General features: G+C 41.3%; 55 protein-coding genes and 1 riboswitch (1 of these 56 running past the window's edge). Of the genes, 38 read left to right on the top strand and 17 right to left on the bottom strand.

Translation table 11 applies throughout. From position 1 onward, the window contains the following. The 19 genes from JI666_RS13580 to JI666_RS13490 all read left to right on the top strand — a co-directional run. Positions 1 to 798 carry the 3' portion of an acyltransferase family protein gene (locus tag JI666_RS13580; RefSeq protein WP_206892740.1) on the top strand. It extends 267 nt beyond the left edge of the window, so the window shows 798 of its 1,065 coding nt (coding positions 268-1,065); its start codon lies beyond the left edge, outside the window; its stop codon occupies positions 796 to 798. Positions 799 to 994: 196 nt separating this feature from the next. Then, positions 995 to 1,807, top strand: a complete 813-nt coding sequence (gene cysQ, locus JI666_RS13575; RefSeq protein ID WP_211201508.1) for a 3'(2'),5'-bisphosphate nucleotidase CysQ — start codon at positions 995 to 997, stop codon at positions 1,805 to 1,807. A gap of 124 nt (positions 1,808 to 1,931) precedes the next feature. After that, positions 1,932 to 2,411, top strand: coding sequence for a hypothetical protein (locus JI666_RS13570; protein ID WP_206892738.1), 480 nt, complete (start codon positions 1,932 to 1,934; stop codon positions 2,409 to 2,411). A gap of 209 nt (positions 2,412 to 2,620) precedes the next feature. Further along, positions 2,621 to 3,457, top strand: a complete 837-nt coding sequence (locus tag JI666_RS13565; protein ID WP_206892737.1) for a hypothetical protein — start codon at positions 2,621 to 2,623, stop codon at positions 3,455 to 3,457. Between the two features lie 122 nt (positions 3,458 to 3,579). Beyond that, entirely contained in the window at positions 3,580 to 4,563 is a 984-nt protein-coding gene (locus JI666_RS13560) for a glycoside hydrolase family protein (RefSeq protein ID WP_206892736.1), read from the top strand. 255 nt (positions 4,564 to 4,818) lie between these two features. Beyond that, positions 4,819 to 5,559: a YveK family protein gene (locus JI666_RS13555; RefSeq protein WP_206892733.1), complete on the top strand. Its 741-nt coding sequence runs from the start codon at positions 4,819 to 4,821 to the stop codon at positions 5,557 to 5,559. Next, positions 5,552 to 6,193, top strand: coding sequence for a P-loop NTPase family protein (locus tag JI666_RS13550; protein ID WP_206892731.1), 642 nt, complete (start codon positions 5,552 to 5,554; stop codon positions 6,191 to 6,193). The genes JI666_RS13555 and JI666_RS13550 overlap by 8 nt, the downstream gene beginning before the upstream one ends. A gap of 31 nt (positions 6,194 to 6,224) precedes the next feature. Continuing rightward, positions 6,225 to 7,472, top strand: coding sequence for an O-antigen ligase family protein (locus JI666_RS13545; protein ID WP_206892730.1), 1,248 nt, complete (start codon positions 6,225 to 6,227; stop codon positions 7,470 to 7,472). A gap of 14 nt (positions 7,473 to 7,486) precedes the next feature. Next, the gene (locus JI666_RS13540; RefSeq protein WP_206892729.1) at positions 7,487 to 8,545 is read left to right on the top strand and encodes a glycosyltransferase family 4 protein; all 1,059 of its coding nucleotides are present in this window, start codon (positions 7,487 to 7,489) and stop codon (positions 8,543 to 8,545) included. Between the two features lie 38 nt (positions 8,546 to 8,583). Beyond that, entirely contained in the window at positions 8,584 to 9,186 is a 603-nt protein-coding gene (locus tag JI666_RS13535) for a sugar transferase (RefSeq protein WP_206892728.1), read from the top strand. A 23-nt stretch (positions 9,187 to 9,209) separates the two neighbouring features. After that, positions 9,210 to 9,992 carry a GNAT family N-acetyltransferase gene (locus JI666_RS13530; protein WP_206892726.1) on the top strand — a complete coding sequence of 261 codons (783 nt, stop codon included), beginning with the start codon at positions 9,210 to 9,212 and terminating at the stop codon, positions 9,990 to 9,992. After that, positions 9,973 to 11,088 (top strand): peptidoglycan bridge formation glycyltransferase FemA/FemB family protein, encoded by a 1,116-nt coding sequence (locus JI666_RS13525; protein ID WP_206892724.1) that lies wholly within the window; start codon positions 9,973 to 9,975, stop codon positions 11,086 to 11,088. The genes JI666_RS13530 and JI666_RS13525 overlap by 20 nt, the downstream gene beginning before the upstream one ends. 16 nt (positions 11,089 to 11,104) lie before the next feature. Beyond that, positions 11,105 to 12,289: an aminotransferase class I/II-fold pyridoxal phosphate-dependent enzyme gene (locus JI666_RS13520; protein ID WP_206892720.1), complete on the top strand. Its 1,185-nt coding sequence runs from the start codon at positions 11,105 to 11,107 to the stop codon at positions 12,287 to 12,289. 61 nt (positions 12,290 to 12,350) lie between these two features. After that, positions 12,351 to 14,174, top strand: coding sequence for a polysaccharide biosynthesis protein (locus JI666_RS13515; protein ID WP_206892718.1), 1,824 nt, complete (start codon positions 12,351 to 12,353; stop codon positions 14,172 to 14,174). 19 nt (positions 14,175 to 14,193) lie between these two features. Next, on the top strand, positions 14,194 to 15,420 hold the full coding sequence (locus tag JI666_RS13510; protein WP_206892713.1) for a glycosyltransferase family 4 protein: 1,227 nt from the start codon (positions 14,194 to 14,196) through the stop codon (positions 15,418 to 15,420). Then, positions 15,417 to 15,572: a hypothetical protein gene (locus tag JI666_RS13505; RefSeq protein ID WP_206892712.1), complete on the top strand. Its 156-nt coding sequence runs from the start codon at positions 15,417 to 15,419 to the stop codon at positions 15,570 to 15,572. Before JI666_RS13510 ends, JI666_RS13505 begins: the two co-directional genes overlap by 4 nt. 19 nt (positions 15,573 to 15,591) lie before the next feature. Beyond that, entirely contained in the window at positions 15,592 to 16,251 is a 660-nt protein-coding gene (locus JI666_RS13500; RefSeq protein WP_206892711.1) for a YdcF family protein, read from the top strand. 21 nt (positions 16,252 to 16,272) lie between these two features. Continuing rightward, positions 16,273 to 17,394 carry an acyltransferase family protein gene (locus JI666_RS13495; protein WP_206892710.1) on the top strand — a complete coding sequence of 374 codons (1,122 nt, stop codon included), beginning with the start codon at positions 16,273 to 16,275 and terminating at the stop codon, positions 17,392 to 17,394. Positions 17,395 to 17,444: 50 nt separating this feature from the next. After that, on the top strand, positions 17,445 to 17,783 hold the full coding sequence (locus tag JI666_RS13490) for a helix-turn-helix domain-containing protein (protein WP_206892709.1): 339 nt from the start codon (positions 17,445 to 17,447) through the stop codon (positions 17,781 to 17,783). A 93-nt stretch (positions 17,784 to 17,876) separates the two neighbouring features. Here JI666_RS13490 and JI666_RS13485 read toward each other — a convergent pair whose 3' ends face one another. After that, positions 17,877 to 19,208, bottom strand: coding sequence for an AMP-binding protein (locus tag JI666_RS13485; protein ID WP_206892708.1), 1,332 nt, complete (start codon positions 19,206 to 19,208; stop codon positions 17,877 to 17,879). A 277-nt stretch (positions 19,209 to 19,485) separates the two neighbouring features. On the opposite strand from JI666_RS13485, the gene JI666_RS13480 reads away from it, so the two are divergent. Beyond that, positions 19,486 to 20,298, top strand: a complete 813-nt coding sequence (locus tag JI666_RS13480; protein WP_206892707.1) for an alpha/beta fold hydrolase — start codon at positions 19,486 to 19,488, stop codon at positions 20,296 to 20,298. A 208-nt stretch (positions 20,299 to 20,506) separates the two neighbouring features. Beyond that, positions 20,507 to 20,905, top strand: coding sequence for a hypothetical protein (locus JI666_RS13475; protein WP_206892705.1), 399 nt, complete (start codon positions 20,507 to 20,509; stop codon positions 20,903 to 20,905). Positions 20,906 to 20,989: 84 nt separating this feature from the next. Here the strand turns inward: JI666_RS13475 and JI666_RS13470 are convergent, their stop codons facing one another. The 7 genes from JI666_RS13470 to JI666_RS13440 form a co-directional block, all read right to left on the bottom strand. Next, positions 20,990 to 21,640, bottom strand: a complete 651-nt coding sequence (locus tag JI666_RS13470) for a cyclase family protein (RefSeq protein ID WP_206892703.1) — start codon at positions 21,638 to 21,640, stop codon at positions 20,990 to 20,992. Positions 21,641 to 21,652: 12 nt separating this feature from the next. Further along, a complete protein-coding gene (locus JI666_RS13465; RefSeq protein WP_206892701.1) occupies positions 21,653 to 22,444 on the bottom strand; it encodes a carbon-nitrogen hydrolase family protein in 792 nt (263 codons plus the stop codon). 3 nt (positions 22,445 to 22,447) lie between these two features. Continuing rightward, positions 22,448 to 23,821: a purine-cytosine permease family protein gene (locus tag JI666_RS13460; RefSeq protein ID WP_206892699.1), complete on the bottom strand. Its 1,374-nt coding sequence runs from the start codon at positions 23,819 to 23,821 to the stop codon at positions 22,448 to 22,450. Positions 23,822 to 23,893: 72 nt separating this feature from the next. Next, a complete protein-coding gene (locus JI666_RS13455) occupies positions 23,894 to 25,345 on the bottom strand; it encodes an aldehyde dehydrogenase family protein (protein ID WP_206892698.1) in 1,452 nt (483 codons plus the stop codon). After that, positions 25,342 to 26,757, bottom strand: coding sequence for a sodium:solute symporter family protein (locus tag JI666_RS13450; protein WP_206892696.1), 1,416 nt, complete (start codon positions 26,755 to 26,757; stop codon positions 25,342 to 25,344). The genes JI666_RS13455 and JI666_RS13450 overlap by 4 nt, the downstream gene beginning before the upstream one ends. 84 nt (positions 26,758 to 26,841) lie before the next feature. After that, positions 26,842 to 27,819, bottom strand: a complete 978-nt coding sequence (gene speB / locus JI666_RS13445; RefSeq protein ID WP_206892695.1) for an agmatinase — start codon at positions 27,817 to 27,819, stop codon at positions 26,842 to 26,844. A 142-nt stretch (positions 27,820 to 27,961) separates the two neighbouring features. Further along, entirely contained in the window at positions 27,962 to 29,368 is a 1,407-nt protein-coding gene (locus JI666_RS13440) for a sigma-54 interaction domain-containing protein (protein ID WP_206892684.1), read from the bottom strand. Positions 29,369 to 29,514: 146 nt separating this feature from the next. On the opposite strand from JI666_RS13440, the gene gabT reads away from it, so the two are divergent. Both gabT and JI666_RS13430 read left to right on the top strand, forming a co-directional pair. Then, entirely contained in the window at positions 29,515 to 30,873 is a 1,359-nt protein-coding gene (gene gabT, locus JI666_RS13435; RefSeq protein WP_206892682.1) for a 4-aminobutyrate--2-oxoglutarate transaminase, read from the top strand. Between the two features lie 21 nt (positions 30,874 to 30,894). Beyond that, a complete protein-coding gene (locus JI666_RS13430) occupies positions 30,895 to 32,328 on the top strand; it encodes an aldehyde dehydrogenase family protein (RefSeq protein WP_206892680.1) in 1,434 nt (477 codons plus the stop codon). A gap of 97 nt (positions 32,329 to 32,425) precedes the next feature. Here JI666_RS13430 and JI666_RS13425 read toward each other — a convergent pair whose 3' ends face one another. After that, complete coding sequence (locus JI666_RS13425; protein ID WP_206892679.1) at positions 32,426 to 34,198, bottom strand: metallophosphoesterase family protein; 1,773 nt, start codon at positions 34,196 to 34,198, stop codon at positions 32,426 to 32,428. A 213-nt stretch (positions 34,199 to 34,411) separates the two neighbouring features. Between JI666_RS13425 and JI666_RS13420 the strand changes: the two genes are divergently transcribed. The 5 genes from JI666_RS13420 to JI666_RS13400 all read left to right on the top strand — a co-directional run bounded on the left by JI666_RS13420 (position 34,412) and on the right by JI666_RS13400 (position 40,059). Beyond that, entirely contained in the window at positions 34,412 to 35,527 is a 1,116-nt protein-coding gene (locus JI666_RS13420; RefSeq protein WP_206892677.1) for an NAD(P)/FAD-dependent oxidoreductase, read from the top strand. 238 nt (positions 35,528 to 35,765) lie between these two features. Further along, a riboswitch (cyclic di-GMP riboswitch) is annotated at positions 35,766 to 35,854 on the top strand. Positions 35,855 to 36,035: 181 nt separating this feature from the next. After that, complete coding sequence (locus JI666_RS13415) at positions 36,036 to 37,163, top strand: GGDEF domain-containing protein (protein WP_206892674.1); 1,128 nt, start codon at positions 36,036 to 36,038, stop codon at positions 37,161 to 37,163. Between the two features lie 138 nt (positions 37,164 to 37,301). After that, positions 37,302 to 38,912, top strand: a complete 1,611-nt coding sequence (locus JI666_RS13410; protein WP_206892672.1) for a gamma-glutamyltransferase family protein — start codon at positions 37,302 to 37,304, stop codon at positions 38,910 to 38,912. A gap of 35 nt (positions 38,913 to 38,947) precedes the next feature. Beyond that, positions 38,948 to 39,532, top strand: coding sequence for a chromate transporter (locus tag JI666_RS13405; RefSeq protein ID WP_206892670.1), 585 nt, complete (start codon positions 38,948 to 38,950; stop codon positions 39,530 to 39,532). Continuing rightward, positions 39,529 to 40,059, top strand: a complete 531-nt coding sequence (locus JI666_RS13400; protein ID WP_206892668.1) for a chromate transporter — start codon at positions 39,529 to 39,531, stop codon at positions 40,057 to 40,059. The genes JI666_RS13405 and JI666_RS13400 overlap by 4 nt, the downstream gene beginning before the upstream one ends. Before the next feature lie 102 nt (positions 40,060 to 40,161). On the opposite strand, the gene JI666_RS13395 is transcribed toward JI666_RS13400, so the two are convergent. Beyond that, positions 40,162 to 40,884, bottom strand: a complete 723-nt coding sequence (locus JI666_RS13395) for a coiled-coil domain-containing protein (protein WP_206892667.1) — start codon at positions 40,882 to 40,884, stop codon at positions 40,162 to 40,164. A 241-nt stretch (positions 40,885 to 41,125) separates the two neighbouring features. Between JI666_RS13395 and JI666_RS13390 the strand changes: the two genes are divergently transcribed. Then, a complete protein-coding gene (locus tag JI666_RS13390; protein WP_206892666.1) occupies positions 41,126 to 41,860 on the top strand; it encodes a GntR family transcriptional regulator in 735 nt (244 codons plus the stop codon). A gap of 77 nt (positions 41,861 to 41,937) precedes the next feature. Here JI666_RS13390 and JI666_RS13385 read toward each other — a convergent pair whose 3' ends face one another. From JI666_RS13385 to asnB, 3 genes are all read right to left on the bottom strand, one after another. Continuing rightward, positions 41,938 to 42,123: a cytochrome c family protein gene (locus JI666_RS13385; RefSeq protein WP_206892665.1), complete on the bottom strand. Its 186-nt coding sequence runs from the start codon at positions 42,121 to 42,123 to the stop codon at positions 41,938 to 41,940. Positions 42,124 to 42,349: 226 nt separating this feature from the next. Continuing rightward, positions 42,350 to 43,771: a peptide MFS transporter gene (locus tag JI666_RS13380; protein WP_206892664.1), complete on the bottom strand. Its 1,422-nt coding sequence runs from the start codon at positions 43,769 to 43,771 to the stop codon at positions 42,350 to 42,352. 305 nt (positions 43,772 to 44,076) lie between these two features. Further along, entirely contained in the window at positions 44,077 to 45,897 is a 1,821-nt protein-coding gene (gene asnB, locus JI666_RS13375) for an asparagine synthase (glutamine-hydrolyzing) (RefSeq protein ID WP_206892921.1), read from the bottom strand. Between the two features lie 321 nt (positions 45,898 to 46,218). Between asnB and JI666_RS13370 the strand changes: the two genes are divergently transcribed. The 4 genes from JI666_RS13370 to JI666_RS13355 all read left to right on the top strand — a co-directional run bounded on the left by JI666_RS13370 (position 46,219) and on the right by JI666_RS13355 (position 48,455). After that, positions 46,219 to 46,557 carry a hypothetical protein gene (locus JI666_RS13370; RefSeq protein WP_206892662.1) on the top strand — a complete coding sequence of 113 codons (339 nt, stop codon included), beginning with the start codon at positions 46,219 to 46,221 and terminating at the stop codon, positions 46,555 to 46,557. A 47-nt stretch (positions 46,558 to 46,604) separates the two neighbouring features. Further along, positions 46,605 to 46,751, top strand: a complete 147-nt coding sequence (locus JI666_RS13365; RefSeq protein ID WP_206892660.1) for a hypothetical protein — start codon at positions 46,605 to 46,607, stop codon at positions 46,749 to 46,751. Positions 46,752 to 46,907: 156 nt separating this feature from the next. After that, complete coding sequence (locus JI666_RS13360; protein WP_206892657.1) at positions 46,908 to 47,582, top strand: MgtC/SapB family protein; 675 nt, start codon at positions 46,908 to 46,910, stop codon at positions 47,580 to 47,582. Between the two features lie 198 nt (positions 47,583 to 47,780). Continuing rightward, positions 47,781 to 48,455 carry an MgtC/SapB family protein gene (locus JI666_RS13355; RefSeq protein WP_206892654.1) on the top strand — a complete coding sequence of 225 codons (675 nt, stop codon included), beginning with the start codon at positions 47,781 to 47,783 and terminating at the stop codon, positions 48,453 to 48,455. 54 nt (positions 48,456 to 48,509) lie between these two features. On the opposite strand, the gene JI666_RS21920 is transcribed toward JI666_RS13355, so the two are convergent. The 3 genes from JI666_RS21920 to JI666_RS13345 all read right to left on the bottom strand — a co-directional run bounded on the left by JI666_RS21920 (position 48,510) and on the right by JI666_RS13345 (position 50,162). After that, positions 48,510 to 48,710 carry a polysaccharide deacetylase family protein gene (locus JI666_RS21920; protein WP_349769338.1) on the bottom strand — a complete coding sequence of 67 codons (201 nt, stop codon included), beginning with the start codon at positions 48,708 to 48,710 and terminating at the stop codon, positions 48,510 to 48,512. Positions 48,711 to 48,797: 87 nt separating this feature from the next. Beyond that, a complete protein-coding gene (locus JI666_RS21915; RefSeq protein ID WP_349769337.1) occupies positions 48,798 to 49,103 on the bottom strand; it encodes a polysaccharide deacetylase family protein in 306 nt (101 codons plus the stop codon). A 39-nt stretch (positions 49,104 to 49,142) separates the two neighbouring features. Continuing rightward, positions 49,143 to 50,162 carry a glycosyltransferase gene (locus JI666_RS13345; protein WP_206892652.1) on the bottom strand — a complete coding sequence of 340 codons (1,020 nt, stop codon included), beginning with the start codon at positions 50,160 to 50,162 and terminating at the stop codon, positions 49,143 to 49,145. 636 nt (positions 50,163 to 50,798) lie between these two features. Here JI666_RS13345 and JI666_RS13340 point away from each other — a divergent pair. From JI666_RS13340 to panF, 5 genes are all read left to right on the top strand, one after another. Further along, entirely contained in the window at positions 50,799 to 53,465 is a 2,667-nt protein-coding gene (locus JI666_RS13340) for a YfhO family protein (protein ID WP_206892649.1), read from the top strand. Beyond that, the gene (locus JI666_RS13335) at positions 53,452 to 54,438 is read left to right on the top strand and encodes a glycosyltransferase family 2 protein (protein WP_206892646.1); all 987 of its coding nucleotides are present in this window, start codon (positions 53,452 to 53,454) and stop codon (positions 54,436 to 54,438) included. Before JI666_RS13340 ends, JI666_RS13335 begins: the two co-directional genes overlap by 14 nt. Further along, a complete protein-coding gene (locus JI666_RS13330; RefSeq protein ID WP_206892644.1) occupies positions 54,392 to 54,811 on the top strand; it encodes a GtrA family protein in 420 nt (139 codons plus the stop codon). Before JI666_RS13335 ends, JI666_RS13330 begins: the two co-directional genes overlap by 47 nt. A gap of 261 nt (positions 54,812 to 55,072) precedes the next feature. After that, positions 55,073 to 55,357 (top strand): YhdT family protein, encoded by a 285-nt coding sequence (locus tag JI666_RS13325; protein ID WP_206892642.1) that lies wholly within the window; start codon positions 55,073 to 55,075, stop codon positions 55,355 to 55,357. Next, on the top strand, positions 55,354 to 56,820 hold the full coding sequence (gene panF, locus JI666_RS13320) for a sodium/pantothenate symporter (RefSeq protein ID WP_206892640.1): 1,467 nt from the start codon (positions 55,354 to 55,356) through the stop codon (positions 56,818 to 56,820). Before JI666_RS13325 ends, panF begins: the two co-directional genes overlap by 4 nt. A 52-nt stretch (positions 56,821 to 56,872) precedes the next feature. Here the strand turns inward: panF and JI666_RS13315 are convergent. After that, on the bottom strand, positions 56,873 to 57,671 hold a 799-nt coding region (locus JI666_RS13315), incomplete at its 5' end, for an IS3 family transposase (RefSeq protein ID WP_206892639.1).

The raw sequence follows: 57,671 nt of genomic DNA, 5'->3' as shown, positions 1-57,671 counted from the left end.
AGTATTCTGTATCTTGCTATTACTAAAATCGTGATGGAAGTTTCAGTGTTTACAGGATGGAAAACACACATTCTTGATTTCGTAATGGGCAACTCCTTCTATCATTTATATTTCGTTGCAGCCGTACTTCAGCTGTATTTGGTCTTCCCACTATTTCAACTCGTTCGTACGAAGATGGGGTGGACAATTCTGTTGATTATTTCCTTCGTCGTGAATGCTTATTTTCTCTTTCTCTATTCACCTGACGCGGCTAACACGGTGGCACAAATCTTTGGACAGAAAGCCATCTTAGTAAAGTGGATTTTCTTCTTTGTGTTTGGTGTATTCCTTGCTCAACATGGGGAACTTGTTCAAGCTATTTCGAAGAAGCTTAACTGGGGAGGCTATGTGAGCTTTGTAGGCTTAATGTGTTTTGTGGTTTATGACATTCAAGCAACGGAAGCAGTTGGCAGTAACAGTTGGACAGTGATGATTACAATTCCATTGATTACAGTCTCGCTACTAGCGATGTATGACTCTGTTAAAAAAGTGATTCTGCTAGATTTATTTTTAACTGGGATCGGAAAGAATGTGTTCGGAGTTTATCTCATCTTTCCTCTAGTACTTTTTGTCACGTCGACAGTGCTACCTGGTGCGATGTTCAGAATGGAATATTTCGTACTTGTTTTTGCCATTGTGCTTGGAACATCCGTTTTTATTAATAAAGCCATGACATTGTATACGGGGAAGGATGGAGCTGAGAAAGACCCTGTTTCTCATCCTTATACAATGAAGACGAAAGAATTAAGTGTGAACTGAGTCATGATGAGGTTAAATAAACGTTTGTTTAACTGAATGATAAGAGAGTAAGAGCCCATTCTACGGGGCTTTTTTTGTTATATAGTTAGAAAGAGTGTGGACAACCTACACGAATGGATCCGAAGGTGAATAGTTTATACAATGATTAGAAATTATAAAGTGAATTGAAGGCAGGTGTGTTTCGATTTTAGAGAAATTGAAGTTAGAAGAAATTATATCGGTCGCTCTTGAAGCAGGAGCTAAAATACTAGAAGTCTATGGTTCTAAAGATTTGAAGGTGCAGAGCAAGAAAGATGATTCTCCACTTACATTAGCAGATCAACAATCACATGGAACGATTGTGAAAGGTCTTAAAGCATTAAATCCAGGCATTCCAATTCTTAGCGAAGAAGGAAAACATTTAGAGTATGGAGACAGAAAAGACTGGACGTACTTCTGGCTTGTAGATCCGTTAGATGGGACGAAAGAGTTTATTAAACGGAACGGAGAATTCACGGTTAATATTGCGCTAATCCATCAGGGTCACCCGGTGCTAGGAGTGATCTATGCGCCTGTGCTTGATACGTTATATGTCGCTAAGAAAGGATTAGGTTCTTTTAAATTGGAGAAAGCAACCCAAAAACGAAAAAAGGTGGGTGACGGTTTCACAAAAGCAGCTATGAAGTTACCTCTAAATAAGAAAGAAAAGCAAATCTCAGCCGTGGCAAGCCGCTCACACCTTTCAAAGGAAACAGAAGAATACCTTAATATGGTGAAAGAAAAAGTTGGAGAGATTGACATTACATCAGCAGGAAGCTCCCTTAAACTTTGCCTTGTAGCGGAAGGAACGGCTGATGTTTATCCTCGTTTTGCACCAACAATGGAATGGGATACTGCTGCTGGTCATGCAATTGTGACATGCGCTGGTGGGACTGTTACGCAGCCTTATTCAGGTGAACCACTTATGTATAATAAACAAAATTTATTGAACCCGTGGTTTATCGTTAGAAGAGATGGATTCAATCTTTAGGCTGTTTTTTAATTAAACGTTTGATTAAAGTCATTCGTATCGCTCAACATATAAAATTAAATGACTGGAATAGTGGGTATAGGACTCCCTCCTATTTTAATAAAGTAAGCAGGGGGGTGTTCATATGAGAAGGATATGGTTGTTAGCGGGGTTCATAGCTTTACTTGCTCTGGTAGGATGTTCAGATCCGGTCCAAGAAGATCTTCTTCACTATGTGAATGATGAAATGCCTGCTCTTGTGGATGAGGAGACGGCGATTATCGATTTGTATGATAGTGTGATTGGACCAAATCACCAAGATGATTCCATCACATATCAGACGCTGACAGCAGAAGTAATCCCCCAATATGTAGGCTATATTGATCGGGTACAGAAGGTTGAAGTGGAAACAAGTGAATTACGGGAAATTCATGAGAACTACATTGACGCTCTTCATCTTCAGCACAGTGCTTTTCTAGGTGTTGTTAGTGCAATTGAGCATCAGGATTATAGTGAGATGGATGCTGCGAATGCGAAGTTACAGGAAGCTGGTAAGATGATGAGGGATTATCAGGCGGATGTTAGTGTGTTGGCGGAGGAGCATGGGGTTGAGTTAAAAAAGTAAAAGTGGTCTGAAAGTAAAAATTAGAACTATGAAAACAAGCGTTATACCTGTTTATGGTATAGCGCTTATTCTATTTAAGTCTAACCCATTTTATTTAGAAACCCCTCTTTATTAGGCATTAAGCCTGTCAGACGCTTGTCTCTAACATAATATGTAAAGAGAGCACATTACTGGTAGTGCCTCGGTTCATAGAAAGGGAGGGTTTTAATTTGGTAAGAGCAGATAACTTTTCTGCAGCTAATGATACGGACATGATTCAAGCAGCGATTGACTATGCTGCTGATAATAATGTGAAATCTGTTGAGCTGATTGATCGAGATTATTCGATTACAGGACCAATTGTGATTAAGGAAGGTGTTCTCCTTCAATTTAGTTATGGGTCACGATTTATTGTTACCGGTAATTTCCGAGTGCTTGAGTTACAGAGAAATTCTTCTCTTATTGGTGCTTATATTGCCATTAACGATCGTGCCTTTAATTCCCCCGTTATCTATCTAGATGGAAAGTATAAGTATTATAATTCTTGGTTTAAGACACAGGTGAAAGATACGACTATTGTGAACTGGAGTGGCTCTCATAAGGGGACGGGCTTACATCTCTATGCAAATGGACCTGGTCATGAAATCTCATTTGTTCCATTTGAAAATGTGAAGCTAGTTGGGTTAAATATTGGAATTTTTCTTCAGGCGGTTCAGACACAAGGTGGCTTTAGCTATGTGAATGCCAATACGTTCAATGATATTGTGATCGATGATTGTGCGAAGTGTATTTCATTGGTTTCAGGTGAGACCATCCCGTATGAGTGTAGTGGGAATACGTTTAATAATCTTCAAATTCAGTTGTCGAGCGCGACGACAAATATTCTTTTGTCTAATGGGCAGTATAACGTTTTTGGTGGGATGGCATGGGATCTATCAAATATTCCTCATAATCGTTCTCTTGTTCAATTCACCTCGACTAGTTCCTATAACTTGTTTGCGATTAGAAATGTTCCACTTTCTCGTATTACGGATAATGGAAGAAATAACAGAAAAGAAATTCTATAGAAGTTTACTCCAGACCATCCGAATCGGATGGTCTTTTTCTATTGGGAATCCATTTTGAAAGAGGGAATACGATATATGTGATAGAAAGTACTTATATAACGAACGAATGAAGGGAGAAAGGCATGGAGAAGCGAACGACATTAGTCTCTACTGTTCTATGTTTTGTGATGATTGCATTGCTTATTGGGTGGATTGGGATAAAGAATAATAGTAGTCCAGCAAGCTCCGTTACAGGTCCTGGCGAACAAGGGGAAACGTTTGTAACTGTTGAACAGTTTGGAGCAAATGGAGAGGATTCGGCAAATGATTCAGCAGCGATCCAAGCAGCAATCGATTACAGTGCGGAGTCAACCATTGGTAAAGTAAGGTTGTCAGGAAATAAATCTTATATTTTAACAGAGGGTATTGTGGTTCGTGAGAATGTGGAGCTAGAGTTTGATCAGAATACGAAAGTGTATATTGAAGGGAATTTTCGTGCCTTTGAATTGAAGCGGAATGCCTCACTTACTAACGGAATTATAGAAGTATCAACATCTAAATTCAACTCGGAAATTATTTCAATTGAGGGGAATCAGAAGAATTGGTCAACAGAGAGAACGAGAGTGCATAACGTAACGCTGTTTAATTCGAGTGGTTCTCATAAAGGTACGGCTTTAGCTCTAACAGCTAGTAAGCCAGGTGATTACATTAGTTTCGTGAACATTTCTGATGTAAGTATTGTTGGTTTCAATCAGGGTATCCGTTTGGAGGCAAAGACAAATAAGATAAGTGATCACTATACATGGATTAATGGTAATCGATTTACGAATATAACCATTGATGATTGTGTGCGATGTATTCAACTGATTGGGCAGGTGACCGTACCAAATGAAACGTCGGGTAACCAATTTAATCAGCTCCAAATTCAAGTATCAGAAGTAACGCAAAAGGCAATTGTAATTAGCGGTTCGGCGAATCAACTGAACGGTGTTGTATGGGATGCACATCTTGCCAAAAATGAAGGGCCATTAATTGAATTAACATCGCAGTCAGCTGATAATGACCTTAATTTCAATCTGCCCCATGAACAATTTATGAATTCAGGAACTAGGAATATGTATAAATAAGTGTTTAAAAGCGGTTATTAGGAAAAATAACCCATCTTTATGTATTATATAATGAACATTATGAACTATTTTTGTTCTTTATGAGAAACGAAGCTAGATTATGAAAATGGTAGATAGTAAAGGAAAAACCACTGTTTTTGCGCATATTTAGAAATCTTTAGCCCTTCCATTACGAAGAGGAGGGGATTATACTTGTGTTAGAGTTCTCTAAAAAGAACGGAAAGCGGAACCATGACATTTATTTAGGAGGTCACTATGGATCAGAGAATGGATTTAAAACAGTTCTTTGAGATTCTGAGAAGAAGGTATATGTCGATTTTGGTAACTACGCTAGTTGTATTATCGATTGCTATTGTTGCATCCATTTACCTGATTAAACCTACTTACCAAGCAACTGAGTATATCTTAATTGGAACACTTACTAATGACGGAACAGGTATGGACAGTCAGCAGATTGAACGCCTTCTTGCATCTACTATGGACTTCATCGGAAGTCCAATTGTAGATAATACCGTAGAGTCCAAATACGGATTTAAAAATGATGAGATAGAGGATAGTGTTTCTGTCCAAAATACAAGGAACTCTCAAATTATTAATGTTATTGCAAGAGGACAAGATTCAGAAAAGGCGCAAGAATTAGCGCATGCTATTGCATCAACCTCGGTTGAGAAGATGGAGAAGTTACTGAAAGTTAACCAGATTGAGCTACTTAGTAATAATGAGGGGGAAACAAAACTCACTCGAGTCGATAATCCAATCGTTAATATTGTAATCGGTTTTGCAGTTGGACTATTTATGGGCATTGGCGTTGCACTTCTAAGAGAACATTTTGATGATACAGTCACGAATAGCGGAGAACTTGGAACACAGCTTGGTTTACGGGTATTAGGTGAATTAGATTTCGTCGATACAAAAGTAAGGAAGCGAATGTTCTCTAGGAATAAGAAAATGGATGTTGATGTGAGGGACCAAAAGGGAGGCGAACTTCGTGCGTAGTTTGATGAAAGAGAAATTGCATAGTAAAGCAATGAAAGGAGCAGCTCGCCACCGATTAAGGGCGAATCAAATAAAAGTGATTAGAAGTGAGCTCGAGAAAAATACCATTACGAACCACAGGAGTATTTTGATTACAACTCCAGACCATTCTTTAAGTGATTCATTTGTCTCACTTGATTTGGCCAAGTCATTTGCTGATCAAGGTAAGAACACCATTCTAATAGATGGGAATTTCAGCGGACCTGTTCTCCATAAATGGCTTGATGAGAAAATAACGTTTGGGTTAACAAATGCTCTGCATAGAGGCAATGTTGCAAGGTATGTCCATCCTACTAAAATAAAGAATTTATCCTTTTTACCATTAGGTACGCCTTCCGTTAACCAGATCGACAGCTGGCGAATGGAGAATCTCACTTTACTTAAACAACAGCTTAGGTCAATTAGTGAAGTAACAGTGATTGAATCACCATCCTATTTAACATACTTAGAAGTTCAACTTTTGGCAGCGATTTGTGATGATGTCATGGTCGTTGTTAAACAACACAAAGATAAAAAGAGTAGAATTCGACAGTTGAAAAGGGATATGGAAACAGCGGGCATTGAGATTACTGGTATGGTTTATCAACCGCGTTAAAATAGAGCAGGGATTGATCTTAGGGGGAGGGATGATGATGGAGATCGGAGATACACATTCCAAACATAGAACAAATATTACGCTATTTGTTTTAATTGTTTTGGTGACGATGGGCAGGTATAACATTTATGTTGGCTTTGCGATCAAGCCTTATATGATTCTCTGTCTACTTTTCTTCTGTGTTCATATCCTTTCTTTTCGATTTTACCGTTTTCACTTGTTTGAGATCTCCTTTTTTCTTTTCTACTTCATTTATATGTACTCTGGCGCATTTGCTCTTTACTCATTATCGAGCTTTCGAATGGTGTTTGGAATTGTATTATATATGATTTGTTATGTGATTATTAAAGATATAATCGGCCAGACCAAAGATACAATCATTGAAAGTGCCATTGGTTATGCAGGCATCGTCTTCAATATTGTTAGCTTAATTCTCTACGTAATCGGTTTAAAGTTGCAGAATTTTGTTTGGGATGGTGATGGGATTACTTCTGTAGGGGTGTTACTTGATCGTGGCTACCCTCGACTAATCGGCCTTCTCCAGGATCCTAACTTCTTTGTTTTCTATAATACGCTTTTCTTTGCTTACTTTCTTTGCTATAGGCATTCCCTAAAAAACAAGTTTGGACTATTTCTTTGTTTAACCACATCGATTTTAACTTTTTCTAGAGGAGGTTTAGTTGCATTAATCTTGATTTTCCTACTGTACGCAGCTACGAATAAGCCGATGGAGCAGCTAAAGCTTCTCGGTGGAGTCATTGCTTCACTTGGAATTATGGCATATATCGCCATCGTAGAATTGAAGTTCGATGTGTTCAGTCTTGTAGCATCCCGCGTGGATGATTTATCTAGTGATGGTGGGAGCGGAAGGTTTGAACTGTGGGGGAGAGCCATCGATTATTTCTCTTCTCATATGGTGCTAGGGTTAGGTGCTTTTAATTTCTCTGACTATAATTTCTTTGATTATGGTGAACCACATTATGTTCACAACACGTTCCTAGAAGTTCTTTCTGATTCAGGAATAACAGGTCTGTTTTTCTACTTATTGTTTATCTTAATTGTGTTCGTACAGTTACTTCAAAGCAGGCTGTATCGCACAAAACCATTTTTGTTCCTAACCTTTATGGGCTTTCTTCTTCAAATGGTGTCTTTGTCTCTCGTTATCAATGATATGTTCTTCCTGTTCATGGCCATTCTATCAGCGTATCTTTCTCAGACTGAGCCAAGAACTACGGATCTACCGGTTAACCAAAGTGCTCGCTTGCTACATACAACCTGAAGGGAGGAAAGAATATGAATCTCTTAATTCTGACTGACAAACTGATTCACGGAGGGGCAGAGAATTATTTCTGTCGTTTAGAGAATGAAGTTCATGATCCAGATCTTACGGTTTACACTGCTGCAGGTCCAGGGGAGTTACAATCCCATATTAAGCATAAAGAGAATTTTCATCCCATGAGTCGGACCAATCATTTAAAGAACATGACAAGTATTCGGCGCTTGATTCTACAGCGTGACATTCATTTGGTTCATGCCAATAGTCTACGAATGGTGATGTACCTTTGTATCATTAAAATGACAATCGGGAAGGAACACCCTTTTACCATACTTTATACGAAGCACAATGTAACGACTCTTGAGAAATACGCAAAGGTTTTTGCTAAGCTCGTCAATACCTATGTTGATCGGGTGATCGCCGTCAGTGAATTTGAAAGAGAGAATTTAATTGAAAAAGGTGTGGAAGCAGCTAAGATAACGACTGTTTATAATGGAGTTGACTTAGAGCGGTTTTATTTTAGCTCAAAGCAAAAAGGTGATTACTATAAAATCGGCATATTAGCTAGGTTATCTGAAGAGAAAAATCATCAGCTCTTTATCCAGATCGCAAATGAGCTAAAAGATGTTCCGAATCTGAAGTTCTATATTGCAGGAGATGGTCCGGAACAAGAATCCATTACAAAACAAATCAACTCATTAGAACTAACCAATATTACGTTACTTGGTAACACGTCGAACCCCGAAGAATTCATAAAAGAAATGGATCTCCTTCTATTAACCTCTAAGAAAGAAGTGTTTCCAATGGTCATGCTTGAAGCTATGGCGACAGGAACTCCTCTTCTCTCTGTGGATGTTGGTGGTGTGAAAGAGGCGATTAGTCATAATGAAACAGGTTTCCTCGTGCAGCAGTATAGTGCAAAAAAGTTCTGTGATATTATTCTTGGCTTAGTTGATAATGAGGAAATGAGTCGGGAATTAGCTCAACGCGCGAGAAAGAAAGTAGAGTTCGAATTTTCAATGGAGAAAATGGTGGAACGCACAATGGAAGAGTACCTTCAGGTGAGTCGTAGATAATCGTTCTTAATAAGGAACGACATAGAGGGAGTGATGTGATGAAACGTGTAATTGATGTAATTCTTAGTGCTTTAATTCTTCTGATTCTGTCTCCACTCGTTATGTTGACCTGTCTTCTTATTCGCTTCAAGCTGGGTTCGCCGATTTTATTTAAACAGGAGAGGATCGGCTACAAAGAACAGGTGTTTATTGTGTATAAATTACGTACGATGTCTGATGCAAGAGACGAGAAGGGGCAATTACTGCCCGATTCCGTTCGACTAACAAGACTTGGGAAGATTATCAGAAAGTTAAGTATTGATGAAATCCCGCAGCTAGTCAATGTTCTAAAAGGTGATATGAGTATCGTTGGTCCAAGGCCTCTGCTAGTCAAATACCTACCTTACTATACAGAGAGAGAACGTAAGCGACATCAAATGAAACCTGGTATTACTGGACTTGCACAAATAGCTGGTCGGAACACCTTAAAGTGGGATGAACGGTTTGCAATCGATGTAGAGTATGTCGAGAATGCGTCTATCTGGTTAGATATGAAAATCATGCTTTTAACAATTGTGAAAGTGTTACGAAAAGAAGACATTGTCGATGTGCCAAGCGATCATCTAATGGACTTTGATATGGAGCGTAAGTTAAAAGCTTAATACTTAATACTGGAGGGCTTTAGATGAAGGGTATTGAAATTAAACCACTTCTCGAAACTGATGCAGACTCTATCCCTGCCCTGACTGAAACTGGAGTAAGACGCGATGTTTTTCCACTCACGATCTACAGTTCTCCTAACTATCGGCTGTTTGTAAAAAATGCAATGAAAAATCATTCAGATGCAAGATTTTTTGGTGCTTATATGGAAGGTCATTTCCTTGGATTTGCAGAGTGGAGAACTCAGAAAGAGCAGTTATTTCTGAACAACATTGCCATTAACAAGGAACAGAGGGGTCTAGGAGTTGCTACCTTATTATATGAACACGGACGATCCACTCTTAAAACACCATCTATGAACTCTATTGCTCTGGATGTGTTCAAGGACAACATAGGAGCAAGGTCGTGGTATGAAAAGATGGGGTATGATGTGCACGATGTCACCTACTGGCATGTCGCACAACAACGAGCCAAACCCGTAAGCGAGAAAGTAACGTATCAGGTGATGAATAGAGAGCAAGCTGATGAACACCATCAAAAATATGGATTCTCCATGTTAACGATTGAAACAAAGCAAGGACAGTATTCGATTGGACGTATCACTGACAGCTGTTTTCGTATAAATGAGGAAGGTAAAGTCGATCTGGATTTGATCGGTGCACTATATGAACTAGATCAAAATCGGAAATTCCTACTATTAAGTAAACAACCCAATGTAGAAGGCTTTGAATATATGTGTTCAAGTCAACGCATGAGAAAGAGCCTAACACATCATATGGGAGGCATATATGGCTACCAAACTACTTGATCTCAGCGACAAACGAGTATGGCATGACTATTTAACCCGAATCGAGCGTAAGGATATTTATTTTACTCCCGAATACTGTGAAATTTACGAACGAAATGGGGAAGGAAAAGCTCAATTATTCATTTATGAAGAGGGAGAGAACTTCGTATACTATCCTTATTTGTTACGAAATTTGAGTGAACTCCCTCATTTACGTAAGTTCGTTGCAAAGCACGGGGCACTCTATGACATCTCGACTCCATATGGGTATGGAGGTCCAATTACAAACCTTAACGATAAGACAAAAGCGCGTTCGCTACTAATTCGGTTCTCCATTGCGTTCCATGATCACTGTAAAGAAACGAATATCATTTCAGAATTTATTCGATTTCATCCATTGTTACAGAATCATTTAATCTTTGCGGGATCAGAACCGGTTTATATCAGAGACACCGTTCATGTTGATTTAACAAGAGATTATGACGAGATTTGGGCGAATTACGATTCGAAGAACCGTAATCGAATCCGTAAAGCAATGAGTTATGATTTGCGAATCGTGCATCGGGATAGAGGGGAGCTTCATAATTTTCTGAAACTCTATTATTCTACTATGACAAAAAATAACGCTCGTGAGTATTACTATTTCTCGGAAGCTTTTTTCCAACATACATGCGAACTTCTTCTGGAGAAAGCAGAATTGATTGACGTTGTAACGAAAGATGATAAGGCCATAATGTCTGCATTATTTATATGTGGTGATGACATGATCCACTATCATTTATCAGGTTCTGATCCGGACCAGGTAAATCTATCTGCTAATAATTTCATATTGGATTACACCGTTAAATGGGCTAAGGAACGGCATTTTAAATCTCTTCACTTAGGTGGAGGTTACACCGGAAATGATAGCTTGTATCGATTTAAGAAGCGTTTTAATAAAAAAGGAGATTTGCCTTTCTATATCGGTAAACAGATCCATCACCCGGTTATTTATGAAGAAATTGCTCTAGAAATGATGAAAGCGGAGATAGCTGATTATTTTCCTATCTACCGTCATCCTGACTTGTTTCTGACTAGCGTAGACGAAGGGGAGCATTCGCTGTTAGCACGTACTTAGAAAGGAGGTTTTTTCGATGAATAGCCATAAAAGGATCTATTTATCACCACCACATATGACTGGGAACGAACAACACTATATCTCACAAGCATTCGATTCGAATTGGATTGCTCCACTTGGACCAAATGTGGATGCATTTGAGAATGAGATTAAGAAATACACGAACGTACGAGGAGCTCTTGCTGTCAGTTCTGGTACAGCAGCGATTCATCTTGCGTTACGTCTAGTTGGTGTTAAACCAGGCGATTGTGTTTTCTGTTCGAGCTTTACGTTTGTTGCAAGTGCAAATCCAATACTGTATGAAGGTGGCATTCCAACGTTTATTGATTCAGAACCAGAAACATGGAATATGTCTCCAGATGCTTTACTGGAAGCTTTTAAAGACGCTGCGAAAGAAAATAAGTTGCCGAAAGCAGTCATTGTTGTTCACCTCTATGGCCAAAGTGCAAAGATGGATGACATACTAGCCATTTGTGATTACTACAAAGTGCCAGTCATTGAAGATGCTGCAGAGTCACTAGGGTCTCTATACAAAAGTAAGAAAAGTGGAACCATGGGTGCATACGGTATCTATTCGTTTAACGGAAATAAAATCATCTCCACTTCGGGCGGTGGCATGCTTGTGACGAACAACCTCGAGGCCATTGATCAAGCACGGTTCCTTGCCACACAGGCAAGAGATCAAGCACTTCATTATCAGCATAGTCAAGTTGGATATAACTACAGAATGAGCAACATCCTCGCTGGAATGGGGATAGCCCAGATGGAAGTGATTAATGATAGAGTGGAGCAGAAGAGAGATGTCTTTACTCGTTATAAAGCAGCATTCGAGGGTGTGGGAGGCATTTTATTCAAGCCAGAAGCAAAGGATACGGTCAGTAATCGGTGGTTAACCACGATGAACATTGACCCGGAGTACTGGGAAAGCTCACCTGAAGATATTGTAAAAGCACTTGAGGCAGAGAACATTGAAGCAAGGCCGGTTTGGAAACCGCTACACCTCCAACCGCTATTTCGAAATAACCGCTTTTACAAACATTCGAGTGAATGTGTAAGTGAGAGCATATATCGTACTGGTATTTGTCTCCCATCAGGTACGAGTATGACAGAAGATGAGCAGCAGCGGGTGATCTCATTGTTAAAAGAATCCTTGCATGAGAAAGTAACGAAACGCGTGGTGCACGTCAAAGGCGTTATATAGAAGGTGTACGCCTTGTTGTTCTTAATAAAGAATAAACGGTATTATGAAGGGGCTGAAAGGAATGAAGGTACAGAATAAGTTATGGAGTGCAATGTTACTAGACTCTCTCATTGTATTTACTTCTGTTTACATTAGTACGATCTCGTTATTCCCGATTTCCGAAGTGTTTACGTTTCCGCTTCTGATTATCTCGACAACCCTGATTATTAGTTATCACTTCTTTGCACATTTTTATAAAATGTACAAACGAGCATGGGAGTATGCGAGTATCGGAGAATTAATCATTATTTTAAAGGCGGTTACGTTCGCGATTGTAGTAGCAGCTATCAGTCAGTTCATTTTCATGCAGGACGTTTTCTTTCGAGTATTAGCTTCCACTTGGATGATTCAACTTTTTCTCATAAGCGGATCACGCTTTTCCTTTAGACTCTATCAAGAGAAGAACTCCTTTAGCAATAAACCAATGAAGCCAACGCTTATTGTAGGGGCAGGTTGTGCTGGCACGCTTGTTGCCAGGCAGTTGAAATATAACCACGATAGCGGGCTTCAGCCTGTTGCTTTTATTGATGATGATAAACGGAAACAAAATCTCGATATTATGTGTTTACCAGTAGTTGGCGGAACGGATTCGCTTGCTGAGAATGTAAAGAGGTTAGGGATCGAAACGATCGTGATTGCCATCCCTTCCTTAAATAAAAGGGAATTGAACGAAATTTACCAGGAATGTATGAAAACAAATGCAACAACCCAAATGATTCCGATGTTCGAAGATCTAGTGACAGGTAAAGTATCTGTAAGCGATATTCGAAATGTAGAAATCGGCGATTTACTTGGAAGACCAGCTATTCAACTTGATACAGATTCAATCGAGAATTTTGTAAAAGGTGAAGTGATCCTTGTGACGGGTGCAGGCGGATCCATCGGTTCAGAAATATGCAGGCAAATCGCTAACTATCGTCCTTCTCAAATCGTCTTGCTTGGACATGGAGAGAACAGTATTTATTCAATTGAGATGGAACTTAAGTCTAGCTACGGGTCAGAAATAGAATTTACAACAGAAATTGCAGATATTAAAGATCGTGAAAAGATATTCAAGCTCATGGCGCACCATCGACCTAAAGCGGTATTTCATGCTGCAGCCCACAAGCATGTGCCACTAATGGAGCGTAATCCTGAAGAGGCAATCACAAATAACGTGTACGGAACTCGGAATGTGGCAGAAGCGGCAGATGCCGCTGGGATTGAAACATTCGTGATGATCTCAAGTGATAAAGCAGTTAATCCGACTAGCGTGATGGGAGCAACGAAACGAATTGCCGAGATGATTGTGCAGAATCTTGATAAGAAAAGTGATACACGATTCGTAGCCGTTCGATTTGGTAATGTGCTTGGTAGTCGTGGAAGCGTTATCCCGTTATTTAAGGATCAGATTCGAAAAGGTGGACCAATTACGATCACACATCCTGAGATGGAAAGGTACTTCATGACGATTCCAGAAGCTTCAAAGCTTGTATTGCAAGCAGGAGCACTGGCTGATGGAGGAGAAGTTTTCGTACTTGATATGGGAGAACCAGTTAAAATCGTTGATTTGGCGCGAAACTTGATTCGACTTTCAGGCCTCTCTGAAGACGACATTGGAATTGAATTTACCGGGATGAGACCTGGGGAAAAGCTATATGAAGAACTCTTAAATGATTATGAAGTTCGAGACAAACAAATTTATCCTAAGATTTATATTGGAAAGTCTGTTGAAGTCGATGTGGATGAGGTGATTGAGCTAGTTGATGAATGCTGGGCGGCTGACAAGGCCGTTGTAAGAGAAGTTCTATTATCGATTGCTAATCGCGCTATCCCACTTAAAGGTTCAGAAGCGGTTAGCATCTAGAGACGGGAGGCTAGGCGAAGTGTCTACTCAAAAAGAAGTTCTGCTTGTGGCACCATTTACGATCTTGCCAGGTGAGAAAGGCTTTAGTCGCTTTACTTATATTGCTAATAGGCTGAGCGAACTCGGACATCGCGTTACGCTCATAACGAGTAGTTTCCAGCATCCAGAGAAAAAGTTTAGAGATCGTGACCATCTATCAGAGCTAACAAACACTTTACCTTACAAACTAGTGATTATCGCTGAACTCGGTTATACGAGGAATGTAGGGTTCGACCGCATCATAAGTCACAGGCATTTCGCAAAGCAGCTTGCAACGTACTTAAAAGTTCTTGTGAAGAAGCCTGATGTCATTTACTGTGCTTATCCGATGATGGGAGCGGCTTATGAGGTTGGGAAATACGCCAATAAACAGCAGATTCCGTTTATTATTGATGTTCAGGACGTCTGGCCAGAATCGATTAAAAACACATTGAAGTTTCCTACGCCTGTTACCGACACGCTACTTTATCCGCTAACTTGGTACGCGAATCGCATCTATCAAATGGCAGATTTCGTAGTCGGTGTATCAGAAAGTTATGTGGACCGCGTTCAAAAGGTCAATCAACGTGCGCAGAGTTATTTACCCGTTTTTATTGGAACGGATCTTGGTTATTTTGATTCATGTCATGTTCAGCAGCCTCGAGAAAAGTCAGATGAGTTCTCAGTTACCTATGTTGGCACATTAAGCTATAGCTACGATATTGAGACTGTGATAAAAGCTGTAGCGAGATTAAATCAAAAAGGATATACGGACATTGTTTTTAACGTGTTGGGTGACGGACCATTAAAGCCAAGATTTCAAGCATTAGCAAATGAACTTGATGCGAATGTGGTGTTTAAGGGATACCTGCCATATGAAGAAATGATCCCTATTCTTACAAACTCTGATATAGCTGCAAATGCAATTACAAAAGGTGCACAGCAAAGCATTACGAACAAAATAGGAGACTATCTCGCTTCAGGATTACCAGTTCTAAATAGTAGTCAGAACGAGGAATTTAGACAAATTGTTGAAGATCGAAAGCTTGGCTATAGTTACGAACCAGGTGATGTCGAGCGATTGGTGGAGTTAATCGAGAAGCTATATAACAATCGTGATCTTAGAACGGTATGCGGTAGAAATGCAAGAAGGCTCGCTGAGGAGAAGTTCGATCGAAGAACAAGCTATGAACCTATTTATTCAGTAGTAGAAGGTGCCTCTGTATGAAAGTTGATACAGAGTCGAAGTATAGAGAACTTTTCTTAGAAATTGGACAATATGTTAAACAAATTGAACATAACGAACAATATTTCCACTCAACAGAAGCGACGATTAAAGATTTAAAGTCGCTATTACTTAAATATTTGTATCCAGAATAGGTAGGACGCTAAAAGAAAGATGCGGGTGATTGCGATGAATGAAAACCCGATTGTATTGTTTAAAGAGAAAGCTTTACCCTATTTCAATAGGAAACGAATTTTCATAATCATGGGGATTCTTGTCTTTTTTGCTTTCATATTTGCCGGGCAGTGGTTAATTGTAGATCAAGAACCACAGAAAGCAGATGTTATCTTTGTACTAAGTGGCGCAGATGGACGTGTAGAAGAGGCATTAACACTTGTCGGAGAAGGGTTTTCAGACAGCATTGTCTTAACAAACGCACGTGGTTTTTCAGAGTTGGAGCATGCTAGGGTTAAGGAGCAGGTTGCTTCCAACAATATCTACACAGACTACGAGTCAAAGAGTACATTAGCCAGTGCCGAGTATTCAAAGGAACTGATGGAGAAACGGAATATGAGCTCTGCCCTCATTGTCTCGTCAGATTACCATATGCGAAGAACAAAGCTAAATTATGAACGTGCCTTTAAGGGGAGTGACATTGAACTTGTTTATATCGGTACAGAAAGTCGCTATCACGCTTTGCACTGGTGGAGTAACAAATACAGTATAGGTGTGACGGGCAGTGAATACATCAAGCTTATAGGGAACTTTGTAGGGATTCACGGTGCATTAGCTAAAAAAACACTATACGAGTTTGATAACTATTTCTTCTCGTAAAGATAGGAAAGGAATGATTAGGTGGATCAAAGAAAAACGATTGATGAAGTCTTTTTATTAAGAAGTATGGCATGTCTTGGCATTGTCTTCTTGCATTCATTTGCCAGATCGTTCTTAGAAACGAACGAAATTGTGAATTCTATAAATTTATTATTTACCTTCGCAACGCCTACATTTGTCTTTATTTCCATATTTATTCTGGCTCGTTCATACCCGGATCAGCTACCTATTAACTTCTGGGGTAAACGCGTGAAGTATGTTCTTTTTCCATATCTTTTGTTTGGAACGTTCTATGCAGGTTCTAAAGGATTAGAAGTTGCACTAAGTTCAGACATCTCTTTTGTTCGTGCATTTGGCTCGTTCTTATGGAGGCACATTTTGCTTGGAGATTATCACGGATACTTCATACTTATTATTCTTCAATTCTATGTTCTCTATTATTTCTTTCATTCCCACTTAAAAAAGTGGAGTCCAAAAGTTGTTCTTCCAGTTGCGTTCCTCATCACAAGTGCCTATTTAGGATTCTTCAATTTTGTACCTCCAGTTCAAACACCAGTGGGTGAATACATCTGGGCGAAATTATACTGGATTCCTTTCCTCGGCTGGCTGTTTTATTTCACACTAGCGTATTATTGTGGACGATATTATCCAGCGTTTGTCTCAATTCTCAATAAACATTCAAAGCTTGTGCTGGCTGGACCTGTCGTGGCAGGTAGCTTATGTGTGGTTCTTTATCAAAACGATATATTCGGTAAGATTTCATCAAAACAAATTGATATGCTGTTCTTTACGACAAGTATGATTTTCTTTATTTATTATATAGGAATGAGTATTCGAAGAGTCCCTGATTTCTTTGTATTCATTAGTCAGTATGCGTTTGGGATCTACTTGTTTCATCCGTTGTTCATGGCATTCATTTATATTGGGTTAAGTATTCTCCCTATCAATCTACCAGCACTTATTCAGGTAGCTGTCTATGCAGTTGTCAGCGTGGTCCTCTCAGTCATTGCGACGTTTATCATGAATAAGATTCCACTGGGGCACTATGTAAGTGGAAAAATCGGAATGGGTAGAAAGAAGGTTACTGAACAGAAGACACCTGTATCGGTCATCGTTCCACCACAAGGAGTGGCTAATAAGTGATGAAAGTCGTGAATGAAAAATGACACCAAACAGGAAGGTGAAGATGTGGGATGATAGGAGAAAACCTTAAAAAATATCGGAAAGCGAAAGGGATCAGTTTAACTGAACTAGCTGAGCGAGCAAATGTTTCGAAATCTTATTTAAATAGCCTTGAGAGAAATATTAAGGATAATCCATCTATTAACCTGATCAAACGTATCGCAAGAGAATTGAATACTGATATTTATTCGATTCTTGGTACTGATGAAACGAAGGGAGCAGAGCGATACAAGGATGGTGGGTGGGGGGAATTTATTGAAGAAGCAGAACGAGCGGGGATTGAAGGGGAGCATTTAAGCGATTATAAGGAATTGATTTCTTTTATTAAGTGGAAGAAGGAACAGGTTTGAATGTACTGTGTGGTCGGGTGTTTCGGGTGGTGCCTGTCACCACCCGGTTTATGTCATTCTATGTCGAAAGGTGAAGGTTGCACTGGACCGCTTCTATAACCTTGATAGTATCCCGCGTTTATCAAACACCCGCTTAGCCTTCCCCTCTGATCTCGGTATCCCCTGTGGTTCTTTCAAAAGAACATCAACTGATATAAGCGCTTTCATCTTTAAGGTTTTTGCAATACGGTCGATAAGTTCCTCAGCCATTGGATGGTTGAAGTTCTTTTCTGGAAGAGAGTCAAAATACTTCGGGCATACTTCTACGTGTAGTTCAACGTGATCGAGGTAGCCTTTTTTCTGTAGGTGAATTTGGTAGTGTGGGACTAGCTCTTCCATGTTGCAAATATATCTTTCAATTTCTGAAGGAAAGACGTTCACGCCTCGTATAATCAACATGTCATCAATTCGGCCTTTTACGCGGCTCATTCTTGTGGTTGTTCTTCCGCAGAGGCACGGTTCCCTAGTGATGAATGCAATGTCTCCTGTTCTGTAGCGAATGGTTGGAAGGGCCTCTTTCGATAGGCTGGTGAAAACCAGTTCTCCATCTTCTCCGTCTTCTACAGGCTCAAGTGTATCCGGGTTAATCACTTCGACTAAGAAGTGATCGTCTGCGATATGGAGACCATCCTGGCACTCGACGCACTCCATTGCAATACCTGGCCCCATCACCTCACTTAATCCGTAGATGTCCATTGCTTTAAGATTGAACAATTTCTCAATTTGGAACCTCATCTCTTCAGACCATGGCTCTGCTCCTAGAATGGCAAATTTTAAAGATGTTGTAGTGGGATCAATTCCTTGCTGCATCATCGTTTCACCAATATTCAGGAGGTAGGAAGGGGTAGAACAGATAATACCTGGTTTAAAGTCTTGAATGAGAGTAATTTGATTCGCCGTATTCCCGCCTGAAATCGGAACGGTCGCACATCCTAATTGTTCTGAACCAGCGTGCAGACCGAGACCTCCAGTAAATAAGCCATAACCATAGGCATTATGAAGAATGTCTTCTTTACGTCCACCGGCCATGGAGACGGCCCTTGCAACGATGTCACCCCAATTTCGAAGATCATTGTTTGTGTAGGCGACAACGGTCGGTTTCCCGCTCGTTCCAGAAGAGGCGTGGATACGAACAACGTCTTGCATTGGACAGGCTAGTAGGTTAAAAGGATAATTCTCTCGCAGATGCTGCTTTCTTGTGAAAGGAAGGAGTGGTAAGTCATTAAGTGATGTAATATCTTCAGGAGTAATATGTATCTGGTTGAAAGCTTCACGATAGAAAGGGACGTTATGATAAGCATGTTCTATTGTTCGTTTTAAACCTTCCCATTGATGTTCATTCATCTGAGAGCGACTCCACGTTTCTCTTTCTGAATAGATGGGCATGTGAATACCTCCTAATATGATATAAATATCACGGACGTTGAATTAATCGTCATATTAAAAGTACCGGGTTCTGGAAAAGATGTCAATTGAATTTAGAAGATTCGGGTAATTCGGGCGGTAGTTCGATCAGTCCGGCGATCGGTCGGGCGGTGCCTGTCACCACCCGTTATTTGTAACATTTTGTCGTTTGACGCAAAAAGGAGGGATTTAGTGGTTTGTATGGAATTTTTTACTTGATACGCCATAAGTACACTCATATTGAAGGAGAGGGTTAGCCATGCCGTTTATTGATGTAAACGATACACCGCTCTATTATGAAGATTATGGTCCAAAAGATGCACCTGTTATGGTATTCAGTCATTCGCTATTCTTTACGTCGTATATGTTCCACAATCAAGTGGCACATTTCTCGAAAAACTATCGTGTGATTTGCTACGACCATCGCGGACAGGGAAGAAGCGGTCGGTCCTTTTTGGAGAACCTTGATATGGATACGCTTACAGACGATGCTGCTGCATTGATTGATGAGCTTGGGATTAAAAAGTGTCATTTTATCGGAAATTCAATGGGCGGGTTTATCGCCCTACGACTTGCTGCGAGACGTCCTGATTTGTTAAGTTCCTGCGTTGTGCTTGGAAGTTCAGGTGAAGCAGAATACAAAAAAGCAGAGTTTCAGCCTCTTGTCTCACAGCTTCAGTCGCATGGAGCTGAAGCTGTTGTTGAGACGCTCATGTACATCATGTTCGGTGATGCTTCGCTTGATGATCCACTATTTGAGAAAGAACGGAATTATTGGTACGACTATATGAAGAAGCTTGAACCTTCTATTGGTGATGCTGCTCACCAGGTTATCCATCGTACGAGTATTCTTGAGGAGTTGGAAGGTGTGAAGATGCCAATTCTAGCCGTCGCTGGCGAACAGGATCACTCTTATTCAATCCAACTTTCTGAGAATATTGCTAAGAAAGTAGAAAATGGAAGGTGTGAAGTATTAGGACGAGCGGGGCACTCCATTTCTCTTGAAAAACCTTTGGAAGTGAATAAGCTTTTGGAAAGGCATTTTGCCAGAATGAAGGCACATCAGTGGTAAGGTAGATAAAACATTCACATCGTTTTTTAAGAGCCTTTCTCGAATGGGAGAAAGGTTTTTTCTAGATTGTCATAGCGAATAGGTATGTCTTATGAAGTTATAAACGATCGAATTAAGGGTATTAAATCAAAACCACCTTACATGAATAATTTGGTATAAATGGTTACACACTAGATAAGTGGAAAGAGATATGTCAGGAGGTAATACTATGAAGAAAAGAGTTTTTGGTTCATTAGGATTGTTATCAGCAGGAGCGCTCGTTCTTGCTTTCTCGAAAACGGCGAGAAAGAATACGCGCGATGTGATTCTAAACGGATCTGAAAAGGCTATGAAGTATGGAGAGCAAATCAAAACCTCTACCTTGAAAGTTGGCAAGTATGCTAAACGAGGCGATGTAGAGAGGAAAACAGCGAATGAGCAGGAGAAGTATCCTTCTTATATCGGATATGGTACAAGCAGTGGATTGAATGAGAGCTCAAACAAAGAAACCAATGCACATAAGGTAAACCCAGCTAACTTCAAGAAATCTCAGAATGTGATGAACGATGATGCGATGCCATCTAAAATGGCGGAAATCGCAGAAGAATTCGATCTATCTGAGCGGTGACAGGCACCACTCGGTTTCTGTCGAACGATGTCGAACGCACGAAAGAGCCCCCTTCTTTATAGGAAGAGGGCTCTTTTTTGTTCTTTACTCAACCTCAACTGCAACGGCCCTTACTGGAGAGCCATCCAAACCTTCTAGCTTCAGTGGTAATGCGATAATCAAAGGATTCGCAAAATCAATTTGATCGAAATTACAAAAGTTCTCACCAATGATTCCATTCACAGAAGTGATGGCTTCGTGAACAGGGAAGGCTGATCCGTCTGGTGGATCTACGTTTAGGGCATCGATGAAGAAAGTTGTAACGCCTTTATCGAGTAAACTGTTAATGATGTCTACAGATAGATAGGGATGCTTGAAATACGTTTCTGTTCCAATATGCTTCGCCCATCCGGTGTGAAAGAGGACGATTGTACCTGGAACGACGGTTTCAATTTGGTCAGCTACATCATCCATTGTGATTTGTTCTGCAGGTTCTTTTCCAGTGACATCAATCACAAGTCCGGGCGCCATAAATTTGTTGAGGCTTGATTGATCGATGCGTTCGCCTTCTTTTTGGAAGTGAAAGGGAGCGTCAACGTGTGTGCCGGTATGGGAGCCGATGTTAAGCTGTGTAACTTGATAGCCGTCTTTATCGAGCTCTGCAGCAGGATGGATCTCGGGTTTAGGATCCCCAGGGTAAACGGGCGTTTCGTTGTTAATTGGAATGGATAAGTCGATTATCTGTTTAAAGTTCATGAGATGGGCTCCTTAGCTGTAGATGTCAGTTCTTCGTTCTTCTAGCATGGAGAAGAAGGTTTGTTTCAGTTCGTTCCGCAACTGGTCATCTGTATTTGCTGTAATGATATCATACTGTTTTTCGGTAGTTGAAATGGCTTGTCCATCTGGTCCGAAAATGGATGATTTACCGAAGAACCTCAGCTCTTCTGAATGTCCTGTATGGTTGCATGCGACAAGGTAGACGGTGTTGTCAATCGCGCGTGCTCCGCTAAATTGAAGGAAGGGAGCATCATAAGGTTCCTCCCACGCTGATGGAACAAGAAGTAAATCGGCTCCATCGAGCGCAAGGCTTCTTGCTAGCTCAGGAAAAGCGAGATCCCAGCAAATCATCAGTCCAATCGTTCCGATTTCAGTTTTGACTGTAACGGGCTCAGATCCAGCCGTGAATACATCTCTTTCCAGTGGAGTGAGGTGTATTTTACGGTAGTTTGCTGTATCTTTCCCGTTCGCATCAACGTATTGAATGGCATTGTAGATGTTGCCCTCGTCATCTTTTTCAACATAGCCGTACACAATTGAAAGGGAGTTGGAGATAGCCATTTTCTGAATGGCTTGATAGGTTGGTCCGTATCGTTCTTGTGCTAACTCTTTTATTTCGTTTGATAGAAAATACCCCGTGGTGGCTAATTCAGGAAACGTGATGACCTTTGTATCAGGGTTCTTTGTAACACATTCGGTAATCATCGCTTCTATTCTGTCTAAATTCTGCTCAATATTCCCATTATGGAATGTTCCTTGAGCTGCTGCAATCTTATGCTTCATTCTTTAGGCCTCCAGTTTCACATCAAGCTCTTCTGAATCCGTCTTTTTAACTCCGAGTTGTTTCGTAAGTGCCATTAATCCGTAGTAACATCCGCCAGATATAATAAATGTTAAGATCGTCGCTCCAATGCTTAAAGGTTGAACGTAAGTAAAGTAATAGGCGAAAAGTGCTCCAGCTATATACGTCGCGACTGCCACAACATTCACACCTCGTTGATAACGATAAAGACCTTTGTGATCGAAAGCAACATCCTCTGCATCGTAGTAGGCTTTTTTGACGATAAAATAGTCGACAAGAACGATTGCGAAAACAGGTATGAAGAGCGTTGCGATTAGGAGTATGAAATTGAAGAAGTTAACCATTAAGGCTTCTTTTAAAAGAGCACCAAGTGTACAAACGATTCCGAGCGCAAGAACAGGCTTCCAGAACCCTGATTTAGGGAATACGTTCATAAATGACATGGTTGCACTGTAAAGCGCCATGACATTTGTCGATAGCACTGAGAAAAAAACGACGATGGAAGCAATGAACCCAAATCCATAAGCGGAAAGAAGTACGGTCGGGTCATAGGTTTGTTCCATGTTATTGAGGATGCTAAATCCACTAACGACTGCCCCAAGTCCCATTGCAATAAGAGAGGCAACGATATATCCAAGATAAGTACCGAGCATGCCGCTTTTTTCAGATTTGCTATGGCGATTAAAGTCACAGACGCTAGACATCCAAGAGAATGCAGTCGCAACCACAATATCAAAGGCAATAATCCCAGAGATCGCGGGGTTTTCGCTTGCTTTTAATTCAATTAACGAAGAAACGCTGTACGTTGTAAAAAGTTTATAGAACACTAGAACTGAGAGGATGAGCATGGCAACAGAGACCCATTTTTCAATGCTTTCTACACCACGGTGACCGTATATGGTGATCCCAACAACTAGAACTTCAGTTAAAATCACAAACAGATTAATGTTGCTGTAACCGGTCGTATAACTGATCGCATAGTTAAGGGAGAGACCAGCCATATAAGCCTGAATCCAGCTCCAACCAATTAAAACAATCGTGTTCACGAGTGCAGGGAGTATGGCACCTTTCTGTCCAAAGGCCGCTCTTGTCATGACCATCGTAGGGAGTCCAGTTCGTGTTCCAATGTTACCAGTTAAAGCAAGTGGAATGGCCCCGATTGCAGAACCAATGAGAATAGCAAGCACCGCTTTTTCAATTGTAATATCAGGTACAAACAGCATCCCTGTCATAACAGAAGTAATAACAACGTTTGCTGCGAGCCATAGAGCAAACGTTGAGAAAAAGTTCATGCTTCTCTTATTCTTAGGTGTGGGACTAATATCATCATGGCCAAATCGGTCGGTCAATGTACTCATTATAATTCCCCCTCATATTAATTTGTAATATTCCGATAATTATTGGCGCATTGAACTCCTACCAGGAAGAGTTCAATGAGAGTACCAGTTCGCTTTCTGGAGGATGTGGGACGTATTTACATGCTTCACTTCTGTAAAGCCAGCCAGACCATGTGGACCTAGTTCACGTCCGATGCCACTTTGCTTGTAGCCTCCCCATGGTGCTTCTACGTAAGGTGTATGGTAAGAGTTGATCCAAATGGTTCCTGCTTTGAGCTTTGAAGCAACCTGTTCCGCCATGGATAAATCGTTTGAAAGTACCCCGGCGGCAAGCCCGTATTTTGTCCCATTGGCTAAAGCAATCGCTTCTTCTTTATCTTTGAACGACTGCACCGTGATGACGGGACCGAAAATTTCTTCTTGCACAATGCGCATGGATTGAGTGACATTCGTGAAAATGACTGGAGATAGATAAAAGCCGCTTTCTTTACTGTTGCCGCCACAGCTAACGGTTGCACCTTCCTCTTTGCCGAGCGCGATATATTGCTCTACTTTCGCTAGGTGATCACGGCTAATGAGAGGACCCATTTCTGTTTCTTCATGTGTTGGATCACCAATGACAATGCGTGCCGTGTCGTTAACGAGTTTGTCTACGAAAGCATTGTAAATGTCTTCATGAACAAGAATGCGGGATGACGCCACGCACACTTCGCCCTGATTAAAGAAACCTCCGAAAATCGCCCACTCAACAGCGGCGTCCAAATCAGCATCTTTTAAAACAACAAGCGGTGATTTTCCTCCAAGTTCAAGTGAAACGTGCTTTAAATCAAGTGCGCATTGCTGGTTAATGTGTTTACCAGTTTCTGAACCACCAGTGAACGAAACCTTATCAACTTCAGGATGAGTAACGAGCGTTTCACCTACTGGATCGCCTGCACCAGGGATAAGGTTGAAAACACCAGCTGGTAAATCACATTGATCGATCAAGTGAGCGAGTTTCATGGCCGTCATCGGTGTGAGTTCGGAAGGCTTAAACACGACAGTATTCCCTGCTGCTAAAGCGGGAGCGATTTTCCACATGCCGAGGAGAAGTGGGAAGTTCCACGGTACAATTAAGGCGCAAACACCGATTGGCTCGTCAATAACGCTACTTGTTGTCCCGTCTGCCATCTTAATCGTTGCTGGCTCTCGCTTCTCTACTAGATCGGCATAGTAGCGTAGACAGGCGACAGAATCATCGATATCAAGCGTTGCTTCGCGTATGGGCTTTCCCGTATTAGCCGTTTCAGCATTTGCGAACGATGTGGCGTCTTCTTCTAACAGATCTGCTAGCTTACGGAGAGCGGACACTCGTTTCGTTGCATTTGTTGCCCAGTCCGTTTGATCGAATGCGTTTCGCGCTGCTTCAACAGCAGATGATGTTTGTTCCCGTGAAGCTTCTTTGATTGTGATTAGTGTTTCTTCAGTAGCTGGGTTGAGAAGAGGACGTTCACCACCTTCTCCTTCAACCCAGCAACCGTTTAGATACACGTGCTGATTGGTCATGAAATGTGACTCCTTTCTTCAATGGCTCCAGTCATTTCAGTTGGTTGGTTTTCGGTGACAAGAGACACGCCAATCATGACGATAAAGCTTGTTAGAATGCCGTACATAATCGGGTTCGTGGAATGTAAGCCTTCAATCGCTAACCCTCCTATGATGACGAGAATACTGCTGATCATGGAGTAGAAGGCTGCTTTGGAAGTTGCTTTTTTCCAGAAGAAACCGAGTAGAATTGGAACGAATACCGCTCCGGATAAAATGGCATAGGCGACGTCTAGCGCGACGAGAACATCCTGAATCCACACGGCAAATACAATTGTAACCGCGCCAATGGCTGTAGTCGTTATTCTTGAAACGATCATGCTCTGCTTCTCACTCGCATTTTTCACGAAGTACCGTTTAATCACATCGTTTGAGATGAGAGTGGATGATGCGAGTAACGTACCGGATGCTGTTGACATGAGCGCGGCGATAACACCTGCTAGAACAAGACCGAGTACTCCTGTTGGGACTGTTTCAATCGCCATACTCGCAAAGGCATTCTGTGAATCTCCTAAATTCGGAAGTACGATAAACGCACACATTCCGATAATGCTAACCGCAAGACCATAGAGAAGACTATAAATGCCGGCAAGAATCGTCCCAAGTCGAGCTGTTTTATTCGTTCTAGCCGTGAAGATCCGCTGCCAGATATCTTGTGCGACAATCATTCCTAGACAGAAGAGGAGAAAGTATTGGAACACCTGACTACCGCCAATGCCAGTGAATGAGAAATAGCTATCAGGAAGTTGCTGGTTCAATGCTCCCCATCCTCCTGCTTTCGATAGGCTAAGAGGCAGCATGATGAAGAATACACCGATCGTCATGATGATGAACTGGACAATGTCCGTCATTGTCACAGACCACATTCCGCCAAGAATTGTATAAAAAAGAACGATTCCTCCACCTAATAACATGGATGTTGTTAAATTCCAACCGAGCAATACATTCATAACGGTTCCAATGCCGATGACTTGTGTGACGGCAACCATTAAGGCATACACGGACGCAACTAGGGCGCTTAGAAGGCGAGACTCATCACCAAAACGCTTTCCGAGAAACTCACTAATAGTGAGCACTTTGAAACTGGATATTTTCTTTAAGAAAAAGAGTCCTAACCCCATGATGCCAAGTCCAAGCATGAAGACGAGCCACATACCAGACACACCAAACTCGTAACCTAGCTTTGTTGTCCCGATTGTAGACGCCCCGCCAAGAATAACAGCCGACAAACACCCGAAATACATGAAGAAGCCAAGGTTGCGCCCCGCTAGCGCATAGTCTTCAATTGTTTTTGCTTTTCTCGATCCTATGACGCCAATACCAATCACGATTAAGAAGTAGACAATGATAATGGCTATATCAAGGAATAACATTGATTAGCCCTCCTTACATATAAAATAGCGCTTAAAATTTGAATAGTTAGATAATTCATTGTGTTATTCGGTTTGGTAAAGTAACTAAGACTGTTTAACCGTTTCTTCATTAGCTCTTTGAAGAGCGCTTCTTTTCTTTAATGCAGTGAGCGTAATCATTTCATACATAATGGAAGAGGCAAGGGCTGCTGTAATTTCATTGTGGTCATACGTTGGCAATACTTCGACTAAATCAAAGCCTACTAAATTAAGACCGTCAAGTGCACGAACGTATTCCAACGCTTCAAAGCTATTTGGTCCAGCTACTTCCGGCGTACCCGTTCCAGGTGCGAAGGCGGGGTCTACGAAATCAATATCATAAGAAACAAAAACAGGGCGATCACCAGCACGCTTATGAATCAGTGCGATGACTTCTTCAAAGCCGAGCTTGCGAACTTCTTTCATTGGAAGCACTTCAAAACCAAGGTCTCTTGCATCGTCAATATCGCCAGTGCCGTAAAGAGGTCCTCTCATTCCAACCTGGATTGAATGATCCGTATCGATTAAACCTTCTTCTACAGCGCGTCTAAAAGGCGTTCCATGCATATACTTTTCACCGTAATAGTTGTCCCACGTGTCACCATGAGAATCAAAATGAACGAGTGCAACAGGTCCGTATTTTTTGTGAAATGCCCTAAGATTGCCAAGTGAAATGGAGTGATCACCACCCATAATGACTGGAGTAACGTCTGCATCTAGGAGTGGCGTAAGACCTTCTACCATATTGTCATACGTGCGGTGAATGTTTCCTGGAATCACATTAATGTCTCCATAATCTACACCTGAGCAATAATCAAAAATGTTAATTTCCATATCAGGATTATAAGGACGAAGCAGCGTAGAGAAGTTTCGGATATGCTGTGGTCCAAGACGCTGTCCTGTGCGATTCGACGCGGCAGTGTCAAATGGAACACCAAGTACTGCAAAATCTACATTTTCCGTTGTCTGAATTTGTTCGAGTCTCATAAACGTTCTTACACCGCAAAATCTCGGTGATTTCGAAGAGTCTTTTGGCTGGTACATGGGGAAACCTCCTGTAATATGTAGTGTCACAAATATAGGTTGCAAGTTCCGTGCCAACTATGAGTTCTGAATGATGGCGATTTGGCCATTGTTTTAATGCGGATTTGCATTAATCAAGAGGTGAATCATGCATTTATGCATCTTAATGTGATCTTGCATCAATATTGTACTTTTTTAGCTTGCGTACTACGGTAGATTGATTCATTCCAAGGTAATCAGCCATTTCATAGGTTGTTTTGTATTGGTTGAATGCGCGTTTGAGCCATCTCACTTCCACCGCTTCAAGTGCCTCTTTCAAACTTTTTCCTTCTTCTTCATGGGAGGGTAGGGCCCAGTTTGTTGGTCCTTGATCTGAAGTTCTCTGGATGTAAGAGGGAAGGGCTTCTGGGTAAATGGTTCTGGTTTCTGCTGTAATGACTAAGCGCTCAACGATGTTTTGAAGCTCTCGTACATTACCTGGCCAGGAATATTCTAATAACCCTTCGATGGTAGCTGCATGAAAGAATTTAGTTGTTTGGTATTTATCATTTAGCTGATTCAGGAAAAAAGCAGCTAGCGTAGCGATATCTTCTTTTCGTTCCTTAAGTGGTGGGATTGTGATGGGAATCACGTTCAATCGATAGAAAAGATCCTCTCGGAACTGCCCCTTTTTAACCATGTCTTCAAGGTTCTGGTTCGTTGATGCAATCAACCTAAAGTCTATGGTTTTGGGTTTAACGCCACCAATTCTCGTAATCGTTTTTTCTTGAATTGCTTTTAATAGTTTTGCCTGCACGGCAAGGGGCAGTTCTCCAACTTCATCAAGAAATAACGTGCCGTTATTCGCAAGTTCAATTAACCCGGCTTTGCCTTTTTTACCTGCGCCAGTAAAGGAGCCAGGTTCATATCCGAACATTTCAGATTCGAAAAGTGTTTCTGGTATAGCGCCGCAGTTGACCTCTATAAAGCTTCCATTTCGATGTTCACTTCCTTTATGAAGAGCGCGGGCAAAAACGTTTTTCCCAACCCCAGATTCTCCTAAGAACACAACAGAAGCATCCGATTTCGCAACGCGCTCAACAAGTTGCCAGATCATCTGAATCGCTTGACTCTTGATGACGAAGTCCTCGGGTACTAATTCTTTCTCTCTAAGCTCTTGAATCTCTGTTTGGTAGACTTCCATTTGCGTGCGCAACTCTTCGTAATCCTCTTTTAAATGCTGAATTTCTGTTAAGTCGTGAGAAAAACTAATCACGCGGATAATAGTGCCGTTATCATCGAACACGGGAAGTCCGGTTGCCATGACAACACGTCCCGTAGGGGTTTTTTGCATGATTTGAACTTTCTTCTTTTCAGTAAGGACCCGCTTTGTAATCGATGGAGCAAAAACACTTTCCTGTTCTAGTTCTCTCACTGATTTACCGATTAGAAATGAAGCTTCTCTTCCATATACAGCTTCACAGTTTGGACTAACGCGTAGGACGATTCCCTTTCCGTCCGTGATGACAATGTTATCTTTTGATGCACTTAAAATCGCATTCAATTCGATCTCTAAAAGTGTTGAAGACATTCGTATCTACCTCCAATTAATGTCTGACTAATCTGACTACTAGACTACACTATCATAACTTATTTAACGATTTTTGAAACTAGTTATTAAAGTTGGTATGAAGCTTGCATATAAAGAGGGGGAAGATCGAAGAAGGAGGCTATATTATGAAAACGGAAGCAAGTAAAAAAAGCATTGAATTAAAAACATCGATACCAGGTCCGAAAGCATCGGAGTTACTGGAACTGAAGGAACAGCATGTGCCACGCGGTCCTTTTAATACAATGATGACATTTGCTGAAAAAGGCGAAGGCGCTCTTCTAACAGATGTGGATGGCAATACGTTTATTGATCTTGCTGGTGCAATTGGAAGTATGAATGCGGGACATTGTCCGCCAAAAGTATTAGAAGCGTTAAAAGCTCAAGTGGATCAATACCTTCATACGTGTTTTCACGTGATGATGTATGAACCTTATATCCAGCTTGCGAAGAAATTAAATGAAATAACGCCTGGCGCTTCACAAAAGAAAACCTTTTTCTTAAATAGTGGAGCAGAAGCTGTTGAAAATGCGGTGAAAATTGCTCGTAAATTCACTGGTCGTAAATCAATCATTTCGTTTGAGCGCGGATACCATGGACGAACATTACTTGCGATGTCGTTAACGAGTAAAGTGAAGCCTTATAAGTATGGATTTGGCCCATTTGCGCCAGATACATACAAAATGGCGTACCCTTACTATTACCGAAAGCATGCGAGCATGACAGAAGAAGAGCTCGATCAAGAAATTCTTAAAAGATTAGAAGACTTTTTCCTTGGTGAAGTTCCAGCAGATGAAGTAGCTGCGATTATTATGGAGCCTGTTCAAGGTGAAGGTGGTTTCGTTGTTCCGTCGAAAGAATTCGTTCAAGGTGTTAAGGCGATCTGTGAGAAGTATGGCATCTTGTTTATTGCGGATGAAGTACAGACTGGATTTGGACGAACAGGGAAGATGTTTGCGATTGAGCATTTTGATATCGAACCTGATTTACTCGTAATGTCAAAATCGATTGCGGCAGGTCTTCCGATCAGTGCAGTAACCGGTCGAGCAGAAATTATGGAAGCACCGAATCCGGGTGAAATCGGTGGGACGTATGGAGGAAGTCCGCTTGGTTGCGTTGCAGCTCTTGAAGTGATCGAAATGATGGAAGAAGAGAAGCTGATTGAGCGAGCGAATCACATTGGCGATCTAGCTGTATCTCGCTTTAAGGACATGCAGGCCAAACATTCTGTAATTGGCGAAGTGCGCGGACTTGGTGCGATGCTAGCCGTTGAGATTGTGAAAGATCTTAATTCGAAGGAGCCGGATAAAGAACTAACAGGGAGAATTTTAAAGGAGTGTCATAACCGTGGCGTTATTGTGATGGGAGCGGGACTTTACGGCAATGTAATTCGTCTATTATCCCCACTTGTGATTACAGATGATCAATTAAACGAGGCGCTTGATGTAATGGAAGACGTAATGGATGAACTTGCCGTTCAACAATAATTTGCGAAAAGAGGGAGCCTTATGAAATCGACAATCGATAAAAAGAAATTGTACATTGATGGCGAATGGCGAGCGGGTTCGTCTTATCAAGAGTTGCGATCACCTTATTCAGGAGAGGTGATTGCGGAAATTCCAGTGGCAGAAGTGGCGGATGTGGAGAGCGCGATTGAAGCGGCATATCGTGCGAGGCTTGCGATGCGAAACCTTCCAGCCCACGAGCGAGCAACGATTTTAGAAAAACTTGTTCAGAAGTTAAGTGAACGAGCTGATGAAGCGGCAGAAATGATCGCATTGGAAGCTGCGAAGCCAATCGCGACAGCAAAAGGAGAAGTAGCACGAACGATTGCAACCTACAAATTCGCTGCAGAAGAAGCGAAGCGGATTTCAGGTGAAACGATTCCTTTTGATGCCGCTGTTGGAGGTGAAGGAAGAGTAGGGTATACGGTGCGTGAACCACTTGGCGTTATAGGTGCAATCACGCCATTTAACTTCCCTATGAATCTAGTTGCGCATAAAGTAGGTCCAGCTATTGCTGCTGGAAATACAATCGTCTTAAAACCCGCAAGTCAGACACCTCTTTCCTCTTATTTTATTGCGGAGTTACTTGAAGAAGCAGGACTACCTAAAGGGGCACTGAATGTGGTTACGGGCAGTGGAAAGACGGTTGGCGATCGTATTGTGACGGATGAACGAGTGAATATGGTAACGTTCACGGGGAGTCCTGCAGTCGGAATTGGGATTCGGAACAAAGCGGGATTGAAAAAGGTCACGCTCGAACTTGGATCGAACTCAGCACTGATTGTGGATGAGGGCGTAAATGTAACTCATCTCGTTGATCGCGCTGTAATGGGTGCGTTCGCTTATCAGGGACAGGTCTGTATCTCGCTTCAGCGCGTGTATGTGCATGAATCAAACTACGATGCCTTTGTTGAAGCGTTTATAGAGAAAACGAAAGCATTAAAAACAGGTGATCCTCTGCATACAGAAACGGATGTGTCTGCTCTTATTTCAGAGGGAGATGTTGAGAGGGCGCTCTCCTGGATTAAAGAAGCGAGGCATGGAGGAGCTAACATTGTAGCTGGTGGAGGTTCTGAAGGGAATGTATTGGAACCGACTGTTATTCTGAATGCTCGAGCTGATATGAACGTCTCTTGTCAGGAAGTGTTTGCTCCGATTGTCGTCATTAATAAGGTTACTAGTATGGAAGAAGCGTATGACCTTGTGAATGATTCGAATTATGGATTACAAGCTGGTATTTATACGGATAATGTTCATACAGCGTTGGAAGCAGCGGATCGTTTGCACGTTGGCGGAGTTCTGATTAACGATATCCCAACCTTCCGCGTTGATCATATGCCTTACGGTGGTGTCAAGGAAAGCGGAAAAGGAAGAGAAGGCATTAAGTATGCCGTAGAAGAAATGACGGAAATGAAATTAGTGGTGTTTAATAGGTAGTTAGTATGATGGTGACAGGCACAACCCGAATCGGCTCACATTTTGTCGAAAGAAAAACTCCCGAGGATGTGTTTATCCTGGGGAGTTTGTTTTGCTATTAGTTTACAACAATTTCTTTCGTACTCTTCGCAGGTACCGTAATTTCCACTTCAACATACTGCTTATCACCAGAAGTAACGTCCTGCTTCACATTTCCTTCTGATACAGCATAGTCACCTTTCACTAGATACATAGGTACAGTAACAGTCATATCCTTTTTCAATCGATTAACTACCGTTACTGTTTGGTTCGTAGCAGTTCCGTCGTTTGGATTTTGATAGGTTGATTCAAATGACATGACCCCACTTTCTGTATCGCCATTTTCATAAACTGGAACTGAGTGCCCTGGTTCTTCGTAGTTGTAATTCATGACTTCACCGTTCTTTACTTCGAAAGGACGGAAGCCGACCCATGGCTTACCACTAAGTTCAATGGCGGTTGTTGTTGTATAAAGGATGCCGTCTTTTTCAGTTACGTTGTCAATATGCGTATGACCATGGAGGCTAAGGTCAACGTTGTATTGCTTCATCACATCCATTAGTTCGTTTGCATTTTCTCCGTGCCACTGCTGGTCATACTTGATGCCGAGCTTTTCACCAAGAATAAGTGTAGTCAGGTTTTGCGGGTTGTGCTGTTCATCGTATTTCTCCCAATACCTCTCGACGTCTGAGTCATCCTGTGGCCAGATGTCACGATCTTGCCAGAGTGGATTGTGGTGAGAGAACAGTCCTTGGATTTGGTTTGGATCTGCTGTTTTGGCATTTTCGGCAAGGTCCTGCTTCACCCAGTTCAGTTGTTCCTCGCGAATTTGTCCACCCCATGTTGGAACAGAAACCGTTCCGTTTCCGCTTCGATCGAACTTGTGCCAATCGAATGAGTTATAACCTAGGAAGTGAGCGTATGGACCGTAATCAAATGAGAAGTACTGAGGTCCAAAGTATTGTTCCCAGTATTTTGCGCCGTCCGTTAGTGTTGCGTCTTGTGCATAGTAATCATGATTACCTGGAACAAGATAGACAGGAACGTCTAGCTTTTGAAGGACTCTGTACGTTTCTTCATATTCATAGATGTACTCAAGTGGGTTCAATTGACCGAACATCAAGTCTCCTGTGACAACAACGAAATCAGGATTCTTTAAATTCACTTCTTTAATGGCTTTCTGAAGGTATAGCCAGCGTTTTTCTTCGACTGGATTCCACATACCCGCTTCTTTCAAGCGACCTGCGCTCACTGTTGATGGGTCATCTGTACTTCCTAAGTTACGCGGAGAACCCACATGTGTATCTGTTAAATGTAAGAAGGTAAAATCTTTATTGAATTCTTTTACCACCTTCACCGAATGGGGTTGTTCATCCGTTTTTCGCTGACCATTTGCCGTATACGAGACTTCAAGATCATATAATTCTTCAGGTACGTTTTCTGGAATGGTTACTTCTACATCATAGATGTTTGAGGCATTTTTCCAGTGGGATTGTCCAGTTGTTACGTTCTTAACAGGTAACTCATATGTTTCTGTGAATGCGGAGTGATTTGTTGGTTTAAGCTCCACCTTCCACCCAGCTGCTTCTTTCCCATGGCTATCCATTTTGACCGTTAAGGTTTGTCCGTTTTCCTTGATTGCTGGTGTACCGAAAAGAGGAGCGATGATGTCGTTTACCTTAGGATCTAGTGCTAGATTCGGTACAAGATCGGTATAATGAGTTGACTCTCCAAGTCCTCCGTCAAGCAGATCAACGGTTCCGAGAGTGTTACTAGAGGAGAATCCTGATAATGGCAAAGTAAAGATAACTGCAAGAATGATAGGAATAAAATTGTTGTTACGAACTTTCAATGTGTTTGCCCCCTAAAGATGTTCTTACTAACAGTTTAACGGGACTGTGTAAAGGAAGTGTTAATGTTCGGTTACAAAGCGTTAGGTTTTGATGTGGGATTTGTTAAGAAGAGATAATCTTAATCAAACGTTTAATTAACGGAGGCAACATTGAGTCCGTTGCCGTTATCTTGTAAAATGACGTAACAGACAAACGAAGAAAAGGTGCAACGTATGAAGTCAATTATTGTAATAGGAGCTGGCATTCTTGGTGCATCCACTGCCTACCATCTGGCAAAGCAGGGAGCGGATGTGATGCTCGTCGATCGGAAAGATGCCGGGCAGGCGACTGAGGCAGCGGCTGGTATTGTGTGTCCATGGCTTACAAACCGTCGCGGTGGGCCATTTTATCGAATGGTGGAAGCGGGAGCGCGCTATTATCCATCATTAATAGAAGAGCTACGAAAAGATGGTGAAGAAGAAACTGGTTATGCGCAAGTTGGAGCAATCAATATCTATTCCGGTGAGACGAAGCTTGAAAAGAAGTTGAAGCTTGCGATGGAGCGAAGGAAAGATACACCTGAAATGGGAGAGGTGTCTCGCCTGTCACCTGTTGAAACGAATGCGTTATTTCCTCCATTATCCGATCGCTATGGTGCGGTGCATTTAAGCGGTGCAGCTCGGGTGAACGGAGCGGCATTAAGAAATGCATTGGTTCGGGGCGCCGAAAAACATGGTGCAAAGGTTTTACACGGCGATGCCTCACTTGATATGGATGGTTCAAGCGTAAAAGGTGCGATTGTAGATGGAGAAGCGTATCAGTCGGAGCAGGTTATCGTTACCGGAGGAGCATGGTCGAAAGCGTTACTAGAGCCGCTAGGCATGAATTTTCTTGTTTCACCTCAAAAAGCACAAATTGTTCATCTGGAGCTTCCAGAAACCGATACAGGAAAATGGCCAATTGTGATGCCTCCATTTATTCAATATTTCCTACCGTTTGAAGATGGGAAAATTGTTGTTGGTGCGACGCAGGAGGACGAAGCTGGATTTGATTTACGGGTCACGATGGGTGGCGTGAATCATATTATTGAGCGAGCATTGAAGGTTGCACCAGGTTTGGAGAGTAGCACGTATGTTGAGACGAAAGTTGGTTTTCGTCCGTTCACGCCTGGTAACGTGCCGATGGCTGGACATGTACCTAATGTGAAAGGGCTATTTGTAGCGAATGGCCTTGGGGCATCTGGGTTAACAAGCGGGCCATTTCTAGGAGCGGAACTTGCTCGACTGGTGCTTGGGGAACGGACAGAGCTAGATTTAGGAGAGTATGATCCTGGGAGTGCGTTTAGTTAATGTTTGTAGCATTTGAAGATAGAAGTGCATCTAACCTTTGTGGTAGATGCACTTTTTAAGTATTAGGCAGTGAAGCGGATCGTCCTATTCCATCTGAAATGTCACAAAATGTAGAAATCCATTATAAATGTCGAAGGAATCTTCTTGCCTAATAGTAAAAAATACCATAACATGTCTCTATAGGTATAAAGAACCAAATTTTTTCGAAAATAGATTTACCAGCTAGAAGCGTAATCCATTAACAAAAAGGTAAACTTATCGAAAGGTAAGGACACAAAGCCGTGGGTCTAAAGTAACGTTAGTTGCTATGATTGCCAGGTTGCCGAATAGCGAAGAGATGTCATGCTATTCCATTTGGAGTAGCATTTTTCCGTTTTTAGTGAGCGAACTCGAAGATCATAACGGGCTCTTACTCTATCGTTCTGAAAGGAATTCAGTAGCAATGACAATGAAGCAAAAAATGATGTTGAGGATTTATTTGTACTGTTGCCTTGGAGCCTTTGTCAGTTTGACATTCTTACATATTCGCCCCTTGAGTCGAGAAGAGTTCATCGTTATATCGGTTATAGGATTGGTAGCTGTTTGGTTTGAATGGCGTCCGATCTCTCTTCCAAGTGGTGAAGAATTATCGCTCGTTTCACCGCTTCTTTTTACGTCCAGTGTGCTATACGGTTTCTTTCCAACTGCATGCGTATTAGTGAGCTCTAGCAACATTCTCGTATGTTTGAAGCCATCGTCGTGGAAGCCAATTTTATTTAATGGTGCTCAGTACGCGCTTTCTGCTTATCTCGCTCTACAAGTCTATCAGCTTGCAGGGGGCATAATTGGCACGCTTAGTCTGAATAACGTTTTATCGTATACACTTTATATTGTATGCTATCAAATGATGAATTTCTTTTTCGTTACAATTTTTATGTATATTAGTACAAAGTCGTTTCTAACTATTGATGTTAAAGCTACGATTGTTTACTTTAATTTAATGGTATTTGCAACGCTTGTTACAAAGGTGATTGAGCAAGGTGAAATTATGGGAATTGTTCTCTTTGTCATCATCCTCTGGAGTCTTGGATTATCCTATCGAACCTATTATTCACTGTATCATGAATTCAAGATACTATCGATTAAGGATGGATTAACGAATCTCTATAATCATCGTTACTTTCAGCAAAAGATTGAGGAAGTGCTAGAATCAAGTGAAGCCGTGTCGCTTTTGTTAATAGATTTAGATTTCTTTAAAATTTATAATGATCAGTTCGGCCATCCTGAGGGAGATCAGTTGTTGAAAGAAATCTCGACGCTTCTTCTTGAAAAATCACCCAAAGATGCGAATGTATTTCGATACGGTGGGGAAGAGTTTGCGATTCTTCTTCAGGGTTACAGCGAAGTGAAGGCTTTATCGCTCTCTGAAAAAATTCGACGAGCTGTTTCGGAAAAGGCCTTCTATGGAACAGACCGTATGCCAATGGAGTGTATCACTGTATCAGTTGGAGTTTCGAGCTATCCAGAGATGGTTGATTCAAAAGAACAATTGATAAAAACGGCAGATACGGCCCTTTATGAAGCGAAAAAGATGAGGAACAATGTTGTTGCTTATTCTCCAAGGATTGAAAGGACGACTGAATTGATTAGTAGATAGGAAAGTGCTGCTTCGTTTTGGAGGAGCGCTTTTTTACGTTTATCTATAGTCATACAAGAAAGATAGTTTTATTGGTGAGATGGAAGCTATGGTATAGTTTTATTAATGGAATTTTGTGAAAACGAAAGGGGCTTCCTTATGACAACTGATTACTTGCATTACCCATATGCTTCACAACGAATGACAACGGTTGCGAATAAAGGGATGGTTGCGACGTCGCAGCCGTTAGCGGCACAGGCTGGCTTAGATATTTTGAAAAATGGTGGAAATGCCATTGATGCTGCGATCGCAACGGCGGCTGTGCTGACTGTTGTAGAACCTACTTCAAATGGCATTGGTGGTGATGCGTTTGCCCTTGTTTGGACAAAGGGGCAATTGCATGGGTTGAACGGAAGTGGACCGTCGCCTAAATCGATTTCCATTGATTCACTGAAAGAACGCGGATACGATGACATTCCAAAGTTCGGATGGATTCCTGTTACCGTTCCTGGTGTGCCTGCTTCATGGGCAGAGTTATCGCGACGGTTTGGGAAGCTTTCATTCAGAGAGACGTTAGAACCAGCGATTCATTATGCTGAAGAAGGGTTTCCGGTATCGCCAATTCTCAGTAAGTTCTGGCAAAGTGCTCATGCTCAGTTTAAGGAAGTGTTAACGGATGAGGAATTCACTCACTGGTTTGAAACGTTTGCTCCAGAAGGGCGCGCACCCGAAGTAGGAGAGATCTGGCGCTCAAAAGGTCATGCGAATACGTTAAGGGAGATCGGTGATACGGATGGAAAGGCGTTTTATCAAGGTGCCATTGCTGAGAAAATAGCTGCTTTTTCAGCTAAATACAATGGCTATCTGACGGATGAGGATCTTGCTTCTTTTCAGCCTGAATGGGTCGACCCGATTTCTGTGTCGTATCGAGGGTATGACGTTTGGGAAATTCCACCGAACGGACAGGGACTTATTGCGCTTTCTGCACTAAATATTTTAAAAGGGTTCCAGTTCGATTATAAAGAGTCGGCTGAAACGTATCATAAGCATATTGAATCAATGAAACTCGCATTTGCCGATGGGCAGAAATACATAACAGATCATGAGGAAATGTCAGTTGCAGTTGATGATTTGCTGTCAGCTTCTTATGGCGACAGTCGTCGGGCGTTAATTGGGGACGAAGCTCTTATGCCGTCGCCAGGTCAGCCTCCAAAAGGCGGGACGGTGTATTTAGCTACGGCTGATGCGGAAGGGAATATGGTTTCTTTTATTCAGAGTAACTACATGGGATTTGGCTCAGGGCTCGTTGTTCCGGGGACTGGGATCGCGCTACAAAACCGAGGGCATAATTTCTCTATGGACCCGGAGCATGATAACGCTCTTGCAGGTGGCAAACGGACGTATCACACGATTATTCCAGGATTCCTTAGTAAAAACGGTGAAGCGGTTGGGCCATTTGGGGTGATGGGTGGCTTTATGCAACCTCAAGGTCATTTACAAGTGATCACAAACATGATTGATTTTAACTTAAATCCACAGGCGGCACTAGATGCCCCGAGATGGCAATGGGTAGAGGGGAAGAGAGTATGGGTGGAGTCGACATTCCCACCTTATCTTGCAGAAGCGCTAAGTCGTAAAGGACATCAGATCGAAGTCCAATTGGAAAAAGGCGCGTTTGGGAGAGGTCAAATTATCTGGCGTGATCAGCAATCTGGTACACTGTTTGGAGGTACGGAATCCCGAACAGATGGAACAATTGCTGCTTATTAAGTTCGTCGACGCGAGAATGTGAAAGGTGGTGTCTCATGCAACAGTGGCATCTATTTCTCGCCTTTTTCAGGGTGGGAATGCTTGGATATGGTGGTGGACCGTCTTCCATTCCACTTGTTCATAAAGAAGTAGTTGAAAAATATAAATGGCTTGATGACGATGAATTTGCTGATATTTTGGCGTTAGGTAACTCTTTGCCGGGACCGATTGCGACGAAAATGGCGGGGTATATTGGGCATCGTGTGGCAGGGGTAACCGGTATGTTCAACGCTGTGCTAGCGACGATTGTACCAACGATTGGGATCATGATTTTCCTCTTAACCTTTCTGTCCACATTTCGTGAGAAGCCGTGGGTGCAGGGGATGACACAAGCGGTGGTTCCGGTTGTTGGCGTCATGCTTGCGGTGTTAACGTACGATTTCTTTCGAAAAGCCCAGGGGAATTTAGGCTGGGTTTTAACAATTGCGTTAACTGTTGCATCCTATGCGTTGATTGAATTAGCTGGGGTTCATCCAGGGATTGTGATCGCTTGTTTGTTGCTTTATGCGTTATTGAAACCTTCACGGGGGAAAAGGCATGATGGGGAAGATAATCAGGTGAAGGAGGAGCAGTCGTCATGATCTATTGGGACATCTTTGTTGCCTTCTTCATCCCAGGGATCGTTGGATACGGCGGTGGGCCTGCTTCTATTCCTCTTGTTGAGAATGAAGTGGTTGGTCGATTTGGCTGGATGAGTGTGAATGAATTCAGTGAAATGCTCGCGATGGCGAATGCGCTCCCGGGTCCGATTGCAACGAAAATGGCGGGGTATATTGGATTTCAGCAGGGTGGGGTTCTAGGAGCGTTTGTTGGCGTGTTTGCTACGGTGGCACCGTCGTTGATTCTGATGATTGTGCTGTTGAGCTTGCTTAATAAGTTTAAGAACTCCCCGAAGGTTAAGAAGATGACCGCGCTCATCCGTCCGACGATCGCCATTCTACTTGGCGTGATGGCGTTTCAGTTTTTTACTAGCTCCTATGAGGGAGCTGGATTGTATCAAACGATCTTTCTGATTCTCGCAAGTTACGTGTTGATGGAGAAATTGAAGGTCCATCCGGCGTTTGTAATTGTTGGATCGCTTGCGTATGGTGCGGTGTTTTTGGGGTAAATTCGCGGTTCGCGGGTGCCTGTCACCACCCGAATTAGCTCATATTGTGTCGAAATGAAAGAGCTCCTGCGGCTATGTCTAGCGGCGGGAGCTCTTTTTCTCTTATTCTACTGGAATTAACTTAACGGGCCCGAGCGTTTCGATCATGTCACCTGTGTTGGTGAAGAAGACATAGTCTCCAGTTCCGACCATACCTTCTCCTAGTATTGTATTTACAGTCGGCATTCCGCTTGAGTCATAAACAAAGAAGTTTGTGCCGTCGCCCTTATTCGTTACCTGGTAACGTCCTTCTGGAACATCTGTCCCAACAACATACTGGCCGGCAGTGAGTTCGATCGGTTCTTCGCTTTTACGTATGATGGTTTTTTCGAGTTTCTCAAGCTCTTTTTCCTTTGCTTTAATCATGTCATCTAGTTCACTTACACGAGTCTTTTTTTCTTTCACTTTATTACTTAATTTGTTGAGTTCTTTTTTGCTCTTATCCTTATCTTCTTGAAGAGAGTCATTCTCTTTTGTGATTGCGTCTTTTTCATCAATCAATTTCTCTACTTCGTCTACTTCTGCTTGTAGTTTTTCTAGCTTTTCATTCTCAGAACTTTGTTGTTCTTCAGCAGCAGCTGTATGCTCCTTAATGGATAGTAGTTTGCTTTCCTCGTCTTTCACTTTCGCCTCTGCAATAGTGATATCTGATTTGATCTTCTTAAGTTGCTCGGTGTAGTTGTCTTCAAGATCTGCATTGCCAATTAGAACGCCGATTAAGACACTGACAATTATGGCTGCGATTCCTCCTGTAATGGAGAGGGTTAAGATCAGTCGTTTTTTCATGTTAGACTCCCCCGAACATGTCTGATTAAGCTATCAACTTATTTATATTGCTGGGTGTTGTGGTTTAGCACTTGATAGGAGAGAGTGGAAGAAAAATCGGGTGGTGACAGGCACCACCCGATTTATGTCGAATGTATGTTCTTGTTTTGGGGGAGGCGTTATCGTATAAAGTGAGGCAACTTTTCGGTATAATGGATGTATGAAGCGCGTTGTTCTTGACTCACTTAAAGGAGTGGCTTATATGTCATCGAATAAACTGAATCATAATAAAGGTGAAGCCCTATATCTACAAATAAAAGATGTATTGATTAAACGAATCCAAACAGGGGCATGGAAGCCGAATACGTTGATACCGACTGAGCAGGAGCTGATTAAAGAGTTTGATGTGAGTCGGACGACGATTAGACAGGCTATTACGATCCTCGTTCAGAACGGTCTTTTAGAGAAGAAACAGGGGCGCGGGACGGTTGTAAAAGCGCAGAACTTGATTGGGAATCTTGGAAAGCTGAGAGGATTTGCTGAGGAAGTCGTGGAGCGTGGGCAAACGCCTCATTCGAAGCTCCTTCGTGCGGAATTTCGTGAGGATCTGTATCATGAAAACGATATGCTGAAAGTCACTGAAGGTGAACCAATCCTATTAGTAGAGCGAATTCGTTTCGCTGATGAAGTGCCGATTGCGCTCGAGCGAACGTGTTGGCCTAAAGAGATTGGTGACATCCTCATTCAATGTGACTTAAATCAAGCGAAGTATTATGAAGTACTTGAGCAACATAATTATTATTTGAAGAAAGCGAACGAACGTATTACAGCGATCAACGCGACAATTCATGAGGCTGATTCGCTAGGAATTCGTCCGGGAGAAGCGCTTTTAGAGATGACAAGGCTGAGCCGTGGGCTTAATGATCATCCAATTGAATATACGAAAACGAAATACCGAAGTGATCAGTATCACTATAGTATTGAGTTGGAGAGATAGAGAAAAAGCGGTTCCCTTTGAGAGTGAAGGGAACCGCTTTGTATGTAGTAATGCCAGAATTGTACTTCGTTAAATGATTATTGACCAAAGTATGGATCTCTCACACAAATATCATTGTCTGAAAAGTAATTCCATATTGCACAGCCAATAGAATAGCCTGCACCACCATCAATCACATCAGGACTAGCCGCGGATGCTGGAGCGGAAGTAACTCCAGTTACAAGGGTACCAGCTAGTAAAAACGCAGTAAGTTTTTTCTTCATTTATCTCACCTCCACTTCTTTAATTTAACATAAATTCCTTATTATAGTAAATAATTACTTATACTAATATAATATATCAAAATAATTATTTGTTTATGTATAAAAGCTAATATTGATATTAAGGTGAAAATGTATAGCCGCATAGCATAACTTTGTTGAAGGAGATAAAAGAAAATGCTACTAGTCTATAGCCAGTAGCATTTTTATGAAAAATTTTATAAAAGGATTAGATTACTTGTTTAGTGTTATCATTCTCCTCAAATTCGTCTAGATGCATCAACTTTTGAATCTTTTTAGATAGAAGCAATAATACAATTCCAAAGAAAATTGCCGCTATACCAAGGTAGATGAATATTTCTAGATACCCTGCTGATGTTGTAAGTGCTGCTACTTGACCAGCCAAGTAGTTTGCTACTGCGTTACTTAAGAACCACATACCCATCAGTAAAGAAGCAATTTTGATAGGAGAGATTTTGCTGACAGCAGATAGTCCAATTGGTGATAGTGCTAGCTCGCCAAGTGTGTTTAGGAAATAGGTTACGATCATGAACATCATGCTGGCTTTAACTACTGTATCTTCTGGTCCACTACTTGTCATCATTACAGCAGGAATCATTACCATAAATCCTAGTCCTAATAGGATTAGACCGAATGCCATTTTGGTAGGAACAGAAAAATCGCCCCGTTTTGTTTTGGATAATTTAATCCATAATGCAGATATGAATGGAGCCAAAAGTAGAATAAATAATGGATTTAGTGACTGGAAGAATGAAACGGGCACTTCATATCCAAAAATTGTTCTGTCTATAAAATCACGAGTATAAAGTGTAAATGATGCTCCTGCTTGTTCAAAACCAGTCCAGAAAACAATTGTAAAGAGGGCAAGAATAAATATAGCTACTGTACGTTTTTTCTCAACTTTTGTTAATGGTTTTGCTTTTTCTTCAAGGCTAGGTTTAACACGTGAACTTGTAGGTTTTCTTCCAATGTCCCCAAGATATTTCTTAGATAGTAAATTAAACGTAATTTGACCGATAATCATACCCATTGAAGATGCTAAAAATGCATATTTGAAGCCGAAAACTTCAACTCCACCAGTATTTGAATAGAAGATATTTGCATACAACAATCCTGCAATTAATGGAGAGATCAATCCTCCTAAGTTAATTCCCATATAGAAAATCGTAAACGCTGAATCTTTACGCTTATCGTTTTTGCTATAAAGTTCACCAACCAGAGTCGAGATATTCGGTTTGAAAAATCCGTTACCAATAATAAGCAACAGTAGCCCCGTATAAAGTCCCCAAGTTTCTTGAATTGCAAATAGCGTGAAGTCACCAATGGCCATAGTGATACCACCAATTGTAATAGCGGTGCGCAAACCGATAAATTTATCGGTGAGATATCCCCCAATTAATGGTGTGAAGTAGACTAATCCTACGTATAGACCGTATAATTCTAGAGCTGAACCCTGGTCCATACCGAGTCCACCGCTGAATAATTCAGCTGTTAAGTAAAGGATTAGAATTGAACGCATACCATAATAGCTATAGCGTTCCCACATTTCTGTGATAAACAAAAGGTACAAACCAGGAGGGTGTTTCATCTTCCCGTTTTTCGCTGGTTTTCCCTGAATGGTGGTATCCATAATTTAACCTCCAATTTTTAAAGAACTTCTCCATTTTAGCAAATTATTTGTCAATTTAAAGATGTGAAGAAAATGTTTATCTTTTTAAAATGTTTGTAAATTTATAAAAATTACAGAGTTATTACAGCTCTAGATATGTTAGAATGCACGAATTTCACGTGTTCAAGCCGCTGCAGAACAGTGGTGTAACTGCCTCTTGTTTTCAATTCGCCAATGAATTTATTTGTTTAAAGCGCTTACAATTGTTACGATCCAAATACTAAAAACAGGGAGAATGACCTAGGTCATTCTCCCTGTTGCACTTATTAACTAACGAGTTCGATATCATATTCATCAAGCCATGCGTTGACTTGAATTAAGTAGTCGAGTAGTCCTTTTGCTTGATCAGTATTTAAATCGCCAGCTTGATTTAATGCAATGGCACGTACTTTCTCTGTATTAATAAGAGGAAGGATCGGGGAGTCTGGTTTGTCCAGAATCTCAAGCATCCAGGTACGAACACCTTCAAGGTAAGCTGGATCTTTGTCGCTCGGATACGCGCTTTTCTTACGATAGAGCACATCTTCTGGAAGTGTTCCTTTTAATGCACGACGTAAAATTCCCTTTTCAATGTTATCCACGTTTTTATAATCAATTGGTACGTTCCAAAGATATTCCACAATGCGATAATCACAGAATGGAACGCGTACTTCAAAACCTGTTTTCATACTAGCGCGGTCTTTGCGGTCAAGCATGAAAGGAAGGAAGCGTGTAATGAAGAAGTAAGACATTTGGCGTTGTTTCGCTTCGAATTCACTCTCTCCTTCAAGGAAAGGAATTTCTTTATAAGCTTCTGCAAAGCGCTGTTTCTGGTATTGCTCAGGTTGAATCATTTCTTTTGCTTCTTCAGAAAGAATCGATGAAATTCCTCCTAAGTTAATGAGCCATGGGAAGACTTGTGCGTTCAAGTATTCTTCCTGATGGAACCATGGGTATCCTGAAAATACTTCATCTGCAGATTCGCCAGAGAGGGCGACGGTCGCGTCCTTTTTCATTTCAGTGAAAAGAAGATAGAGGGACGTCTCAATTTCGCCGACACCTGGTAAGTCTCTTCCTCTCATCGGTTCAAGAAGATTGGATAGAAGCTGATCCGCTCCGAACGTAATTGAGTGATGGTTTGTTCCGACGTCTTCAGATACGCGACGCACCCAGGGCTCGTCCATGTCATGGCGAAGGAAGTCCTTTTTAAAGTGAGCTTCGTTTTGATCGAAGTCGATGGAATACGTTTCAAGTGTTTTATCAGATTCCTGTAGCTCTTTGGCAGCGAGACTTGTTAGACCGCTTGAGTCAAGACCACCTGAAAGCATAGAAACGATTGGCATATCTGAAATTAACTGTCGTTGCACCGTATCCGTAAGTAAATCACGAATCTTTTCAGTCGTTGCGTCCACGCTTTCTGTATGTGCCTTAGATTCTAAGCTCCAGTAGCGATGTTCTTCAATTTTATCAGCCGTTGCGATAAGATAATGTCCTGGACGAACTTCCTCCATACCCTGAAAAATAGCCTGACCAGGTGTTCTCATTGGTCCCATACCAAAGATTTCAGCCAGCCCAGTGCGATCTACTTTTGGCTTAACAGATGGGTGTGCAAGAATCGCTTTGATTTCTGATCCATATAAAAAAGAGTTGCCCTGTTTAGAATAGAAAAGTGGTTTGACGCCTAAATGGTCGCGTCCTAGGAAGAGTTGCTGCTCTTCTTGATCCCAGATGGCAAAAGCGAAAATGCCGTTGAACCTGGTTACACACTTTTCTTTCCATTCCATGTAAGCATGGAGGACAACCTCTGTGTCAGAGTTGGACGTGAACACATGTCCTTTCTCTTGAAGCTCTTGTTTTAATTCTCGATAGTTATAGAGTTCCCCGTTATACGTAAGAACAAGTTGTTGATCTGGAGAAACCATTGGCTGTTTTCCGCCTCGAGGGTCAATGACGATTAGACGTCGATGAGCAAGCGCCGCTTGTTCTGATAGCCAGAAGCCTTCTGCATCTGGTCCACGATGGGCAATGGAATCTGCCATTCCTTTAAGCGTTTCACGCTCATTCGAAAGATCTCCGGACCAATTAATCCAACCTGTAATGCCACACATAACAATTCCTTCTTTCTGAGTAGTTTGCATCAGCACTTTAGTAAAAGTACTTTTCAATCGTATTCCTCCAATTTGGTACGGTCAACATGTGAAAGATCCTGTAAAATTGGAAGTAAATTGAATTATTGGTAAAGAAGTAGCTGAATAGTCTTGTGCTTTACACAATATTGGAAGAAAGTGGATGGTGCCTGTCACCACCCGAATGAGCTCGCTATTTGTCGAAAAGCGCGATAGAAAAACTTTTGTAGCAGATAGACTTTTATATAGAAGCGGTGCTAGAATGATGAAAACATGATAAGGGTTATAGGGGGAGGGGCGAAGATGAAGCATCTTTTAGTCGTCGTTTTGTTTGGATTTCTCGTGTTCATTTATCCAGCACAACAATTGCATCAATTTCAATATCCCAAGACTTATCAGGCGCAAATCACTGAGTTCGCCTATCTTCCTGACGCGAAAATTATCCCTCAATCTATATCGATCATAATAGAAAAACAAAAGATCATCGGCCCTTCTACTCCATACATCCAAGCTGAAATGCTTGTTATATCCTCTCCTTTTCTGACACGGAAGCTTCCTCCGATTGAGATTCATCCTGATGCACATGGCTTTTTAAATGTATTTACTTTTCATTCCAGTTACTTCTCACATCCAAGACTTTAATAGCGGGCATTATACCTTTTAATCATAATAGTGAGGTGGAGAATGCGGTGGATAAATCATCATATTGGAAGAATACAGTTGAATGTTTTGGTTGGATTTGTATGCTTGTCCTACCGTTTTGGGGGATGATCTTATTCTCAGCAGAGTTTACCGGACAGCATTTTGTGCACACTCTGATGATGTATATGAAGTAAATATAAGCAGTTTTAATGATGGTCGAAGGATGCCGTTGCTTCCTTCGACCATTTTTTTGTTGTTCGTAAGCTATAATTAGCAACCCTCTTTCGAATGATCATGATATTTTTGGTAAAATAAAAGAAAAATAGGTTGTGAAGTGAGGGTGGGGGACTATGATTGTTGTTATCGCAAAGCTTTGTATATCAGCTTGTTTAGGGCTAATGATTGGGATTGAAAGAGAGCTTAAACATAAACCTCTTGGTTTAAAAACGTGCATGGTAATCGCAGTTAGTAGCTGCTTATTAACAATTGTTTCGATCGAATCTGCAGAGACTTTCTCCGAAATCTCTCCGAATATAAGAACCGATCCGATGCGTCTTGCAGCACAGGTCGTGTCCGGAATTGGTTTTATCGGTGCAGGGGTTATCTTAAGACGTAATAACGATGCGATTTCTGGATTAACGACAGCAGCTATTATTTGGGGAGCTTCTGGACTTGGTATTGCTGCAGGTGCTGGATTCTTCTTCGAAGCGTTTGTCGGAGTAGCGTTAATCCTGTTCAGCGTGAACATTCTTCCCTTCATTATTAAAAAAATTGGTCCAAGCCAACTGAGGCAGCGGGAGATGAGAGCGAAAATTACGCTTCGAAAAGGCACGGATATTACTGCTTTCATGAGTACGATACAGGCTGCTGACTTTGAGATCAAACATGTGCGTGTTCGCGATACAAAGGAGAAGGATCATCAGGTGGATCTTCGATTATTAACGTTTGAAAAGAACTATACTACGAGTATATATCAACAACTGCGAGAGATAGAAGGGGCTACGTTCGTGGAGGTAGAAGGATAATTGCAGGAGGGTGAGTTGCGCGAGTCGCGTGTCGCGGGTGACAGGCACCACCCGGTTTAACCCGGTTTAGCTCGAATGTTGGCGGGTTATGTCGTATGGAGATTCTGGGGTGTGGACTCCTTCTAATGTTAACTTCATCTGAATAGAGTACTAATGAGGAGACTATTAGTCTGATTTAGACGTTGGAGTTGACGAGCGATGGTTGTTGTACTAATTAAATTATGTATTTCTGCTTTGCTCGGTTTAATGATAGGTATTGAGAGGGAGTTAAAGCATAAGCCACTTGGATTAAAAACCTGTATTGTTATTGCGGTCAGCAGTTGCTTGTTAACAATTGTTTCGATTGAATCTGCTCAAAAATTCGCGGAACTATCAATGAATATACGAACCGATCCGATGCGACTAGCGGCCCAAATTGTTTCAGGAATCGGTTTCATCGGAGCGGGCGTTATTCTCAGAAGGAACAACGATGCGATATCAGGGTTAACGACAGCAGCTATTATCTGGGGAGCCTCAGGTCTTGGAATTGCTGCAGGTGCAGGGTTTTATTATGAAGCATTCGTAGGAGCTGGATTGATTCTTTTTAGCGTGAATATTCTTCCTTGGATTATTAAACGAATCGGTCCGAAAGCATTAAGACAGCGTGAGATGAGGGCTAAGATTACGCTTAAGAAAAACGTAGATGTGACTGAGTTTATGAAAGCCATAGTGGAGCATGATTTTGAAATCCGTCATGTTCGGGTTCGAGATACGAAAGATAAGAATCCGCAAGTGGAGCTTAAATTAATGACATTTGAAGAGAATGAAACAACAGATATCTACCAGCTTCTCAGACACGTTGAGGGCGTCAATGAAATTGAAGTAGAAGGCTGATTTCATAGTTAAAAAGGAGATGGTGGAATATTCCACTATCTCCTTTTTGTTTTGTTATGGAAGCACTGCAAATTCATATCCCTGTGCTCGAATTTCTTCTATTATAGTAGGGAGAACCTGTATGGTTTGGTTTAATTCATGAAGTAAAATAATGGCACCATCTTCAAGATTTGAAACTACGTTTTCAACAATTTGCTCTACATTGTTAGAGAGTTCCCAGTCCATTGAACTAATTCGCCACATGACGGTAGTCAAATCCAGTTCCTGTGCAGCTTTAATGGTTTCCGAATTGTACTGACCAAATGGTGGGCGGAAGTAAGTGACCGGAGCCCTGGTGATATCCTAGATTTTTTGCTTGCTGTGTGAAAGTTCCCTAAGCTGTTGATCATAACTGAGATTTGTTAAGTTAGGATGCTTGCACGAATGGGTTCCAATAATATGTCCTTCATCCATCACTCTTTTCCACGGTCTTTCCCCGAAAAGTAAGCGTGATTGCCAGAAAAACATGGCGCGAACGTTTTCTTTTTTCAAGATATCAAGTAGTGCAGGAAGGGCGCGGGCAGGACCATCATCGAAGGATAAAATGACTGTTTTGTGTGCGCCTTTTTCACCTTTTGTAATGACTTCTTTATCGATAGAGTCGTACACGACCCTTGTTTGGTCAACAATTCATGGGCTTTTTAACATTTATTCTCCCCCTAAGCTATTTAACGTTAGGCTTTCTTCGTACATGTTAATGATCGCTTTTATCTCCACGTTCGATGAATGGTGGCTTTCCACGTATTCCGCTGCATTCTGCCCTAGTTCTTGTCGTAAGGAAACATCTTCAATTAAAGAGCGGGCAAGGTTCTGGAAGTTCTCCATTCCGTCATAAACGAAACCTGTCTTGTCGTGTGTCACAATACTTTTGTTTCCTTTATTTGAAGAAACGAGGACAGGTAGACCATGCCCCATTGCTTCGAGAACGGCAGATGATTGGCCTTCACTGTGAGATGTATTAATTACTACATCTCCATTGTTATACAACGATTGCATTTCTTTGTGAGGAATGACCCCGTCGTACGCTGCCCATTCTTTGTTCTCTGAGACTAATTGCTGAACATATTCGCCTTCTTCTCTTTCGATAATCGGGCCAACTATTTTCAAGTGTACCTGTGGGTGGGTCTGTCGCAGTTGTTGAAGAGCTTTGATAGCGAAGGGGATGTTTTTAACTTTACGAATCCCTGCTGGTAGTAGAAAAATAATTCTGTTTTGCTGATCATTCTGAAAGGTAGTTCGCTTGTTGAAGGCGGTTGTTCCTTGAGCAATGACATAAAGCTTGCTCTTCAGTTCAGGTAAGAGCTCGAGTACACGCTCTTGTGCCTTTACATCAAAAACATGAATGGCAAGCGCGTCCTTCAAACAAGTAATCACATCCTGTTTACGGTCTATGTTCTTTAAATCATGATTGAGATCAGTTCCGGTTAGCGTAATTGTAAAATTTGTGATCGGAGTGCTCACTGTTTTCATAAACTGATAAAAACGATAAGCATTGAATCCATGTATTAGATCAGCATCCTTTAAGGAATGCATGTTATCAATCTGTTCTGTTATTGAAATTACTTCCGTTTCTATTCCGGCATCAATTAATCCTTCTGCAATACGTCGCACTGTAATTGTATTGCCTCGAAGCTGGTTATAGAAAGGAGTTGCAAGGATCACTTTCATGAATGCTCATCCTTTGGTCATTCGGGCGGTGACAGGCACCACCCGATATTTGTCATAACTTGTCATACTTTGTCCGAGTATTAGTGTGGCGTTTATACTGAAGGAACGGTTGGCAAATAGGATAGTACTGTATATTAGTTTACTAAAGATAGGGAGTGTTACAAAATATGAAGGGCTTTTTTAGAAAGTTAATGGGTTTGGAGAAGTGTATGATTTGTAAGAAGAAGCCAACGCGCGCTCACTATTATTTAGATGATGAGGGGAATCGTAAGCCGGTTTGTTATAAGTGTGTTTCATATGCAGAGCGGAGAGCGTATCGAAAGGCATAGATAGGTTAAATAAACGTTTGTTTAACTTGATATGGTAGCAAAGGTCCACTATAAGTTGTTGATTATTGTAGTCTCTGCGCCATTCTATCATCAAACAACATAGAGGAATATGTCAAAGGCGCTCCATTATCGGGGTGCCTTTTTGTTGGCATGCCGAAAGTAGAGTTTGTCATCAAATAGTTTAGAATGTTTTATTTCAGTAAATTTTTTGTTAATAAAGTATAAAATTTACAAATAAACCTTTTTCCTGGTAAGTCGTTCATGTAGTATTAAACATTGAATTCTATAATTTAACAGGAGGAACCTATTGTCTACCAAATTAAAACTATATCAACACGGATCCGTTATTGGATTAATTCTAATTCTCCTAGTGGTATTATTTAATCCGTTTCTTTTCGGAGAACATAGCATTCTTAGGATTGGAGATACGCTAGATCAAATTTTACCGCTTTACGAATATTATCATCACTTATTGTATAGCTCTTCTGAATTTCCCTTTTGGTCTTGGGAATCGGGAGTTGGAGCTAACTTTTGGGGATCTAATGCCTATTATATGACAGGGGACCCGTTTTTTTATTTGTCCTTACTATTTCCTCAAAACTCCTTTCCGGCTTACTTTTACATAATGACATTATTGAAATTTGTTTTGTCTGGGTACTTCTGGTATCTGTTTATGAGGGGCAATCAAATCAAGTATTTTCCTTCATTAATAACTTCATTAATTTTCACCTTTAGTGGTTGGATGATTTTCTTTAATTTAAGATATCTCTTCTGGGGGAGTATTTATGTTTTCATTCCGCTACTGCTATTAGGGATTGATCGAGGGCTTACGAAAAAGAAATGGTCGTTGTTTATAGTGACTGTCTTTACACTAGCCGTTACAAACTACTATTTCTTCTATATGGCAAGTATTCTTGTGGCTCTCTACTTTTTGTATAAATATTTTCTTCAATCTGAAATTAGTTTCAAAAGTTTCTTTAAACAGCTTGGGGCGCTTAGTCTATCCTATCTAATTGGACTTGGCATGGCGTGTTTTATCTTTTTGCCTGCAGCTTATGCGGTGTTTAGCAATATCCGTATGGGAGGGGGCGTGCCTGACTTTTTCCAATTCTATAATGTGGATAAATTGAAGAGGATATTTCTTGGAATGTTAGACGGACGAACCTTTGGTGTTACGTTTATGGCACTCATTTTAATTCCTCAATTAGTGATCATGAAGTCCACAATTAGAAGTAAACTAGTCCATTTCTTTCTTATTATAGTATCTTGTCTACTCGTAATGATGCCTTTCTTTTATTCGATGTTGAATGGTTTTTCCTATGAGACCGATAGATGGTACTTTATTCTAATTGCTCTTTTTCTGTATATGACTGGGGTCGTTTTGGATAAGGTCAAAGATTTACATATTGGAAATAGTCTATTAGCACTGGTGGTGTTCGTTCTATTAGGATATTTTTCATTCCATTATGAACAAACACTAAGTGAACAGCTCATCTTTGGAGCTATCATTCTCGTTCTTCTTGTCCTATATCCATACATGAAGCATGGGCTTATTATTAAACTACTGCTGCTTTTGGTAATTAGCGTGAATTTAATACTGAATGGTGTAGAGTATCGAGATACAATGGACTATTCTACCGACACTTTCTTTACAGAGGGAGAATATTTCGCTGATCATACAACAGAAGCGATTAATTACATAGAAAAGCAAGACTCAAGTTTCTACCGAGTAACGAAGAATTACACTTCTTTCTCTTCGAATGATCAATTGATTCAGGGATATAAGGGATTAAGTACGTATCATTCATTAGCGAATCCGGGATATCTGAAATTACTAGAAGAACATCAAGTTCGCATGTTTGGAGCGATGTTTAATCAGCCGGTAGGCTTTGATAATCGCTTATCACTTGAGGCTCTCTTTAATACGAAATACTACCTTGTGAAGGAAGATGACAACTTTGTTCCTTTTGGATATCAATTCCTTAAACAAGTCGAGGACGTTAAAATCTATGAGAACAAGTATGTTTTGCCGATGGCGGTTGGTTATCAAACGTATTTTGCTGAGGATGAATTCCAGTCTCTTGCAGCTCCTCTTAAAGATCAATCCCTTCTCGCTGGAGTAGGACTTTCGAAAGAGGAAGCAAGTAAACTACCAATTGATTTAGAAAAAGCAAGCCAGGAAGATTTGCACTATAGCAAAAAGTCAATTCCGATTGATGAGATGGAATTTACAAATGTTGATGTTAATCGTGTAAATGATACAGAAGCCATAATTACCGTTCATGAAGATGGCCAGATTCAACTACCGGTGAATTTGAATAAAAGTGGCGAGTATTTTCTGACGTATACGCAAGAAAGAGAGAATAAGAGAATAAGTAATTCCATGGTCGTGACCGATGAAAACGGATTATGGAAAAAAGCACTTGATCGCAGTCATCGGGTGTACCGTCCACAGGAAAACGTGGCTCTTAGTCTGTACTCTCATGATCAATTAGATGACATTACCCTACGTTTCACAGCAGATAACAGCTATCAATTAAAGGATGTATCGATTTATGTTCTGGATGAAGAGTACTATGTAGACCGTCTGAATGAATTACAAGAGAATGCTTTAGAAGACGTAGAGGTGACCAACAATACCGTTACAGGTTCACTATCTCTTCAGAATGATCAGATGATGTTCTTCGCCATTCCTTACGATGCAGGTTGGAAAGCTCAAGTTGATCAAAAGGACGTGCCTGTCTACTCGCTAAGTAATGGTTTTGTAGGAGTACCAGTGAAAAAAGGAACTCATACTGTCGAATTGAATTATGTTTCACCGTGGTTTTATCAAGGGTTAGGTATCTCGATCTTCTCGTTGCTGCTTTTTGTAGCTTATTCTATCCTGAGCAGAAGGAAGAAGAAGAATCGATTTGATGATAGTGAGGTAGTATCTTCAACGGAAAGTGGGATGAGAACGAATGGAACGCAGTAGTAATCTTATATCAATTGTTGCACCTGCCTTCAATGAAGGGAATGGACTAGTTCCATACTATAAAGAAATTAAAAAAAGATTAGATGAGACACTCTATACCTTTGAACTCATCTTCGTAAATGATGGAAGCAGTGATCGGACTTTAGAGGTACTGAAAGATTTGAAAGAGAAAGACGATCGAATTGGAATTATCAATTTCAGTCGAAATTTTGGTAAGGAAAATGCAGTGAAAGCTGGCCTGGATTATGCTAGAGGCGATGCTGTTGTTGTTATGGATGCTGACCTTGAACACCCACCACATGTTCTTGTTGAAATGCTAAATAAGTTTGAACAGGATTATGATGTTGTTTTTACAAGGGCTGTGGACCGGAAAGGGCAAAATTATTTGCGTAAAAAGCTATCAAGTTCGTTTTATAACGTCATTAACAATATAGCAGGCGACGGCATACAGTTTCGCACAGGGGATAAAGACTTTATTCTGTTGAGCAGGAAAGCAGTTAATGCCTTACTGGACCTAAATGAATATAATCGCTTTTCAAAAGGGTTGTTTAAGTGGATTGGTTTCAACAGTACGGAAGTTACGTTCGAACAGGGAGAACGACTTGAGGGAGAATCGAAGTGGAGTCTTAAGAAACTAGGGCATTATTCCATTGATGCCATTACATCTTTCTCGTTTGCGCCTTTAAGGTTTTCAAGCTACATGGGTATGATTGTTTCATCTATTTCATTCATTTACATGATCTATATTATTATCGATACAATTGTGAACGGTAGTTCTGTAGCAGGATTTCCGACCCTTGTGACACTTATTCTATTTCTAAGCGGAGTTATATTAATTTCGTTAGGCATTATGGGTGAATACCTTGCCCGGGTCTTTATTGAGGTTAAGAAAAGACCAATTTATATTATAGAGGAGTATCAACCAAGTGAGGAAGCTTACAGTAAAAGGGTTCATTCAGAAAGCAAATACTAAATTCATACGTTTTGGGATAGTAGGGGTAATGAACACGATTAATTTCTATTTAATCTATTATATCCTGCTTCTATTAAGTCTTTCGTACATGCCGTCTTACATTATCGCTTATGGACTGAGCATGATAGGCTCGTATTTTCTAAACACGTTCTTCGTTTACAAAAGCACTGTGTCCATTAAGAAATTCCTGCAATTTCCGCTGGTGTATGTTGTGCAATTCTTAATAAATCTAGTAGCCATTTATGTGTGTGTTGAATTACTTGGAATAAGAGAAGAGCTAGCTCCTTTTCTTTTCTTACCAATTACAGTTCTGATTACATTCACATTAACGAAATTCATTATAGAGCCTAAAAGTACGGAAGTGAATCAATAAAAAGTGTCTGAGTTCTTGTAGTATAAGAGCTCAGGTTTTTTGTATATAAGGAGTGTGCGAAAAAAGTTTAATACCTAGTTAGGGGATGGACTTGTTTATCGTTCTTTAATCAGCAGGCAAATCTATTTAAACAAACGTTTGATTAATCAACGTAGACACTATAGGAAAAACTGATAGAATAAATGTCGGAAACGGATCGTTATGATTAGGGTTAATCTACTGGTTATAATAGAATGAGATTTTGTTCTAAGGAGGAAAAGCATGAAGCAGCACGATAAAACGCCTGAGGATGACCCAAGGTATCGCGTGGCGAACAGGGAAGCTTTACTGGGCGTTGGACTTGTTATTATAAATTTTATACTCTGGTACGGATTCGCTTATGGGATCGGTTCCAAGCCAGTTGATGAATACAGCTATGTATGGGGACTGCCAGCGTGGTTTTTTTATAGTTGCATCCTTGGCACGGTGATCGTGATTTCGCTCGTTATTTTAGCGGTTGTCTTCTTGTTTAAAGAAGTGCCGTTCGATGAGGAGGGTGACGAATGAATTGGGAGGTTGTAATTCCGCTCATTCTTTTTCTTGTTTCCATCTTCGTAATTGGTTTTTATGCCTCAACCCATTTGAAATCCACATCGAACTTTTTGCAGGAATATTTTCTAGGGAGTCGTCAGCTTGGCGGGTTCATTCTAGCGATGACGATGATTTCAACATACGGAAGTGCAAGTAGTTTTATAGGTGGTCCTGGCGTTGCTTATACGATGGGGCTAGGCTGGGTGTTGCTCTCGATGACGCAGCTTGCGACCGGTTATTTTGTTCTATCCGTTCTTGGTAAAAAGTTTGCGATCATGGCTCGGAGAATACGTGCGGTGACGCTAATTGATTTCTTAAAGGCACGCTATGAAAGCAAAGGCGTTGTGTTTTTATCAGCGCTTAGCATTATTATCTTTCTTTTCTCAGCAATGGCAGCGCAATGGATTGGCGGTGCGAGGCTGATTGAGTCGTTAACAGGGTTATCGTATATCGGTGCGCTGTTCATTTTTGCCGTATCAGTGCTCGTTTATGTAATCATTGGCGGTTTCCGCGCAGTTGCGATTACAGATACCGTGCAAGGCGTGGTCATGTTAGTTGGAACGCTTGTGATTCTTGGAGGAACAGTGATAGCAGGAGGTGGGGTCGGGAATATTGTTTCTACTCTTGGTGCGGAGAATCCAGGGTTAATCTCACCATTTGGTGCCGACCAATCGCTCACACCGCTGTATGTTTCCTCGTTCTGGATTCTAGTTGGTGTAGGGGTTGTTGGACTGCCTCAGGTTGCTGTTCGTGCAATGTCTTATAAAAGCTCTAAAGGTATGCACCGCGCGCTTATTATCGGAACGATTGTTGTTGGTGTAATCATGCTTGGTATGCATTTAACTGGCGTGTTCGGAAGAGCGGTGCTACCTGGGATTGAAGTCGGGGATACCGTCATGCCAAAGCTCGCGATGGAAGTATTGCCTGCTTGGCTCGCTGGGATCGTACTTGCGGCACCAATGGCTGCAATTATGTCGACAGTGGATTCTCTGTTATTGCTTGTAAGTTCAGCCGTTGTGAAAGATATTTACTTGAATTATGTGAAACCTGATGCGAGTGATCAAACGATCAAGCGATTTAGCATCGGAGTAACAACTGTACTTGGCGTACTTGTTTTTGCGATGGCAGTGAATCCACCAGAGCTCTTAATCTGGTTGAATCTCTTCTCATTCGGGGGATTAGAAGCCGCGTTTATCTGGCCTGTTGTGATGGGGCTTTATTGGAAGAAAGGTAACGCGAGCGGTGCGATGGCATCGATTCTAGTAGGAGTTGGGAGTTATATCGGATTTAATACGTTTATGCCGAATGCGTTTGGAATGCATACGGTTGTGTTGCCGGTCGTACTTTCGTTTTTGAGTTATGTGAGCGTGAGCTTAATGACGGGTAGAAAGCATGCGGTAGTGCAGGAAGCGGTGCTTTTGAGGTTGTGGAAGGTGTGATGGTGCCTGTGGTCAAGCCCCCTAAATATGGACACAGTCAAAATCCGAAATTTTAACTCGCTTTTTTATAGTTTTTATAGAACGCTGACGGTGAAGCGAATCCAAGTTTTTGTTGGATTCGCTTTGTGTTGTAATAACGAATATAAGATAAGCTGTTTTTTCGAAACGTGACACCACTAATAATGGGGTAGAAACATGGGAATTCCACTTTAAGTTGAGAGAAAAAGCTCTCTATAACGGCATTATCCCAACAGTTGGCCTTACGAGACATACTTGGAGTGAATCCAAGCTTTTCACTTAATTGATTGTAACGTAAAGAACGATAAACACTGCCCTGATCACTATGAAGAAGAATGCCTGTTAAGCTTTTGAGTTTTCGTTTCTTTTGCGCTTCCTTCAATGTCGCTTCAATTAAATCCTGGTTTGGGCTATCACTTAATTGAAAAGCAATGATTTCGCGATTAAAAAGGTCCATGATCGTTGAGATATACCATTTCTTCTCCTCAATGACCAGTTCTGTCATGTCCGTTACCCATTTTTGATTTGGATGCAGCGCCTCAAACTGGCGTTTTAATAGGTTTTCATAAACGTATCCCCCTGCTAGGGCCTTCACTTGTTTCGTAGCCTTCTTTTGACGGACGGTGGCCTTCAGATTAGCTTCACGCATTAAACGAGCCACTTTCTTATGATTCACGATTCTACCTTTACCTCTTGTTTTCATATGTTTGGCAATGCGCTTGGCACCATACGTGCCACGACGAATGGCATAAATCCGTTTAATACGAGTGAGAAGTGTTTTATCCGAATCGTCGGCGACCTTTTTCGGTCGCTTCAAAGAAGCGTAGTAACCA

This window comes from Bacillus sp. NTK071 (assembly GCF_017303315.1).
Lineage (GTDB): Bacteria > Bacillota > Bacilli > Bacillales > Guptibacillaceae > Guptibacillus.
This window is presented reverse-complemented; position numbering and strand designations above follow the sequence as displayed.

Bases quoted from the DNA above. Each gene is read 5' to 3' on its own strand.
- JI666_RS13570 (WP_206892738.1), top strand. From the start codon at position 1,932: ATGAGAAGGATATGGTTGTTAGCGGGGTTCATAGCTTTACTTGCTCTG.
- JI666_RS13560 (WP_206892736.1), top strand. From the start codon at position 3,580: ATGGAGAAGCGAACGACATTAGTCTCTACTGTTCTATGTTTTGTGATG.
- JI666_RS13555 (WP_206892733.1), top strand. From the start codon at position 4,819: ATGGATCAGAGAATGGATTTAAAACAGTTCTTTGAGATTCTGAGAAGA.
- JI666_RS13545 (WP_206892730.1), top strand. From the start codon at position 6,225: ATGATGATGGAGATCGGAGATACACATTCCAAACATAGAACAAATATT.
- JI666_RS13540 (WP_206892729.1), top strand. From the start codon at position 7,487: ATGAATCTCTTAATTCTGACTGACAAACTGATTCACGGAGGGGCAGAG.
- JI666_RS13535 (WP_206892728.1), top strand. From the start codon at position 8,584: ATGAAACGTGTAATTGATGTAATTCTTAGTGCTTTAATTCTTCTGATT.
- JI666_RS13530 (WP_206892726.1), top strand. From the start codon at position 9,210: ATGAAGGGTATTGAAATTAAACCACTTCTCGAAACTGATGCAGACTCT.
- JI666_RS13525 (WP_206892724.1), top strand. From the start codon at position 9,973: ATGGCTACCAAACTACTTGATCTCAGCGACAAACGAGTATGGCATGAC.
- JI666_RS13520 (WP_206892720.1), top strand. From the start codon at position 11,105: ATGAATAGCCATAAAAGGATCTATTTATCACCACCACATATGACTGGG.
- JI666_RS13515 (WP_206892718.1), top strand. From the start codon at position 12,351: ATGAAGGTACAGAATAAGTTATGGAGTGCAATGTTACTAGACTCTCTC.
- JI666_RS13505 (WP_206892712.1), top strand. From the start codon at position 15,417: ATGAAAGTTGATACAGAGTCGAAGTATAGAGAACTTTTCTTAGAAATT.
- JI666_RS13500 (WP_206892711.1), top strand. From the start codon at position 15,592: ATGCGGGTGATTGCGATGAATGAAAACCCGATTGTATTGTTTAAAGAG.
- JI666_RS13490 (WP_206892709.1), top strand. From the start codon at position 17,445: ATGATAGGAGAAAACCTTAAAAAATATCGGAAAGCGAAAGGGATCAGT.
- JI666_RS13485 (WP_206892708.1), bottom strand. From the start codon at position 19,208: ATGCCCATCTATTCAGAAAGAGAAACGTGGAGTCGCTCTCAGATGAAT.
- JI666_RS13480 (WP_206892707.1), top strand. From the start codon at position 19,486: ATGCCGTTTATTGATGTAAACGATACACCGCTCTATTATGAAGATTAT.
- JI666_RS13475 (WP_206892705.1), top strand. From the start codon at position 20,507: ATGAAGAAAAGAGTTTTTGGTTCATTAGGATTGTTATCAGCAGGAGCG.
- JI666_RS13470 (WP_206892703.1), bottom strand. From the start codon at position 21,640: ATGAACTTTAAACAGATAATCGACTTATCCATTCCAATTAACAACGAA.
- JI666_RS13465 (WP_206892701.1), bottom strand. From the start codon at position 22,444: ATGAAGCATAAGATTGCAGCAGCTCAAGGAACATTCCATAATGGGAAT.
- JI666_RS13460 (WP_206892699.1), bottom strand. From the start codon at position 23,821: ATGAGTACATTGACCGACCGATTTGGCCATGATGATATTAGTCCCACA.
- JI666_RS13455 (WP_206892698.1), bottom strand. From the start codon at position 25,345: ATGACCAATCAGCACGTGTATCTAAACGGTTGCTGGGTTGAAGGAGAA.
- JI666_RS13450 (WP_206892696.1), bottom strand. From the start codon at position 26,757: ATGTTATTCCTTGATATAGCCATTATCATTGTCTACTTCTTAATCGTG.
- speB (WP_206892695.1), bottom strand. From the start codon at position 27,819: ATGTACCAGCCAAAAGACTCTTCGAAATCACCGAGATTTTGCGGTGTA.
- JI666_RS13440 (WP_206892684.1), bottom strand. From the start codon at position 29,368: ATGTCTTCAACACTTTTAGAGATCGAATTGAATGCGATTTTAAGTGCA.
- gabT (WP_206892682.1), top strand. From the start codon at position 29,515: ATGAAAACGGAAGCAAGTAAAAAAAGCATTGAATTAAAAACATCGATA.
- JI666_RS13430 (WP_206892680.1), top strand. From the start codon at position 30,895: ATGAAATCGACAATCGATAAAAAGAAATTGTACATTGATGGCGAATGG.
- JI666_RS13420 (WP_206892677.1), top strand. From the start codon at position 34,412: ATGAAGTCAATTATTGTAATAGGAGCTGGCATTCTTGGTGCATCCACT.
- JI666_RS13410 (WP_206892672.1), top strand. From the start codon at position 37,302: ATGACAACTGATTACTTGCATTACCCATATGCTTCACAACGAATGACA.
- JI666_RS13405 (WP_206892670.1), top strand. From the start codon at position 38,948: ATGCAACAGTGGCATCTATTTCTCGCCTTTTTCAGGGTGGGAATGCTT.
- JI666_RS13400 (WP_206892668.1), top strand. From the start codon at position 39,529: ATGATCTATTGGGACATCTTTGTTGCCTTCTTCATCCCAGGGATCGTT.
- JI666_RS13395 (WP_206892667.1), bottom strand. From the start codon at position 40,884: ATGAAAAAACGACTGATCTTAACCCTCTCCATTACAGGAGGAATCGCA.
- JI666_RS13390 (WP_206892666.1), top strand. From the start codon at position 41,126: ATGTCATCGAATAAACTGAATCATAATAAAGGTGAAGCCCTATATCTA.
- JI666_RS13385 (WP_206892665.1), bottom strand. From the start codon at position 42,123: ATGAAGAAAAAACTTACTGCGTTTTTACTAGCTGGTACCCTTGTAACT.
- JI666_RS13380 (WP_206892664.1), bottom strand. From the start codon at position 43,771: ATGGATACCACCATTCAGGGAAAACCAGCGAAAAACGGGAAGATGAAA.
- asnB (WP_206892921.1), bottom strand. From the start codon at position 45,897: ATGTGTGGCATTACAGGTTGGATTAATTGGTCCGGAGATCTTTCGAAT.
- JI666_RS13370 (WP_206892662.1), top strand. From the start codon at position 46,219: ATGAAGCATCTTTTAGTCGTCGTTTTGTTTGGATTTCTCGTGTTCATT.
- JI666_RS13360 (WP_206892657.1), top strand. From the start codon at position 46,908: ATGATTGTTGTTATCGCAAAGCTTTGTATATCAGCTTGTTTAGGGCTA.
- JI666_RS13355 (WP_206892654.1), top strand. From the start codon at position 47,781: ATGGTTGTTGTACTAATTAAATTATGTATTTCTGCTTTGCTCGGTTTA.
- JI666_RS13345 (WP_206892652.1), bottom strand. From the start codon at position 50,162: ATGAAAGTGATCCTTGCAACTCCTTTCTATAACCAGCTTCGAGGCAAT.
- JI666_RS13335 (WP_206892646.1), top strand. From the start codon at position 53,452: ATGGAACGCAGTAGTAATCTTATATCAATTGTTGCACCTGCCTTCAAT.
- JI666_RS13325 (WP_206892642.1), top strand. From the start codon at position 55,073: ATGAAGCAGCACGATAAAACGCCTGAGGATGACCCAAGGTATCGCGTG.
- panF (WP_206892640.1), top strand. From the start codon at position 55,354: ATGAATTGGGAGGTTGTAATTCCGCTCATTCTTTTTCTTGTTTCCATC.